This window comes from Oscillospiraceae bacterium, assembly GCA_015068645.1.
Lineage (GTDB): Bacteria > Bacillota > Clostridia > UMGS1840 > UMGS1840 > SIG452.
In genome coordinates this window covers 57,672-102,139 of record SVKD01000009.1, presented here as the reverse complement: position 1 = coordinate 102,139, position 44,468 = coordinate 57,672, and the positions used below count along the sequence as shown (strand labels likewise).

Genomic DNA, 44,468 nt, shown 5'->3' with positions numbered 1-44,468 from the left:
TTGCATGGCTGGCAGGCCAATAAAAAACGCACTTGTGCGTTGCCAGTAATATTAGGGCTATGCCCGAAAATGAAAAACCCCCCGTTACACGGGGGGATATTTATTTATTTATGATAAGAAAAAGAGCATATCAGATGATATGCTCTTTTTGTTTCGTATTCGTTAATAATTTCTGAACAGGCCAACCACTTTACCCAAAATCGTCAACTGCGTGGTGATAATGGGTTCCATGGTATCATTTTCAGGTTGCAGACGGAAAAATCCGTTTTCCTTATAGAAGGTTTTTACGGTAACTTCATCATTGATCATTGCAACCACTTTTTCACCGTTTTCAGCGGTAGGCTGACGGGCAACAATAATGAAATCGCCGTTTAAAATTCCGGCATTTATCATACTTTCCCCTTGAACGCGAAGCATAAACATATCCTGGTTGGTTGCCATATCCACGGGGAGAGGGAAGGTTCGCTCAATATTTTCTACTGCTAAAATCGGGCTGCCTGCTGCAACCTTCCCAATTAAGGGAACTTCTAAAATTTCGGGTTTTTCGGAAGCTTTCGGCACAAATTCCGTAGTGGTGGCGTCTTTCACAACGGAAATTGCACGATTCTTGGCAGAACTTTTATTTAACACGCCTTTTTCCTCTAAATTTTTCAAGTGTGTAAATACCGTTGCGGTGGACCGCAGTCCCACACCGATACAGATATCACGAACTGTGGGGGGGAATCCGTTTTTTTCCTGAAAATCATTGATAAAATCCAAAATCAGCTTTTGCTTTTTTGTTAATTCAACATCCATCGAAGATACTCCTTTCTGAAATTTTAATTTTCTATATGAAAAAGTTGCTATCATTTTGAGCATTTATGTGGTTTTTTCTTGAACTTCCTCTACAGTATAACACATAATTTTACATTTGTCAAACATTTGTTTGTAAAAATTTCAAAAAAAGTATTGACAAGAACAAATGTTTGTGTTACAATGTGCCTACAAAAGAAAACAAATGTTTGCTTTTAGGAGGAGAAATAGATGAAATTGACCAAGAAAGGAAAAAGATGTTTGTTTTTTGTTCTGGTTGCAGCTCTTTTTGCAATTGTAGCTGCCCTGAGCATTGCAGCCTCTGCCAGCGATGTGCAAAAAGAATATGTTTCCCATATTGTAAGCCCGGAGGATACCTTGTGGGATATTGCCGAGACTTACGGAACTAACGATGATGTGAGAAAAACAGTTTATGAAATTAAGAAGCTCAATCAAATGGAAAGCTCTGAATTGATTGTAGGAACAGAGTTGTTGATTGCAATATCGTAGCGAAAAAAAGGAAAAGGGAGCCATAGCGATTTTTCAATTGCCATGGCTCCTTTTAACATTCTGATATCGTTAGATTTTTTTCACTTAGTAAAATACGGTTTAAAATTTGTGTTTCGGTAACAGTTTTTAAAAGAATTCCGTTACGAAATACATTGACTACAAAATATTTCTCTCCACGAAATTGCTTGATCAATTTTTTAGCGGGATAATCCCACGGGACGCCTAAATGTTCCACCACTATCGCATCCCGAAAGGATGCCTTATTTGTACGAAAGGCATTTGTATGGAGCTTTTTGTATTCCAAAATTCGATTTCCTGACAGGAGCAAATAACAAAGAAACACAAGGATGATAATTATTCCGGAGCTTTTATCTGTTATGAAAAATAACACCATAATTCCCAATATCAAGGGAAGAATGAGAATCATACTGATTTGATACATTCGCTTTTTTGCATTGGTTTTCCCGAAGTGTTTTTCCAGATATAACAGGAGGGCTCTGCCACCGTCCAAAGGAAGAACGGGCAGTAAATTGACAAATCCCAAACTCAGATTTGCCAGAATCCATTGAGGATATAGTGGTGTGCGAAGCCAAATATAGCTTAGAATAAAACAAAAAGCAATCAAAAGATTTCCGATGGGAGCAGATAGATAAACTATGATATTTTCAGGTATTTTGCGATCAGTTTGGATAGAAATCCCAAAGGGTTCCAAGGTGATTTCCCGAACAGGAATCCGTTTTTTGCAGAGAAACCATAAATGGATTGCTTCATGAATGAAAAGCGCTGAATAGGTGACGAGAAACATCACAATGTTTTTTGATATCCAAGAAAGTGCAACGACCAAAAAGAATAGCGGATTGATACGAATATGTTTCATCATTTGGGTAAAAACAATGCAGGATTCATTCGTTTTTCACCTTTTCTAATCTCAAAATGAAGGTGGGGACCCGTAACGGTTCCACTTTCGCCTGCAATTCCAATGGGCGATTTTTTTGTAATTTTCATTCCTTCTGTTACCGAGACGCTTTCCAGATGGGCATAACAGGTGGAAAAATTCCCATCGTGAGATAGGATGATATAATTTCCGAACCGTTCATCTACACCGATTTTGAGAACTGTTCCCGAGGCAGCGGCTTTTACTTGATTATCCGAAGAAATATCAATATCAATTCCTGTATGCTGTTCCGGTTGATTTGTCAGGGGATTGATTCTTTCTCCAAAAGGAGAGGTGATATTTCCTGCAATGGGCATGGAAAAATCAGGGTAGGTGAGATGGGTCTGGTACGATACCTGCATATCAGAGAAAAACGCCCCCAGATTGGCTTCCCCTCTTAAAAAATAATCCAGGTTTTTCTTAAAATTAGGATTTCCCAACAAGAATAACAAGGAAATTGTCAGTAATATCAAAAATAAAAAACATCCGCTTTTCCGTTTGGGGACTTCTTTGGTATGTGATTTTGTTCTTTTCACTTTGTTTGCTCCTTTTTTGCATTTTTTATTTTTCGATAAGTTTTTGGACGATTTCTTGTCCTGTTAACACACAATATGAAAAAAATTAAAAAATATGTGCATTTTCTATGGACATTTTGAAAAAATGTGATACAATAGTATATTGAACGACTATACTATTATATACAGAAAAAATTTTTAGGGAAGGAGAAGGAAAACCATGGACACAATCGTTGTGCAAACAGATTGTCTGGACAAGGCGGCAGAGTTCATTAAAAAAGGTGAAACCGTAGTGTTTCCCACCGAAACAGTTTACGGGTTAGGTGCAAATGCGCTAAACGCTGATGCGGTGCAAAAGATTTTCAAAGCAAAGAATCGTCCTGCAGATAATCCTTTGATTGTGCATGTTTCTTCTCTTGCTATGATAGAGGCTGTTTCTTCCGATTTTAACCAAATGGCAAAAATGGTTGCGAAACATTTTATGCCGGGACCTATTACCTTGGTGTTAAAAAAAGCAGACTGTGTTCCTGATGTAGTTTCAGCGGGGCTACCCACTGTGGGCGTACGCTTCCCAAAACATCCTGTGGCGCAGGAGTTGATTACCAAAGCGGGCACTCCCATTGCTGCTCCCTCCGCCAACATTTCGGGTACCGTTTCTGCCACTACTTTTTCGGATGTGTACCGTGATTTAAACGGTCGTGTGGCAGGGATTGTGCAAGGTGATGACTGTGAGTTTGGGATTGAATCCACCGTACTGGATGTGACCGGCGAGGTTCCTGTGATTTTAAGACCCGGCAGCATTACTTTGGAAATGCTGCAGGCGGTGATCCCGGAAACCAGATTGCACCCGTCTTTAGTGGCGGGAACAAAGGTGGATAAACCTGCTTCTCCGGGTATGAAATATACCCACTATTCTCCCAAGGCAGAAGTGTTTTTGGTATATGGGGAAATGGAAGCTATTATTTCTCATTTTGAAACCAAGTTAGAAGATAGGGAATGTCTGTTTTTATTCTCCGAGGAATATGACGGTTTTTCTAAAAATAAAATGTGTTTGGGTACCAAAACCGATTTAAATCAAATGGCACAACGGATTTTCCGATTGTTAAAACAAGCTGATCTGGACGGCTACCAAACCATTTATATTCCTGCTGTGAAAGAAGAAGGCGTTGGATTATCGGTGATGAACCGCTTAAAGAAATCCAGCGGAGGGAAGGTGTTTTCTCTGTGATTACGGTAACCGCCTTAACTCCCCAAAATGTGCAGGGAGTTTATGAAGTGGAAAAAGCTTGTTTCTCCACTCCCTGGAGTTTAGAATCTTTCCAAAAAGATTTAACCAACGAAAATGCCGTTTATTTCTGCGTGGCAGATGACGGAAAAGTGATCGGCTATGTGGGAATGTGGGAAAGTTTCGGAGAAGGCAATATCAATAACATTGCCGTGTTGCCCGAATCCCGCAGAAAAGGATATGCCAAATTGCTTTTAGAACATTTGATTTCTTACGGAAAAGAACATCAGCTCACCTTCCTCACTTTAGAGGTAAGAGAATCCAATGAGGGTGCCAGAGCCCTTTATCAGAAAATGGGTTTTCTGGAAGTGGGCAGACGCAAAAAATATTACGAACGAAGAGAAGACGCCATTTTAATGACGTTGCATTTTTAAAACACGAGGAACCGTTTATGGCAAAAATACTTGCGATTGAAACCTCTTGCGACGAAACTGCAGCAGCAGTTGTCCAAGACGGCAGAACCATATTATCCAATATTATCTTTTCTCAGGCAGATATGCATGCCAAATTTGGCGGAGTTGTTCCTGAGATTGCATCTCGAAAACACATCGAAATTATCGACAAAGTGGTGGACGAAGCACTCGAAACCTCCGGCAATACTTTTGATGATTTGGATGCTATCGCCGTGACTTCCTGTCCTGGCTTGGTAGGTGCATTATTAACCGGTGTTTCTTATGCTAAAGCATTAAGCTATGGCAGAAAGTTACCTTTAATTTCTGTGCATCACATTAAAGGGCATATTGCCGCTAATTACATCGAAGATAAAGATTTGAAACCGCCTTTTTTATGTTTGGTGGTATCCGGTGGACATACTCAGATTGTGCACGTGAAGGATTATTTATCCTTTGAAATTCTAGCCAAAACCCGTGACGATGCCATTGGCGAAGCCTTTGATAAGGTGGCACGAGTGTTGGGACTCCCTTATCCCGGAGGTGTTCGGGTGGATAAAATGGCACAAAACGGCAATCCCGATAAAATCACTTTTACCAAACCTAAGCTTGGAGATACCGACGATTTTTCCTTCAGCGGTATAAAAACCGCAGTAAATTGTTATATTAAAAAAATCTTGACAAAGCCTGTGACCGAGTATGCCGACGATGAATTTTTAACAGAAGAAGGCTTTTCGGGACTTGGCTTAAAAGCGCGTGAGGGCGGCATCACCAAGAACGATGTGGCAGCTTCTTTCTCCAAAACAGTAACCAAAATGCTTTTGGATCCCTTCTTTAAACTGGCAAAAGAAAAAGGAATCAAAACCGTTTGTTTGGCAGGCGGTGTCAGTGCCAATTCTTTCCTTCGAAAAGAATTTTTTGCCCGTGGAGAAAAAATGGGGTTAAAAACCGTTTGTCCTCACATTTCCCTTTGTGGTGACAACGCTGCAATGATTGGAAGTTTTGCTTATTTTAAATACGAAAAAGAACTGTTTTCCGACAGTAGTTTAAATGCCATTCCCTATATCAGCATCGAGGAGGAATACCGATGATTGAAACAATCGGATCTATGAAAAAGATTTCAAAAAACGCAGATATTTTTATCTTACCTGCCGATAAATTTAAAACTTTTTCCGTAAGTTTTAATTTCTTTACTGAGCTTACCGCAGAAAGTGTTACGAAAAATGCCTTGTTCCCGTTTCTTTTGAAGCTGGGCAGCAAAAACTATCCTGATATGCTGTCAGTAAACAAGCGTTTGCAGGAATTATACGGCGGCGTGTTTGAGTGCCGTGTGGCAAAACGTGGCGATATGCATATGTTAAGCTTTGTCTTTGAATTTTTGCGTCCCGAATATTCCGATAGCGAGCAACTGGAAAATTCTTTGACATTTATGAAAGAAATGCTGACCAATCCTTTGGTGAAAAACGGCGGTTTTTCCGAAGAATTTGTAGCCAGAGAAAAAGAAAATTTAACTGATTATATCAACGGCATTATCAACGATAAACGGGAATATACCACCCTTCGCCTGATAGAAGAAATGTTTGAGGGTGACAGCTATGCCTTATATGAATACGGCAAGGTGTCTGATTTAGCTAACATTTCTGCCAAAGATCTATACAACAGCTACCTGGAAATCTTAAAAATTGCACCGCTTATGATTTTCATTTCAGGGAATTTGGATGAAAATCGTTTTATGGATACTTTTTCTGCTTTGCTGGAAGAAAAAAGAAAACCGTTGCCCATTAATAAAATTTATCATAAAAACCTTCCTTTACCAAAAAAAGTGGAAGAAAATGAAAACTTGGTGCAGGGAAAATTTGCTTTGGGATTTTCCACGGGTGTTTCTTCCGAAGACGAAGATTATTATGCATTAAATTTGTTAAACAGCGTGTTCGGTTCAGGCCCTCATTCCAAACTCTTTATGAACGTGCGTGAAAAAATGTCTCTTTGCTATTATGTGTATTCCCGATTGAATCGGTTAAAAGGCACCATGCAGGTTGGAATCGGCACCGATAAAGAGAACTTTAAAAAAGCACATGATGCTATTTTAGAACAGTTGGAGCTTTGCAAAAAAGGCGAAATCACAGAAGAAGAAATTGCCTTCTCCAAGAAATTCATTGTGGGCATTTTAAAACAAACTGCCGACAATCAGCATCATATTGCAGATTTTTATATGACCGGTATCTTAGCGGGAAGAGTACTCTCTCCCGAAGAATATATCAAAAAAATCGAAGCACTTACCAAAGAAGATCTGGTAAGAGTAGCTAAGAATATCACTTTGCAGACTGAATATTATCTGTCGTAAGAGGGGAGGAATCAGATTGCAATTTCAGAAACAAACCGAAGAAAGATTAGGCGAAACTCTGTATTTTGGTACACACGAAAGCGGTCTTGATGTATTCGTGCTTCCCAAAACAGGATTTTCCAAAAAATATGCTATTTATTCCGTAAAATACGGTTCCATTGATACCTCTTATACGGTGGGAGGAAAATTGGTCAATGACCCGATGGGGATTGCTCACTTTTTAGAGCATAAGCTCTTTGAATTGCCCGGTGGCGGAAACGCTTTTGACTTATTCTCCAAAACCGGCGGTAACGCCAATGCATTTACTTCTCACGATATGACAGGGTATCTGTTTTCCTGCAGTGACCATTTTAACGAAAATTTGGATATTCTGCTCTCCTATGTGAATGACCCCTATTTTACTGTGGAAAACGTGGCAAAAGAGCAGGGGATTATCGCTCAGGAAATCAAAATGTATGATGATGATCCCGAATGGAGACTGTTTAACAACGCGTTAGAAGCGCTTTATCACAATAATCCTGTAAGAAATGATATTGCAGGTACCGTGGAATCCATTGCAAAAATTGATAAAGACTTACTCTATCAGATTTATAACACCTTCTATCATCCCGAAAATATGGTGCTCTTTGTGGCAGGAGATGTGAATTTGGATGATGTTGCAAAACTGGTGGATAAAAATGTGCAGAAAAGAGAAACCCCGTTCTTAGTGGAGCGAACCGCTTATTTAGAACCTGACAGTGTTCACAAAAAAGAAATCAGCAAAGAAATGAGCGTGTCAAAACCCAGCTTTATTTTAGGCTTTAAAGAAAATCATGTGGGGCTTCTCGGGAAAGAACTTCTGAAAAAAAATATGGAAACAGGTTTAATTTTAAAAATGCTCTTTTCCCAGTCTGCTCCGTTATATAATGAGCTCTATAAAAAAGGCCTGATTAACGATACGTTTGGCTTTGATTGTATCAGCGGAGACCATTATTATGCAACCTTATTAAACGGGGAAGCAACTGATATTGATGCTACCTGTGAAGTCATATTAAAAGGCATTGAAAAAGCGAAACAGGAAGGCTTTTTAAAGGCAGATGTAGACCGTTATAAAAAAGCGGCCATGGGACGACAAATTCGTGCATATGATTCTTTGGAATCGGTTGCCAACAGCTTTTCTTCCAACTATTTTTACGGTATCGGCGCTTTTGACTTTCTGGAAGTTTATCCTACCATTACGGAAGAAAGTTTGCTTTTTAGGATGAAGGAAATCTTTAACGAACATTACGTGGTTTCTAAAATGTATCCTGTTTCAAAATAGCACGGAATCTGATTACAATAAAGGAGAAAATACACGATGAGTACAGTATCGTTCCCAAATCTTGGTTTATCATTTTGTTTGAATAAGGTTGCATTTGCTATCGGTTCTGTTTCTGTGCATTGGTATGCACTGATTATCTTAACCGGGGTGATTTTAGGATTTCTTTATGCTGTTCATTTTGCCAAACGGGAAAAACTGAACACCGATTATTTATATGATGTGTTGCTTTGGGGACTTCCCAGCGCCATTATCGGGGCAAGAGCATATTATGTGATCTTTAACTATTCTCTTTTTCAGGGAGATATCGGTTCTATGTTTCGGATTTGGGAAGGTGGTATTGCCATTTACGGCGCCGTAATCGGCGCGGTGGTTTCCACCTACATATATGCCCGCGTGAAAAAGTTATCTGTATTGCAGTTATTTGATATGGGTGCTTTCGGGCTGGTTGTGGGGCAAGCAATCGGCAGATGGGGAAATTTTGTGAACGAGGAAGCCTTCGGTTCTGCCACCAGGTCATTGTTTGCCATGAGCAGTGAATCCATAAAGGGAGAACTGTTAAGATCCGGAGCAATCACCAATGCAGAATTTATGGCAGCAAATATTGGTGCACATCCCACCTTTTTGTATGAATCGGTATGGAATCTTGTAGGTGCTGTGCTGTTAGGCGCGTTTCATAAATATAAAAAACATCATGGTCAGATTTTCTTTTTGTATCTCACCTGGTACGGTATCGGTAGATTCTTTATTGAAGGATTGCGTATGGACAGTTTGTATGCAGGGCCGTTCCGTATTTCTCAGATTGTGGGATTGGTAACTGCGGTGCTTGGTGTAGTAATGCTGGTGTATTATTTCAGAAAACCTGCAACTTTTACCGTGGAACCTGTTTGCAAAAAAAACAAAAAAGAGAAAGACGCAAAAGAAGCAGAAGAACCTACCAAAACAGAAGATTAATAAATCGCAAATTCTAAAAAAAGGAGATTATTCTCTCTATGATAAAAATATCTGAACAGGCACCCTATGCCATTTGGCTCAATCAGATGCTCGGCTACGGAAACCAGTGTACCAAGCAGTTGGTGACTCATTTTGGTTCTCCCAGGGCAGTGTTTGATCTGACTGCAGACGAAATTGAAAAAATTACTTTCTTAAACAAAAAGCAGAAATCAATGCTTTATAATAAAAATCTGGAGTATGCTCGTTCGGTGATTGAAGCTTGCCGGGAAAAGAGAATTTCTGTGTATTGCTTTGGAGACGAAGATTATCCGGATTGTCTTTCTGTGATTTATGCACCGCCTATGGTGCTTTATGAAAAAGGCAAGCATTTTGATTATGATAAAATTCCTGCATTTGCAATTGTAGGAACCCGTTCCTTAACAGAGTACGGCAGACGTACCGCATTTGATTTTGCCAAAGATCTGGCGAAAAGCGGGCTGCTAGTCATCAGCGGTATGGCAGACGGTTGTGATGCTCAGGCACATCTGGGAGCCTTAAAAGCAGGCAAACCCACCGTTGCGGTATTAGGAACAGGTGTGGATATTATTTATCCTAAGGTAAACACCGAGCTTTACGGCTATATTGTGGATTATGGTGCTGTTCTGAGTGAATATCCGCCCGGCACCAAGGCAACCAAATATTCGTTTCCCCAAAGAAATCGTATTATCAGTGCGCTTTCTATGGGAACTTTGGTTGTAGAAGGGGATCTGGACAGCGGTTCTTTATACACGGCAGATCACGCAAACAATCAGGGGAAGGATGTATTTGCCATTCCCAATAATATCTATGCGGAAAACAGCCGCGGAACCAATCAGCTACTTAAGGAATTTGCCTTGATGGCAATTTGTCCTTCTGATATTGTGGAGCGTTATGTGGATCGGTTCCCTGAATATTTATATCAGGAAGCAAAGAAACACACAGTTCCTCACGAAAAATATTTAGAAGCTCTCAAAAATCTTACCGACGAAGAAAAGCAGGTTGTGGCAGAACTATCCGACAAACCGAAATATATTGATGAAATTGTGAGAAGAACCGGTATGCCCGCAGGCAAGGTAAACGGCATTTTGACTTTGCTGATGCTCAACGATATTGTCTACATGGTACCCGGCAATTCCTATGCATTAAAGCTTTAGAAACAAAAAAAGGAGAATATATTACATGGCACATAACTTAATCATTGTAGAATCCCCTGCCAAGGCAAAAACCATTGAAAAATACCTTGGCGGCGAATATGAGGTGATTGCCTCCATGGGGCATTTGAGAGATTTGCCCAAGAAAACCATGGGGGTGGATATTGAAAATAATTTTACTCCCAAATATCAGATTATGCCTGAACGTAAGGATTTGGTGAAAAAACTCAGTCAGCTTGCAAAAGAAGCCGACTATGTTTATTTGGCAACTGACCCTGACCGCGAAGGAGAAGCAATCAGCTGGCATATTGCCAATTTATTAAATATTGACGAAACCAAACCGTGCCGTGTAACCTTTAATGAAATTACCAAAACTGCAGTTACCGAAGCGATGAAATCTCCCCGTGCGATTGACTTGGATTTAGTGGATGCGCAGCAGGCACGCCGTGTTTTAGATAGAATTGTTGGTTACAAATTAAGCCCGTTCCTTTGGAAGAAAATCAGAAAAGGTTTGTCTGCAGGGCGTGTTCAGTCTGTTACCGTCCGTATGATTTGTGACCGTGAGGAGGAAATCAACCGTTTTGTTCCGGAAGAATACTGGACAATGGACGCTGAATTCTTAACCGAAGACAAGAAAAAATTGGTTTCCCGTTTGTATGGTAAAAATGGCAAAAAATTTGAAATCAAAACTGCCGATGTGGCATCCGCCGTGGCAAACGAATTAAAATCTGCTGATATTACTGTAAAAAGTGTGAAGAAAACCGTGAAAAAGCGGCAGGCATTTCCGCCGTACAGCACCAGTACCCTCCAGCAGGATGCATCCAGAAAATTAAACTTCACCTCCCGCAAAACCATGTCTGTGGCACAGACCTTATACGAAGGGGTGGAAGTGGCAGGAAAAGGTCTTCTTGGTTTGATTACCTATATGAGAACCGATAGCTTACGAGTATCTCAGGATGCTGTTGTAGCGGCAAAAGAATACACGTTACAAAACATCGGAAAAGAATATTATCCCGATAAACCCAATGTGTACAAGAAAAAAGGTGCCAACACCCAAGATGCGCACGAAGCAATCCGTCCCACCTATATTGATTTGGAACCCGATCAGATCAAAGGTTCTTTAACTAACGATCAATATAAACTCTATAAACTCATCTGGAATCGCTTCTTATCTTCTCAGTTAAAACCTGCGTTGTTTGATGTTATTACTGTGGAAGTGGAAGCGAACGGCAAAAGCGCAGTGTATAATTTCCGTTCTTCTGCGCAGAGCATGACTTTTGATGGCTGTATGAAATTCTATTTGGCACCCGATGAGGAAGAAGACGATAAGGTGAAAATTCCGCCTGTCAGCGAAGGGGACACTTTAGCCTTATCCAAATTGAAAGATAAACAGAATTTTACCACACCGCCTGCCCGTTATACGGAAGCAAGTTTAATCAAAGCGTTAGAAGAAAAGGGGATCGGACGTCCGTCTACCTATGCCCCCACCATTTTTACCGTATTAAGTCGTGAGTATATTGAAAAAGAAGGTAAAGCATTAAAACCCACTTCTTTGGGAACCTTGGTAACCGATGTGATGAAGAAAAGCTTTGCCAACATCGTGGATGAAAAATTCACCGCTACTATGGAAGAAGAATTAGACGGCATTGAATCCGGTAAATATTGGAAAGACGTGTTGGGAGCTTTCTACAAAGATTTTCAGCAAGAACTGTCTGAAGCTGACGAAACCGTGGAAAAAACACCGGAAGTAACCGATGTGCTGTGTGATAAATGCGGTGCAAATATGGTCATTAAAAGCGGAAAATTCGGCAAGTTCTTAGCTTGTCCCAACTATCCTGACTGTAAAACCACCAAGCCTTTGATTAAAGAAATTGAAAATATTCCCTGTCCCAAATGCGGCAATAAGCTTTTGGAAAGAAAATCCCGTACGGGCAAAATTTTCTACGGTTGCGAAAAATATCCCGAATGTGATTTTGCTTCCTGGGATAAACCCACCGGTAAAACCTGCGAAAAATGCGGTAGCTACATGATTGTGAAGAAATATCAGCGTGGCGGTAAGGAATATTGCTCCAATGAAGCTTGCGAACTGAGTGCACCCAAGCCGAAGGCGAAAACCGAAAAAACAACCAAAACAACCAAATCTGCGAAAAAAACAACCAAAACAACTACCAAGAAAACCACTCAGAAAAAATCTGAAAAGGAATAAATTATGAATCAGACCATTCATATTGTGGGCGGTGGCTTAGCAGGCGTGGAAGCAGCTTATGCCATTGCCAAATTAGGCGGAAAGGTGAAGCTTTACGAAATGAAGCCTCACAAAAAATCACCTGCCCATCGCAGTGACGATTTGGCGGAACTTGTCTGCTCCAATTCGCTGAAAGGCAACAGAATTTCTAATGCCTGCGGACTCTTAAAAGAAGAGCTTCGCTTGCTTGGTTCACTTTGTATGAAAAGTGCAGAGTTATCCCGTGTTCCTGCTGGGGACGCATTGGCAGTGGATCGTGACAAGTTTTCCCGCTATATTACCGATGTGATTAAAAATCATCCCAATATTGAAGTGGTTTCCGAAGAAATTACCAAGATTCCTGATGGCGTTTGCATTTTAGCAACAGGACCGTTAACTTCGGAACCGTTGGCAAAAGAAATTGCCAATCTTCTGGGAGAAGAAAGTCTGTACTTTTTTGATGCGGCGGCACCGGTTGTTGCAAAAGACAGCATTGATATGTCTGTTTGTTACAAAATGGCACGTTACGGGAAAGGTACTGACGATTATATCAACTGTCCTTTCACCAAAGAACAGTACGATGCATTTTATCAGGAACTGGTGAATGCCAAATTAGCTCCTTTGCACCTGGAAGAAGAAAAGAAAATTAAAGTGTTTGAAGGATGTATGCCCATTGAAGTGATGGCAAAACGTGGGGAGAAAACCCTGCTGTTTGGTCCTATGAAACCTGTAGGATTGCCTGACCCTGTAACAGGAAAGGAATATCATGCGGTGGTGCAGCTTCGCCAGGAAAATGCGGAGGATACTATGTATAATCTGGTTGGTTTTCAGACCAATCTGACTTTCCCTGAGCAAAAAAGAGTGTTCTCTATGATTCCGGGGTTAGAACATGCAGAATTTCTGCGCTATGGTGTGATGCACCGAAATACATATATCAATGCTCCCAAAAATCTATTACCCACCAATCAGTTAAAACGGCATCCCAATCTGTTTTTAGCAGGTCAGATGACCGGTGTGGAGGGGTATGTGGAATCTATGGCATCCGGCTTTTTGGCAGGAATCAACGCGTTCTTATACATTCACGAAGAAGAGCCGATTGTTTTCCCGAAAGAAACTGCACTGGGCTCATTGTTAGCTTATATTACCGATGAAACCATCAGTAATTTCCAACCGATGAATATGAACTTCGGCATTCTGCCGAAATTAAACGAACGAATCAAATCCAAGCAGGAGCGTTACGAAAAAATCGCTACCATTGCTCTTAACAAAATGAAAGAATTTATCCAAGAAAACCATATCTTACAAGGGGATTTATAAATGGCTACAGTAAACTTACAAAGTCGTCTGGACGAAATCTTATGCGAGGTGGAAAAACCTGCCCGCTATGCCGGCGGAGAATTTAACAGTGTGGTAAAAGATTGGGATAAAACCGATCTGCATTTTACCTTCTGTTTTCCTGATTTATATGAAATCGGGATGTCTCATCTGGGTATCAAAATTTTATATGATATCTTAAACCGTCGGGACGATATTTGGGCGGAGCGTTCCTTTATGGTGGCGCAAGATATGGAAGATAAACTTCGTGAAAAGGAAATTCCGCTGTATTCTCTGGAAAGTAAAATGCCCTTAAAAGACCACGATATAATTGGGTTTACCTTACAGTATGAACTTTCTTATTCCTCCATTTTATCTATGCTGTCTTTGGCTCAGATTCCGCTTCTGGCAAAGGATAGAGACGATACTTATCCCTTGGTTTGTGCAGGTGGTCCCTGTGCATTTAACCCTGAACCTTTAGCTGATTTTATTGATTTCTTTATGATTGGCGAAGGGGAAGACGTGATTGTAAAAGTGTCTGACATTGTGTTAAATGGCAAGAAAAACGGCACATCCAAAGCAGACATTTTAAAAGAACTGTCCGAACTTCAGGGCGTTTATGTGCCATCTTTGGTGGAGGTTACCTACAATGAAGACGGAACCGTGAAATCCATTTCCAAAACCGTGGAAAAAACGGTGATTGAAAATCTGTCGGATGCAATTTTCCCCACCAAACTAGTGGTTCCTTTTGTGGAAGCGGTGCACGATAGAATTACCTTAGAAGTAATGCGTGGATGTATGAGAGGATGCCGATTCTGTCAGGCGGGTTACATCTACCGTCCCAAACGGGAAAAAGATGCGAACAAGTTGTCTCAAATTGCTCAGCTATCTTTTTGTAACACAGGTTATGAAGAAATTTCTCTTTCTTCTTTATCCACCAGTGACTATTTGCAGTTAAAAGATTTAAAAGGACAACTCAATACTTTCACCAAAGAAAATATGATTAACTTAGCGCTCCCATCTCTTCGTATTGACAATTTCCACGAAGAAGCGCTGGAAAGCTTATCCGAAGTGCGAAAAAGTTCTCTTACCTTTGCTCCCGAAGCGGGAACTCAGAGAATGAGAGACATTATCAATAAAAATATTTCCGAAGAAACCATTTTAAACACCATGCAGTTTGCATACGAAAACGGATGGTCCACCGTGAAGCTTTATTTTATGATCGGGCTTCCCTTTGAAACAGATGAGGACGTTTTGGGCATCTGTGAATTGGTGAAAAAAATCGAATCCATTTATTACAGTGTTCCCAAGGAAAAACGTGGCAAACGTTTCGGTATTACCGTTTCGGTATCCACCTTTGTTCCAAAGCCTCACACACCCTTTCAGTGGGCACCTCAGGATTCTTTTGAAACCATTTTGCATAAGCAGAACTTGTTAAAGGAAAACTTGCGTTCCAAAAATATCCGCTTAAACTGGCACGATGCAGAAACTTCCGTGTTGGAAGCTGTATTTGCCCGTGGCGACCGCCGTTTGGGTAAGGTTATTTTAGAAGCCCATAAGCTTGGCTGTAAGCTGGATGGTTGGAACGAATATTTCTCCTATGAAACCTGGCAGAAAGCATTCGAAAATACTGGTGTGGATATGAAATTTTACAGTGAGAGAGAACGCTCTTTAGACGAAGTTCTTCCCTGGGATGTCACTTTCTGTGGTGTGACCAAAGAATTCTTCCAACGGGAACTTTTAACCGCCAAAGAAGCGCTTACTACTCCAAACTGTCAGGACAAGTGTGCCGGATGCGGTGCCAACCGATACAAATGTAATAGTGTATGTCATAATAGGGGATAGAAAAATGAAAAGAATGATTATAGAAACCAAAAAATTGGCGGAAAATGTTCAAAATATCAAAGCATTTTGTCAGGGGAATACCATTTTTGCAGTGGTAAAAGGAGACGGCTACGGTCTGTCGTTGCTGTCTTACGCGAATTTTTTAATGGAACAAGGGATTACTCACTTTGCAGTATCGGAAGCACAGGAAGCCATCACGTTAAAAAGTGATGAACGCTTCACAGATGCCACTGTTTTACTGTTAACTCCCGAAAATAATGCTGGTATTTTAAAGAGATTGTTGGAACTTGGTGTTACCTTAACGGTGGGAGCAAATGCTCATCTGGAGCTGATTGCAAAAGTATCCAAAGAAGTGGAAATTGCTCCTAATGTTCATATCAAGGTAGATACAGGTTTTGGTAGATTCGGTTTCTCATACCGTAAGGAAACAGACATTTTATCCGCTTTCGAAGAACACGGAAAAACTGTAAATATTACAGGCGTTTTCACCCATTACTCCTGTTCCTTCGAATCCAAATACCAAATCACCAAAGCTCAGGACGAACGATTTGATGCCATTTTGGAAAAGGTACAAGCGAAAAATCCTGAACTTTTCCAAAAACTTATCATTCATAGCGCAAACTCCTGCGGTGCTTTGTTGTATCCTAACAAAAAACGTAATGCAGTTCGTATCGGCTCCGCTTTTTTAGGACGTCTTCCTATGAAAGCACCCGTAAAATTAAATCGGATTGCTTATCTGGAAGTGCGTGTATTGGATGAAAATTCCTTGAAAAAAGGGGATAATGTTGCTTACGGAAATACCTACAAAGCAAAAGAAGACATCAATACTGCTGTCATCGGAATCGGCTATAAAGACGGATTCTTTACCACGAAACAAAATGATGCATACCGTTTGATTGACGTGCTTCGTTATATGTACACTGATTTCAGAAGTATCGGTAAAAAACAGTATTTGTATCAGGGGAAATATGAAATTTTGGGACGTGTGGGTATGTATTGTGCCATTGTGAGAAACGATGGCAGTTTGCACACAGGCGATATCGTAAAAGTGGATTGCAATCCGTTATTCATTGATTCTGCAATCCCCAGAGAATATCGCTAACGTTTCAGAAAGGAGCTTCTTTGATGGAATATGTCCTTTTATTATTATCTGTTGTGATTGTGGTTCTTTTGATTGTGCTTTTAACAGGAAGAAACAATCAAAATGATTTTTCCACTCTTCGGATGGAATTAACCAATCAGTTAAAAAATATGTCCGATATGTTATCGGAATCTCAGAAACAGAGTGCAGAGCATCAGGATGCCCGTATCAAAGATTTGAATAATCGTTTTGAATCCTTTCAAAAGGATGTGTCCGAACGGCTAAAATCTTCCGAAGAACGGCTCAATCAGTTTTCTTTGAACAATGAGAAAAAATTGGAGCAGATTCGTGAAACGGTGGAAAATAAACTCACCCATATGCAGGAAGATAACAATAAAAAACTGGAAAAAATGCGGGAAACTGTGGACGAGAAATTGCAGAAAACCTTGGAGGACCGTATCGGGAAATCCTTCCAATTGGTATCAGAACGGCTGGAAGAAGTGTATAAAGGGTTAGGAGAAATGAAGACCTTAGCTTCCGGTGTGGGTGATTTAAAGAAAGTGCTTTCCAATGTGAAAACCCGTGGTATTTTAGGAGAGATTCAACTTGGTGCCATTTTGGAGCAGATGTTTTCCCCTGACCAGTATGAAACCAATGTAGCAGTGAAAAAGGGAAGTGCCAATGTGGTGGAATTTGCCATCCGCTTACCCGGTGACGGAACGGAACCTTTATATCTGCCCATTGATGCAAAATTCCCTGTGGATGCCTATACGCAACTCACCGATGCTTATGACAGTGGCGATACTGCACAGATTGAAACCGCAAAAACTGCTTTGGATCGCCGTATCAAGCAGTTTGCCAAAGACATTAGCGAAAAATACATATCACCTCCGGAAACCACCGATTTTGCCATTATGTTTTTGCCTGTGGAAGGGCTTTATGCCGAAGTGGTACGTCACGGTATGGTGGAAGTGTTGCAGCGTGATTATAAAGTGAATATTGCAGGTCCCACCACCATTTGTGCATTCTTACAGAGCCTGCAGATGGGCTTTAAAACTCTTGCCATTCAGAAACGTTCCGGTGAAGTATGGAATGTGTTGGGGGCTGTGAAATCAGAATTCCAGAAATTCTCCGATGTAATCAAATCTGCACAGCAGCGTTTGGATCAGGCACATGGAGAACTGGAAAAATTGGTAGGAGTAAGAACTCGTGCCATCCAGAGAAAGTTAAACAGTGTTTCTTCCTTATCTGAAGAAGAAACCAAAAAGATATTACCCGATGTTCCGGAATTACTGGAATCGGGAGACGAATAAGAAGGTGCATTCTATGAAATTTAATCCGAACATTAATTTATCCATGCTGACTGACTTTTACGAATTCACCATGTCAAATGGCTATTTCAAAAACGGAATGAAAGACACTGAAGTTGCCTTTGATTTGTTTTTCAGAAAAGTTCCAAACGACGGTGGCTATGCCATTATGGCAGGTTTGGAGCAGATGATCGAATATATCAACAATCTGCATTTTTCGAAAGAAGACGTGGAGTATCTGCGCACAAAAGGTATTTTTTCGGAAGAATTTTTAGATTACCTTGCAAACTTTTCTTTTTCCTGCTCTGTTTGGGCAATTCCTGAAGGAACCCCTATTTTCCCTATGGAGCCCGTAGTGACTGTTCGCGGACCCGTGATTGAAGCACAGCTGATGGAAACCATGTTGTTATTAACCGTGAACCATCAGTCTTTGATTGCTACCAAAGCAAACAGAATTGTGCAGGCTTCCGAGGGCAGAGCGGTTATGGAATTTGGTTCCCGCCGTGCCCAGGGGTATGACGGTGCCATTTACGGTGCAAGAGCTGCTTATATCGGCGGATGTGCAGGAACTGCCTGCACTGTAACCGACCAGCTTTTTGATATTCCCGCTTTGGGTACTATGGCTCATAGCTGGGTGCAGATGTTTGATACTGAACTGGAAGCATTTCAGACTTATGCAAGATGTTATCCTGCTGATTGCACCTTGCTTGTGGATACTTATAATGTGTTAAAATCAGGGATTCCCAATGCCATTAAAGCATTTGATACAGAGGTAGTTCCCAAAGGATTTCGTCCCAAGGGAATTCGTATTGACAGCGGTGATATTACCTACTTATCCAAGAAAGCGCGAAAAATGTTGGATGATGCAGGATATCCCGATGTAAAAATTGTGGCATCAAACTCTTTGGACGAACATATTATCCGTGATATGCTAAATCAGGGTGCAAAAGTGGATACTTTCGGGGTTGGGGAACGCCTTATCACATCCAAATCCGAACCGGTATTCGGCGGTGTGTATAAATTGGTATCTGTATTTCGTGACGGGGAAGAAATTCCGAAAATCAAGCTATCGGAAAATGTTGCCAAAATTACCATTCCCGGCTTTAAGAGCTTATATCGCCTTTATTCCAACGAAACAGGAAAGGCAATTGCAGATGTTATCACCAAGCATGACGAAAATTTTGATGGGGTAACTGAATATGAATTATTCGATCCTCAGTTTACCTGGAAACGAAAAAAAGTAACCAACTTTACTGCAAGAAAATTGTTGACTCCGATTTTTGAAAAGGGAAAACAGGTGTATACCTCTCCCACATTAAAGGAGTTAAAAGATTATTGCCAAAAAGAGGTGGCAACCCTTTGGGATGAAGTCACCCGATTTGAAAATCCGCATACCTATTATGTGGATTTATCCCCCGATTTGTGGCAAATTCGGGAAAACATGCTCCAGCATTACAACGCATAACTTTCATCAGTTGAGCATATCATTAGCATAAAATAGGGGAATCAGAGAAAAGCCCTTTTTTTGCTATCGGAATCTACTGATGAAAGGAGGGAAAAATATGAATCAGATTTTTTCAAATCAGAGTTTGCTGTATCTTGTGCGACTGGTTGTTGCAGGTTTGTGTGGTGTAGTTATCGGTTTTGAAAGAACCAACCGTGCCAAAGAAGCGGGGCTTCGAACTCACTGTATTGTAGCGATTGCATCCTGCCTTATGATGTTGGTTTCCATTTATGGCTTTATGAACATTGAAGGCGTTACTACCCGTGATCCTGCCCGTATTGCGGCGCAGATTGTCAGCGGGATTGGTTTTTTGGGTGCCGGCATGGTATTTGTGAAGCATCAGATGATCAGTGGTTTGACCACTGCTGCAGGGATCTGGGCAACTGCAGGTATCGGTATGGCAATCGGCTGTGGTATGTATGTGGTTGGTGTTGCCGGCACATTGCTGATTTTATTGGCACAAACCATTTTGCATTTTCGCGGCAGATTTACTGCCAAACCGAGAAGTAAGATTCTCACTGTCAAAAACATTGAGAATGCAGACGTGATTAAAGAACGTTTTCAGGACAACAAAATCATTGTTTTTGATACCAATGTGGTTAAGAAAAACGGAATGTTTACTTATGTGTTTTACATAGAAATTCCTTATGATTTAAACGAGGAAGAATTCCTTCGTTCCATTCCGTATGACTGCGGATTAAAAAGCGAACTGTAATGAAAAAAGGAACTGCTCTTTTGGGGCAGTTCCTTTTTTCTTAAGAGAGGATTTAAAAAATTGAGATAGAAATGGTTTAAGAATGGGTTCCGACGGCTTCCTTGGATTCTTTGATCGCAACATCCAAACGCTTTTTTGCTAAGTTTAAATTCATAATGGCAATGTCGATATATTCATCCATGGTTGCTTCGTTAAATTTGTTCCACGCAATCGCAACCTCTTGCCGTGCTTCCATAACTGCATCAACAGAAGGGTTTTCTTCAGGCTTTTGAAATAATGCTGCAATTTTTTTAATTAATTTTTCCATCAGGATTCCGCCTTTCATCATGTTTTCCTATGAAAAGTATATTCCAAATGGATGGTAAATATACCTTCTAACAAGATTTTTCATTATTTTTGAAAAGATATGCTTCGTGTTCTTTTAAATGATTTTCAAACAGTTCGCCAACTTTGGGGTCTTTTTCTTCCAATTCTTCAAATTCCTGAGTCATCAGGTATTTGGTGTGTTCCTCAATGTGAATTTCGTGTTGGTCTCTTGCTTTTACCGGGCAAGAGATTTTTTCACGCATTTTTAAATTTTCGCGGGCTGCTTTGGTTGTGTGAAGGGTTTCGGTTTCCATCTTGTTTTCCCAATCACCCATTTTTAACATAGATAAAATTTTAGATTTTGCTGAGGGGGTGATTATTCCGGTTTTCGGATCTGTGAAAAGTCCCATGGCATACAGCTCCCGAATCAGCTCCCGTTTTACCGCAAGAGAGTTTTCAATTTCATTCTGGGTGGTTAATTCCAATTGTTCCGGCAACAGATTGGTTTTACTCCAACGAATGAGAGCGTTGTCTGTGTCATCACCGCCCAAGTGCAGCATTCTTTCAAACAATGCAAACTGACGGTATAGCCGTAACCATTGTTTTGCCACTTCCAGCACGGCATTTCGGATATTTTCTGCACTGACAGCCAGACGGTTGTCATCCTGTTGAGACAAAATGGACAGGGCGGTTCCCGAGGTCACATTGGTCGGTACCGAGGAATACCGTGACAATTCTGAAATCCCTGAAATGGATACAAATGCTTCTTCCAGACGATCTTGCTTGGATAAAAAGCTGTATGGCAGGGCAGGGGTATCCATAAAACGGGGCGGTTCGCTTCCTCGTAAGTACACAATAGGCATACCGGGAGGCATTCCGTAGTATTCCAAGCTGTCCACGTCCACGCTGCCGTCTTCAATTACCGGAATTCCCAGAGCAGCACGGTTTAAATATTCGTTGATACGGTTCTGAATGGCATTGTAGTCTCTTTGAATGGGAATTAAACGTTCAATGATACTGGAGCCAAAAAAACACCCAGGTCTGTTCACAGATACTTGTTTCACAAACGGATAGCTTCTGGTTTGGTACTTGGCATTCAAATAGGGGAGAGGACCTTGGTAAAGCAACACCTGATTATAGTATGCCACAATCAGAAGACGTCCGTCAGGATGTTTTTTGGTGGGTTTTTCGTAGTATTCCAACACAATATCATAGCCGTCTTTCACCTCTTGTCCCACGCTTTCCAAACTGCCTGTCCAACCGAGACCACCCGTAACATTGGTTACGTTGGTCATAGAAAACAGATTTACAGGATGTCCCTTTAATCCCTGCCCGAACTGCTCTTTAATTTCGTCTACATGATACGGATGGGCATGGATAATGCTTCTTTGATCTGCAATTTGCTCGGTGTATAGACTTTCGGGATAAATTTCATAAGGACTTAACACTACGGTGTCTACCTCACCGGCTTTGATAGGCTCCTCACCGTCCAAATACAGAAAATCTCCCTGGTCCTTTTGCCAAATTGTTTTATAAAATACTGTTCCCAGCATTTCTGAAATGGAAACTGCATTGGCAATTTTTTCAGCAAAATTTAATTGCTTGGAAACGGTGTTTAAAACAACTGTGGAAATTTTAGCGTTGGCAATATCGTTTAAATCGGAGCTGTCTGTGGTGGCTCCGATTTGGGGAACCACTCCTGAGAGCTTAGCCACTCTGGTTTCCATAATGGGTGCAATGTTATTGTAAACGGCACGTTCCTGATAGTCGTAAAGTTTTTCTACCGAATAGATTTTTCTGCCGTTGTAATCCACATCGCAATACTGATTTCCGTTTAAGAAATTGATATTCAAATTCCATTTTAGCTCCAGAGAGCTTCTCTTTTCTTTTCTGTCGTTAAATTCATTACATACAAACAGTGCAAGTGATTCAGACATTTTGAGATTCCTTTTCCACTTGAGCCTGGTATATTTTTTGGTTATACATTCCGCGTTTTACGGCAGATTTTTTCAGCTGTCCCAAACGGGTTAAGAGTTTTTCTGTACGTTTTTTCTTGTCTTCTTCCTCTTTTTTTCGTTGTTTTGCAGCCTTTGCATCATAGGTTGTTGGACGGGGACTGTAAAGATTGTAGGCGCGGTTATATCCCTCGTATTTTGCTTTTTCTTCTTTGGTAAGATTCATATTATCACCTCAAAATTCAAATTGACACTACTCTACCAAAGAATACCAAAGATAACCTTTCGTTTGCAAGGTCATTTTTTTTCTTTATTTTCGTTAGTTTGTTTCCATGATTTTTAAGTTTTTCGGCTCGATTCCGGCTTCTGTTTTCATAACATCACGGATTTTGGCAATATCCTGCTGAGATAAACCGTCGGATTTTACGCTTACAGTGGCATCCGGTGAATTTATCAACACACTGACATTCTCAAAGCCCTTTTCACTAAGCAGGCGTTTGGTAAGTGTTTCATGTTCCATATCCTTGGCAATTCGGATAATTTCTTCCTGTGCCTCTGCCCTTTTTTGGGGATCTGCATCTTCATCTTCGGATACAATTTGCAATACGGAAACGGCTTGGCTTCTCTCTTTTTCCAAAGAAACATCCGAGGATACATATCTTGCTTCTCCGTAAGTGGTTTCATCTTCGTAGCTTTCGTTGGCAGGGGGGATGGTTAAGGAAACCGATTGAGATTCTGAGTGGTTGATATAATTGACTACACCTGCAGTTGCCAAAAGAGCTGTGCAAACCACCGCTGCAATTTTTCGCTTATGTAATAAAATCATTTTTTGTTCTCCTTTCAGATTGTTTGGTTATCGATTTGGATAAGTCTCAAAAATCACCTCCACGGTATGATAATCAGCGCCCAAAGAGCCTTTTGCTGCCCGATAAAGCAGTTCTTCCGTTTCTTTTTGGTATGCGCCGAAATAGAAGATGCAAACCCCCTTGATGCGGGGATTCTGCTTGTTTTTGATTTGTACCTGTTTGTTTCCGTCTAACACCGGTTTTCGGTCTTTTTTCTCTTGCGTATCACCGTTGGCGTTGTTTGTTTCGGAGGTGATGGTTTCTTCCGAAACAACTTCCACCGTGCCAGAGTCTGCATAAGAGACCAGCACCTTCACTTTGTTACCGGTAATTTCCGTCAGCAGAGTTTCCAATTCTTGGGTTGGCAAGTTCTGTTGGTTTATCATATTCGCAGGTTGGGGTTTTGATGCTTTTTTTTCGGAAGAAGGAAATAAAAGAAAAATAATACCCAAAATAAAGAGCATCAGAATCAGTTTAATTTTTTGAGATTTAGGGATCTTCTGCCAACGTTGTTTCAGTGGGGGAAACCACTTCATAGGGGAATTCTCCTTTCAGTATTTGATAGATTTTCGCAGGGTCTTCCGATGAAAACACGGTTGCTGAAATAATTTCATATTGCTCGTTTAATTGAACCGAAACGTCAGAAATATCGATACCGTTACCGGTGAGTTCTTCCCGGATGGATATGGCAATCTGCGTTTCGTATTCTTTCATCACAAGATTTTCGTTTTCGGTTTCCAAAACGGAAAAATCAAATTCCGGAAGTGTAAAATCAATGCGGAACAAGGAGCAAAATAAGAATAAAAACAAGAGCAGATTGATGGCAAATTGCACATATTTCCGAAAAGAATCCGTTGAGAACAGTTCTTTTAAAAATTCGCATATCAAAACAATCATGACAATTTGTTTTAAGTTGGAAATCCATTCCGCCAAGCGATCACATCCTTTTTAAATGCCGATTAAAACCATAATCCCCAACACGGAAATGACAGACACGGTTGCCACTACGCCTGTCAGCATTCCCAGACTGGTGGCAGTGTCCTGAAAAAACTGAGTGGTTTTATCGTCCGATAAAAAACCGGAACAGACCGAAAGCCCTTGAAAGGTTAACAGTCCAGCCACCAATTTGACCAAAGGAGATAAAAACACATAAGATGCAGTAAACACACCTGCCAGACCGGTTTTTGATTTGATGTGGCTTAAGGTCTGAATCAGATATTCACCGGAACTGCTTAAGGTGTTTCCTAAAAACGGAATGCAGTTTCCCAGTGCCATTTTGGCAGATTGCAGTGTCAGAGAATCCGATGCTTTGGTGACTGTGGTCAGCAGAGAAAATACCGTCAGAAAAATACCGATTAAAATAGGGAGAACTGTTTTGACACTCCAGAGAATTACTTGCTTGATTGCCCCAAAATAATCTTTTTCCAACAGGGGACTTAAAACGGTGCACATAAAATAGATAAAAATTCCCGGTAGAAAAATATTTTTCATAAAAAACACCAAAAGATTCATAAACCCCAGCATAAAATAAGTAGATTTCACGGCACTGAGCATTTTTCCGCCGTTGGCAACCAATCCGGTTAATACAGGGATTGTCAGATACATCAGTTCAGAAAGGTGAGTGATGCAATTCTCAGCAACTTCTGATAATTCTCGGAACAATTCTCCCGAGCATAGTGCCATGGTGCAAAAGATTCCCAGGTGAACAGTTCGATTTAAGCTGAGAGGGAAGTCCATGCAGTTTTTAATTCCGACAAGGATGATGAGAATTATCAATGTGGGAATTTTCAAGCGTAATAAAACAAATTCTCCCCAAAGCATTTCTTTGATGGTTTCCCACACAGATTGAAAAGATAAATCGGACAGTTCTGTTTCATCTGTATCATTTGCCCACACGGTTTGTGAGGCGGAAAACAGCATCAGGACCATCAGTCCCCAGCATATCAAACGTCTTATCCGAACAGCGACCATACAGTGTCCACAACCTTTCCGAGCAGAGGCAGCAGAAGCATCATAATTACCACTTTGGCGGAAAATTCTGCTTTTTTGGCAATGGCAGTTTCTCCTGCATCGGCAATCACGTTACAAAAATATTCTGCTCCGATGCCAATTCCGAGAATTTTTAATACAGCGGAAACGGCTTCGTTATCCAGACCCGAATCATTCATAAATTCAGTGACGGTATTTATAATGCTTGTCAGCTCATTTGCAATCAGTGAAAATATCACGATGCCTGTTACCAAAGCAATTATCATAGAAAACTGCGGTGTCTTTTCCCGTAAAAACACCGCAGATATGGCACCGATAAAAGCGATGCCCATCAGTTTGGAAACCGTATCCATAGCGACTCCTTTTCCGGGTATATTGATGTATTAAAACCCAAACAGACTTTTGATTGTTTCAAATAAATAAGCAATTTCCTGCACAATCACAATGAGCACCACCACAAGTCCCGCAAGGGTAACCATGGTGGCTTGTTCATCCCGTCCCGACTTGGAAAGCAGTTGGTTTAAGATGGCAACAATGATGCCGATTGCTGCAATTTTAAAAATTAATTCAACGTTCATAACCATTCCTCTCACAGTAATAAAATTGCTATCATCCCACTGATGGAATATACTCCTGCTGATATGATTTTTTTGGTTTTGGGAAGATCTTCTCTCAAACTTTGGAGCATTTCTTCCAATCGTTTTTTTGTATGTCTGAACTGCTCCTCTGTATACTTTTTGGTGGATTTTCCTAAATTTGCGAAATAGCAAGAGAAGAGTTCCGCAGCTTCATAGGGAAGGGGAAGTTCCTCTAATGCTTTGTTGATGGCTTCTCGCAGGGAAAGTTCTGTGCGGTAGCTTATCAATTTTTCCTGAAACAGTTTTGGGAACATTCCCTGATGCTTTTCCTGCATCATTGCTTTTTCCAAGGTTCGCTTCCACTCGGTGATTCCATAGGTAACACCGCCGGAAAATCCAATCATTTCTCTTAAACAACGTATTGTTTTTTTCTTTCTCTCCACAAGGTAATGAACCAACAGGACATCTGCTGTTGCAAGAAGCACTAGTCCCCACATTTTCATCATGTTATTCACCGTCTATTCTTTTGATTTGCAAAATGCGGTCAGAAGAGCAGTTTTTAGAAAGATACACTTCATAAGAAAATACGCTTTCTTCGGTCAGCTTCTGAATGTTTTTTCGGAAGTTTTGACTGCTGTCTCCATGAATGGTTGCCACAACCGATACTCCTGCATGATACGCATAAAGTAGCCCATCTTCGTCCTTTGCGGTTCCGATTTCATCCACTGCAATGACGTTCGGTGAAAGACTTCGGATTGCCATGCGGATGCCGTCTTCCTTGGTGTAGCCATTCAAAATGTCACATCGGCTTCCTAAATTGTTTTGCATATCTCCATGATAGGTAGCTGCAATTTCACCTCGTTCATCAACCACAGATACTCGCATTCCGGCACGTTTTTCGGATAGTTGACGAATAAAGTCACGAAGCAGGGTTGTTTTTCCGTGGCCCGGGGGTGAAACAATCAGAATTCCCGGAAGGGGATTGAAATGTCCTACTGCTTGAAACAAACGGTCTGCAGAATCGGTTATCTCTCGTGCGATCCGGATATTTACCGAAGAGATATCTTTTAAATAAGTAAGCTTGTTTCCTTCATAAACCGCTGTGCCGGAAATTCCCACACGATGTCCGCCTTTTAAGGTGATATATCCTTCTTTGATGGAGTCAAAATAGGTGCTGAAAGTTCCTTCTGTCAAGCGGTCTACCAGTTCTTCCATTTCCTGTCCTTGAAATCGGTAGGGCGTCAACAGTTCCCGGTTATGTTCCAAAAAAATCACAGGACGGTTTCTTCGGATTCGGATTTCTTCGGTGTTGTTGGTAAAATATTCCGTAAGGTAATCGGGAAGCACATCAAGGAGTGTGTGTTTATTTTGTTGCAGTGCTGTGTGTATCATGAAGTTCACCTCGTTTTTATCACTATATGTGAGGCTGTCCAAAAGTATGACAACCCTTTTGTGCATGTTATTTTGTTGGTAAATTTGGTTGACTTTTTTTGCAAAGTGTGTTATGATTTTCAAAGAAGATATATGCACGGAGGAATCACAATGAATCAGGCAAAGATTATTTTGGCATCCCAATCTCCCAGACGGAAAGAACTTCTGGCAAGAGAAGGGATTGCATTCACGGTATATGTAACAGATGCGGATGAAACAGTTTCTGAAGATATGGCTCCCAATGAATTGGTGGCAGAGCTTTCTTACCGGAAAGCTCAAAGTGCCGCACAGGCATTTTTGGGAGAAGAGGTATTGGTGGTTGCGGCAGATACCGTGGTTGCTCTGGACAATGAAATTTTCGGAAAACCGGTAGATGAGGCGGATGCTCGTCGGATGCTTCAGCTTCTTTCGGGAAAGGCACATAGCGTATTTACGGGAGTAACCTTAGCGTATGTAGCGAAAGAAAAGGTTGCCTATCAGAAAAAAGTTTGTGAAACCAAGGTATATTTTTATCCCATCACCGAGGAAGAGATTGCTGCCTATATCAACACGGGTGAACCCTTTGATAAGGCCGGATCGTATGCTATCCAGGGGATTGCATCAAAATTCGTGAAAAAAATTGAGGGCGATTTTGATAATGTGGTGGGGCTTCCTGTGTTTGCCATTTTAGAGGAGCTTCAGGAATATGCAAAACAAGGTGGGGTGAAGCCTGAATGTTAGAAGAACAAACTTATATTCCGCTTCGTTTGAAAGAAGAATTTGTGATTAAAAATGTGGTCACCATTCACTATCTGGAATATGCCAAAGATTTTAAATTTATTGGTGAGAAACACGATTTCTGGGAATTTATCTATGTGGACAAAGGAGAAATCAACGCTATTGCTGAAGATAATACCCATCGGTTGCAACAAGGGGATGTGCTCTTTCACAAGCCGGGAGAATTTCATAACGTCTATTCCAACGGGGTGATCGCTCCCAATATTGCCATCGTTTCTTTTGAATGTAAATCCAAAGCTATGAGTTTTTTTCAAAATAAGGTGTTCCACGTGACCAAGGAAGAAAAAAACCTGCTTTCTTCCATTATCAAGGAAGCCACAAAAGCCTTTCAGACACCGTTAAATGATCCTTTCGCACACGGTCTGAAACGAAAAGGTGGAGCCTCTTTTGGTGCAGAACAGATGATTCTGTTGGGCTTGACCCAATTTCTTTTGTCATTGTATCGGAACAATTCTATTTCTTATACGCCCAAAAAATCTCTTTCCGTGTTAAAAGAACGAATGGACAATGACATTGTAGAAGATGTGATTGAATTTTTAAACGAAAATATCGGAAACACATTAAGTTTTTCGGATGTGTTAAAATATTCCAAAACCAACAGTACCGGCCTTAAGATGCTCTTTAAAGAAAAGACGGGGATGGGGGTTATGCAGTATTTTAATTACTTAAAAATTGAACGTGCCAAAATGCTGATTCGTGAAGATAACTACAACTTTACGCAGATTGCCAACATTTTAGCTTATGATAGCATTCACTATTTTTCCAAGCAGTTTAAAAAAATTGCGCAAATGACTCCTTCTGAGTATGCATCTTCCGTAAAAATTGCTTTATAGAATGGTTATTTGGTCGGTTCTTTTTAAAATTTATCCGAAGTTTTTGGCCAATTGTAATAAAAATACAAAAAACGGAATAAATTTTTTAAAATCTATTGAAAAAATTCCCTTGTTATAGTATAATATTATAGAAAATTTATAAAAAATATTAAAATGCACTTTTGTGCAAGGAGGAAAAGAACATGAAAAAACTCATTACATTGTTATTAGCGGCAGTAATGTTGCTGTCTCTCTTCACCGGTTGCGGTGCAAAAGATGACAACAAGCTGGTAATGGCAACCAACGCAGCATTCCCTCCCTACGAATTTTACGAAGGTGATAAAATCGTAGGTATCGATGCTGAAATTGCACAGGCAATTGCAGACAAAATTGGTATGACTTTAGAAATCCAGGATACCGAATTCGGATCTATCGTTGCTGGTGTTCAGACCGGTAAATACGATATGGGTATGGCAGGATTGACTGTAACTGACGAACGTAAAAAAAGTGTTAACTTTACTGACAGTTATGCAACCGGTATTCAGTCTGTTATTGTAAAAGAAGGTTCTGAAATCACCACTTTAGATGACATCGAAGGCAAAAAAATCGGTGTACAGCAGGATACCACTGGTCATATTTATGCAGGAGATCAGTACGGTGATGAATTTGTAATTCCGTTCAACAAAGGTGCTGATGCAGTTGCTGCTTTAACCAGCGGTAAAGTTGATTGTGTAATTATCGACAATCAGCCTGCAATTTCCTTTGTTGACGCAAATGAAGGACTCACTATTCTGGAAACCGAATATGCGGTTGAAGATTATGCAATCTGTATTTCCAAAGATAATAATGAACTTTTAGAAAAAGTGAACACTGCTTTGAACGAATTGATTGCAGACGGTACTGTTCAGAAAATCCTGGATAAGTACATCAGCGCTGAATAATTTTAAGAAATCGTGTAAAATAATGACGTTGTGCCCTTTGCGGCACAACGTCAAAGCTACATATGGAGTTGGTTTTTTTGTCATTAAAAGAGCAGTTTATTTTAAATTTTGTAACAGATTCTCGTTGGAAATATTTGGTTAACGGATTAGGAAAAACGCTGACCATTGCTTTTTATGCAGTGTTAATCGGCACTGTAATTGGTGTCATTGTGGCCATTATCCGTTCCACATATGACAAAAATTATGAAGCTATGGCGAGAACGAAAAGTTTTGGGTATTATTTACTGAAAATATTAAATGCTATTAGTAAGATTTACCTGACTGTTTTCCGCGGTACGCCGGTTGTTGTGCAGCTTTTGATTGCCTATTTTATTATCTTCAGTTTCACCACCAACGGCGTTATGGTTGCTTCTATTGCATTCGGTATTAATTCCGGTGCATACGTTGCCGAAATTTTAAGAGGCGGAATTATGTCAATTGACAATGGTCAGTTTGAAGCGGGCAGATCGCTTGGCTTTAATTATCTGCAAACAATGCTCTATATTATCATTCCCCAGGTATTTAAAAGTGTGTTACCAACTCTGTTAAATGAATTTATTGCTTTGTTGAAGGAAACCTCTGTTTCCGGTTATGTTGGAATTGTGGATTTGACGAAAGGTGGAGACATTATCAGAGGGCGAACCTTTTCTGCGTTTATGCCGTTGCTTGCAGTTGCTGCAATTTATTTGATATTGGTTATGTTGCTCACCTATTTAACCGGTAGACTGGAAAGGAGACTTCGCAACAGTGAAAAGTAATCAGAAAAATAATCAGATTGAAATTCGAGGCTTGAAAAAATACTATAAAGGGCAGACCATCAAAGCTCTCAATGGGATTGATTTGGATGTGCGTAAAGGGGAAGTAATTGTTATCATCGGACCTTCCGGTTGCGGGAAGTCCACCTTTCTTCGTTCTTTAAATCTTTTGGAAATGCCTACTGCCGGAGTGATTAACTTTGGCGGAACAGACATTGCGGACCCCAAAAATGATATTAATGCACATCGTCAGAAAATGGGAATGGTATTCCAGCATTTTAATTTATTTCCGCATATGACAATTCTGGGCAATATGACAATTGCTCCTATTAAAATCAAAAAGGTAAGTAAAGAAGAAGCTGAAAAAAAGGCGTTGGAATTACTTCGGGTAGTTGGTTTGGAAGACAGAGCCAACGCATATCCCTCTCAGTTGTCCGGCGGACAGAAACAGCGTGTTGCCATTGTTCGTGCATTGTGCATGGAACCTGAGGTGATGCTGTTTGATGAACCCACTTCCGCTTTAGACCCCGAAATGGTTGGCGAGGTGTTGGATGTTATGAAAAAATTGGCGAAAGATGGAATGACTATGCTTGTGGTAACTCACGAAATGGGTTTTGCCCGTGAAGTTGCCGACAGAGTAATCTTTATGGATGGAGGAAAAATCTTAGAAGAAGGAACTCCGGATGAGATTTTCTCTAATCCTGTTCATGAAAGAACAAAAGCGTTCTTAAATAAAGTATTATAAGTTTGAAAATAAGAAAACCGGCTACGGTTTGTTTGATAGAAAATATGAGAAAGGATGGTTATTAATATGCCGTTAAAAAAATTGAGCGATGTAGGCGAAATTATTGTAACTGAAAAAGCTATTGAAGAAATTGCAGGCCACGTTGCAACCCATTGCTACGGTGTGGTTGGTATGTGCGAAAAGAGCAAAGCCGAAGTTTTAAAACGGATGTTTGGTGGCGAAAGCTTACGAAAAGGAATTAAAGTGGTTTGCCGTGATAACACAGTCAGTATCGAGATTCATATCAAGGTGACTTACGGTGTCAACATTAAAGTGTTGGCAGAAAATGTGAAGCAGGATATTACCTATGCTGTGGAAAAAATGACGGATGCCATCATTAAGGATGTTACCGTTTGTGTGGACGATATTGTGGTGAATAAATAACCGATTTTATTTACCATAGCTTCAACTTTGAAAAGGGAGAAAACGTTAATGGATAAAAAAATCAATGGAGAATTGCTTGCCAATATGATTACGGCAGCCAAAATCCATTTATGTAATAATAAAGAGGAACTCAATGCCTTAAATGTGTTCCCGGTACCCGACGGTGATACCGGAACCAATATGTCTATGACTTTCACTTCTGCAGCATCTGCAGCACATAGCCGCACGGAATCTGCAAGCAACGTGTTAGATGGTGTTTCTATGTCTGCACTTCGCGGTGCAAGAGGGAACTCCGGTGTTATTCTTTCCCAGATTTTAAGAGGGATGGCTAAAGCTGCAAAGGGGAAAAAGGAGCTGGAAGTTGCAGATATGGTTGATGCCTTCCGGTTAGGTTCCAAAACTGCTTACGAAGCAATTATGAAACCTACCGAGGGTACTATCTTAACCGTTATTCGTATGACGGCAGAGCATTTAACTGAAATCAAAGATGAAATTACCGATATGGAAATGCTCTTTACCGAAGCAGTTCGTGCTTCCTATGATGCCTTGGCTCAAACTCCTGAAATGCTTCCCAAGTTGAAGCAGGCAGGTGTGGTAGACTCCGGAGGTAAGGGGATTTGCTATATTATTGAAGGTATGGCAAATTACTATAAATCCGGTATTATGCCGGAGGAAGCGGTAGCAGAAGTTGCCAAAACTGCAGAAGTATTCTCTGATAATCACGAAAACGTGAACTTCCAGTATTGTACCGAGTTTATTATTCAGAATCCTGAGCGTAAGAAAAATCAGCTGACTCAGCGTTATGAAGGCTTGGGCGATTCTATTGTTGTGGTTGCAATGGAAGATATCATCAAAGTGCATATTCATACCAACGATCCCGGTATCGTAATTTCAGAAGCATTAAAAATCGGTAGTCTTATCGATATTAAAATCGATAATATGAAATATCAGAATGAAAATATTCAGAACGCTATTCCTGCGGAACGTCAACCCTTTGCTTTTGTTGCAGTTGCAGCAGGAGAAGGTTTTGCCAACATTTATAAAGAACTTGGCATTGAACATATCGTTTCCGGCGGTCAGTCTATGAATCCCTCTTCCGATGATATTTTAAACGCTGCAAACCGCACCAATGCAGATGTGGTTTACGTGTTCCCCAATAATAAAAATATTATTCTGGCAGCAGAGCAGGCAGCAGAACTCTATGATGGTCAGATGGTGGTAATTCCCACTACCAATATGTCAGACGTTTTGCCCTGTATGGTTGGCTTTGATGAAACCCAGTCTCCCGAGGAAAATCTGGGGCAGATGAAAGATATTATTGCATCCTTGAAATCTGCGCAGATTACTTATGCTGTAAGAGATTCCGTGTTTGATAACATTGAAATCAAAGAAGGAGAAATTATGGCATTAAGCGGAAGCTCTATTCTGACCAAAGGTAAGGATTACAACAAGGTTTGTGCTTCTGTGATTGAAAAACTTTGTGATGACACGGTTTCTATGGTAACTGTGTATGCAGGTGCTGATGTGAACAGTGAAGAAATGGAAAGCTTAGAAAAAACCTTAACCAAAAAATATAAGGAGATTGATTTCTCTTTCTATCGCGGTGACCAGCCCGTGTACTACTACTTTGTTTCCTTAGAGTGATTCAGGAAAAATGAAATAAACCCAAATAAACCCAAATAAACCGAAAACTTTGAAGGTTAGAATTTTTGAAAAAGAGGACGTTATGAACCTGTTTTCGATTCCCATTTCTAATATATCAGGAGTTTCCGATGCCAGGCTTGTGTATTTTCAAAAGCTTGGCATTTTTTCGGTTGCCGATATGCTCTATTATTTTCCCAAAAATTATGAAAACCGTATGAATGTGAAAACAGTTTCTGAGCTTCGGGAAGAGGAACTTGCTACCGTTACCGTTCGGATTTTAGATGTTTCTACCCGACGTGTCCGTCAGAATCTTACGTTGATTCAGCTTTTGTGTGAGGACGAAACGGGAGAAGTGAAGGTTACTTTTTTTAATCAGAAGTACTTGATTAACAAATTGATGGTTGGTAAAACAGTCACCTTATCGGGGAAAGTGAGCAGAAGAATCGGTTATGTGGAAATGACCAATCCTGCCGTGCAAAAAGAGATTCCGTCCGGCAATTTTTCAGAAAATTATATCCCTAGATACGCTCTTACAAAAGGATTAACCCAAGGGGTTGTGCAAAAAATTGCTTATGAATGTTTGAAGCTTGCCAAAGAACAACTTACAGAAACTCTACCTATGGAAATCCGCAAAGAATATCATCTTTGTGAGCTTTTGTATGCTTTGGAGAACATTCATTTTCCAAGGGGAGAAGAGGAACTTGCGGCGGCCAAAAAACGTCTTGCTTTTGAAGAATTGTTTTATCTGATGTTGGGACTCGGAAAAATCAAATTGCGGCAGAAAAAAGCTGCCGGACCAAAACTTACCAACTATAAAATTGCAGAAGAATTCGCCGGGAAACTTCCTTTTTCCTTAACGAATGCCCAAAAACATGTTACCAGAGAAATTTGCGCTGATTTTAAAGCAGGGCATCAGATGAACCGTTTGGTGCAAGGAGATGTGGGTAGCGGTAAAACCATGGTTGCCGCTATGTCAATGCTGATTTGTGCAAAAAGCGGTTATCAGGCAGTGTTGATGGCGCCTACTGAAATTCTTGCCCGTCAGCATTACGAAGGATTGAAGCCCTATTTAGAAGAATTCGGGCTATCGGTGGAGCTTTTGGTTGCTTCTATGAAGAAAAAAGAAAAAGACAGTGTGATTTCGGGTCTTGCAGCAGGAGATGTTTCGTTAGTAATTGGTACCCATGCACTGTTATATGATAAAGTGCAGTTTCATAAATTAGGATTGGTGATTACCGATGAACAACACCGATTCGGCGTGAAAGCACGTTCTGTACTGACGGAAAAAGGCGAAAATCCCCATTGTTTGGTGATGACTGCAACCCCCATTCCCAGAACTTTGGCACTGATTATTTATGGAGACTTAGATGTTTCCGTCATTGATGAATTGCCCCGCGGCAGAATCCCTGTTAAGACGAGAATTGCAGGAGAAAAACAGCGTGACAATGTGTATCAGTTTGTGAAAAAAGAACTGGTCAAGGGGAACCAGGCGTTTGTGGTTTGTCCGCTCATTGAAGAAAGTGAAACCATGGAATTGGAGGATGCTATTCGCCTGCAGGAAGAATTGCAAACAACCTCCCTGAAAGACTATCGGGTTGGATTGTTGCACGGCAGAATGAAAGCCGAAGAAAAAGATGCCGTGATGAACGCCTTTTTGCAAGGTGACATTCACGTTTTGGTTTCTACCACTGTGGTGGAGGTGGGTGTCAATGTGCCGAATGCCACCGTGATGGTGATAGAAAATGCGGAACGATTCGGTCTTGCCAGTCTTCATCAGCTTCGGGGACGGGTAGGGCGTAGTGATAAGCAATCTTATTGTTTTTTAAATCTTTCTGATGAAAAAGCAAGAAAGCGCCTGGAAATTATGGAAAAAACCACAGACGGTTTTAAAATCAGCGAATTTGATTTGAAAAATCGGGGACCGGGAGAGTTTTTTGGAACCCGTCAGCACGGTCTTCCTTCTACAGTGTTAAGTCGCTTGACTTATACTATGGAAACTGTCCGCACCGCAAAAAAAGCGGCAGAATTATTGTTAGCAACTGATCCGGATTTTTCATTACCCCAAAATAAGCGGATTTTTGCTTCCGTGAACCGTATGTTTGCCCGTCACCATTATGCCGGTCAATTGTAAGAAAAAGATTGACATTTATTTCATTTTCATATACAATAAATAAAATAAGATATTTTTGGAAAGGAGAACCCTACTATGAACCGTTTGCAACAAAAGTCCACTTCAGTTTTTAAATGTTTTTTTGTGTTGTTTGCTGCAATGGCATTTCTGTCGGCTTTTGCTGGTTTCTTCGTTGGGAGTCAAACCTTTTACGGCGGTTCTTTCTGGTTGCCTTTTTTCTATTCTGTGGGATTCTTTGGATTGGGATTTTCACATTATAAAAAGTGTCATGAGCAAAAAAGAGGGGTTCCTTTAGCTTTTGTTTTATGTTTCGGGTTCCGTTTGTTGGCAGTTTGTCTTTTGCAATTGGAACCGTTTTCTGATTTTAAGATTTATCACGATACAGCACAACTGTTGGCAGAGGGAAAAAACGTCAGTGATGCTTACATTTCCTCTTTTCCGCATATTATAGGATTTTCCGAAGTGTTAAGCTGGTGTTACCGCATATTTGGTTCCAATGTTTTTGTTGTGCAACTGGGGAATGTGTTGCTGGAAACTGCAACCGCTGTAATGTTGTATCTTTGTGCAAAACGGTTGTTTTCCCGTAAAATTGCTGATTTTACCGTGTTTTTATACGGGATTTCACCTTCGTTTATTTTCTATTCTGAGTTTTTGGTAACGGAAGTCTTATCCACATTCTTATTGACTGTGCTTTTTTATCTTGTTCTGCGTTTGCAGGAAAAAAGAAGCATTACACTCGGCATTTTATTCGGTGTAATCTCAGCAATTACCAATTGTATCCGTCCATGCGGAATGGTACTTCTGTTGGCATTTGCGATATATCTGTTGTTTATCTCGTTTTCTAAAAAACAGTTGTTATCCCTGATGCTTGCAGGTCTATGTTATCTGGGGTGCAATACGGGGTTATACCGCGGAATTGAACGAATTAACGGACAGAGTATTGCTCATATGCCTATTGGCTATAATTTGTATATCGGTTCTAATGTCGATGCGAACGGACGGTGGAATGTCACAGATGATTCCTATGCCCGGTCATTGATGAATGACCCTGACATTACTCCCGATCAGATGCATCAGCGTTTGTGGAGCGAAGGAATTTTCAGATACCGGGAAAACGGAATTGGTTCCAATCTGAAATTGGGGTGCTTAAAATTCGGGATTACCTGGGGTACTCAGATGCAACCTGCTGTATCTCTGCGGCAAAGTAATGACTTTATGTTTTGGGATTCATTATTCCAGTTCGGAAATCTGTCCAATGCATTTCATCTGATTTTGATGCTTGGTATTTTTGTAGGGGCCGTTAGATTGCGGCATAAACAAGAGAAAAATGCAATAATGTTTCTTTGTATTTTTGTGTTGGGGGTTGCAGCATTGCATTTGCTGGCGGAAACGCAGGAGCGTTATTCTTATGGGGCAATTGTGTTGTTACTGCCGGTTGCAGCCATAGGACTTTCCCGTGTATATGATGCTATATGTAATGTGTTCGGACGTTTGAAAGAGGATATCAATGTGGTGGTTGAGAAAGATCCTGCTGCCAAAAATAAGCTGGAGGTATTTTTGCTTTCTCCCGGGATTCACGCTTTGTTCTGGCATCGTGCGGCGCATCGGTTGTATTTGAAAAAACGTTATTTCTTAGCGCGTAGTTTGTCCCAGATTATCCGATTATTTACCGGGATTGAAATTCATCCGGGTGCCAAAATCGGTCGGGGCGTTATGATAGACCATGGTATGGGTGTGGTGATCGGTGAAACCGCTGAGGTTGGTGATGGTTGCACCATATATCAGAATGTAACCTTAGGAGGTACCGGTAAAGATACCGGAAAACGTCATCCCACCATCGGAAAAAACGTAATGATTGGCAGCGGTGCTAAAGTGTTGGGACCGTTTAGCGTGGGAGATAATTCCAAAATTGCGGCAAATGCTGTGGTTCTTCGGGAAGTTCCCGAAAACAGCACTTGTGTTGGTGTTCCTGCCAGAGTTGTAATTCGCAATAATATCAAAATTTCAGGTGCGGATTGGCAAACAGATCAGACCCATATCCCGGACCCCTTATCTCAGGAACTTTGCAGAATGCTTGCCCGCATTGAGAAATTAGAAGCAGATTTGAAAGAGACCGACTCTTTGAAAGGAGAATAAATATGAAAATTTTTAACACGTTAACTATGCAAAAAGAGGAATTCAAGCCCTTAGAAGAAAATAAAGTAAAAATTTATGCTTGCGGACCTACTGTGTATAACTATTTCCATTTGGGAAATGCGCGTCCTTTTATCATTTTTGATACCTTAAGAAGATACTTTGAATATCGTGGTTATGACGTAAAATTCGTGCAGAATTTTACCGATATTGATGATAAAATGATTAAACGTGCCAACGAAGAGGGGATCACCGTAAGAGAACTGGCAGACCGCTTTATTAAAGAATATTATACCGATGCCAAAGGTCTTGGAGTAAAAGAAGCGGACGTTCATCCCAGAGCAACCGATGTCATTCCTCAAATTATCAAAATGTGCGAAACCTTGATTGAGAAAGGGTATGCTTACGAAGTAAATGGTGACGTTTATTTTGAAACTAAAAAGTTTAAAAATTACGGAAAGCTCTCTCATCAGCCCTTGGAAGACCTGGAAGCAGGCGCCAGAATCAACGTGAATGAAGATAAAAAGGACCCTATGGACTTTGCTATTTGGAAAGCGAAAAAAGAAGGAGAACCGGCTTGGGAATGTCCTTGGGGAGAAGGTCGTCCCGGTTGGCATATCGAATGCAGTGCCATGGTGAATGAATACTTAGGTAAAACCATTGATATTCATTGCGGCGGTAAAGATTTGTCTTTCCCTCATCACGAAAACGAAATTGCACAGTCTGAAGCGGCAAACGGTGTTCCTTTCGCAAACTACTGGATGCATAATGGCTACATCAATATTGATAACAGAAAAATGTCTAAATCTCTTGGCAATTTCTTCACCGTTCGTGACTTAGCGGAAAAATTCCCCTATGATGTACTTCGTTTCTTTATGCTGTCTGCACATTACAGAAGTCCGATCAACTTCTCTGATGAACTGTTGGAACAGGCGAAAACAGGCTTAGGAAGAATTGTAACCTGTATGAAAAACCTGGAATTCTTATCCGATAAAGTGGCGGACACTGCGATTACTGCAGAAGAACAGGCATCCTTGGATTCCTACCGTGAAAAATTCATCACCGCAATGGATGACGATTTAAACACTGCAGAAGCTATCGGTATCATTTTTGAACTGGTTCGAGAAATCAACACCAAAACCAAAGAAAATGCCACCAAGGGTTACGTGGAAGCTGCAAAAGCGATTCTTTTGGAATTAACCGGTGTATTGAACATTGCAAGAGAAGAAGAATCATCTGATGTGGATGTGGCTTTGATTGAAGAAAAAATTGCAGAACGAACTCAAGCAAAAAAAGAAAAGAATTTTGCCCGTGCAGATGAAATTCGTGCAGAGCTTCTTGCTATGGGAATTGTGATTGAAGATACTCGCGAAGGAGTAAAATGGCATAAAGCAGATTAGTTTTTTAAAAATCTGCCGAAAAATGAAAGAATTTCCTAAAAATACTTGAAAATTTATTGATTATAGTGTATAATAATATGCGAAAATCAAAACGTGTTCTTGAAAGAAGGTGAAGTGAATGCCTGCAGAATTAATGACAACTGTTACAACTTTTCTGCCGCTGATTTTAATGTTAGTTTTTTTCTATCTGTTAATCATATTGCCCGATAAGAAAAGAAAGAAAAAACATAATGAAATGGTTGCTTCGTTAGAAAAAGGTAATAAGATCATCAGCATTGGCGGTATTGAAGGTAAGGTGGTTCAAATAAAAGATACTACTATTATCATTGAAACCGGCAAAAGTAGTGAAAATGAAAAAAGCACTCTTACTTTACACAAATGGGCAATCAAAGAAGTAAGACAATCAGAAAAAGCATAGTTTCATTCCATCACGCATAAGATATGATATCTAATATCATAAGGAGTGATAGAGAATGAATGGTTCCGAAAGAGAAGGTGTTTCTTCCGTGAGTAAACGGGCGATTGGTGCAGCCATCACAGGCTGGCTGTTTTTAATCAGTACGGTGGCGATTTCGGCACTCGTCTTTTATGTTTTCACCTTACCCATAGAGTACGCGCCTTGGATAGTCGGAATCCTTACCTATCTGGCAGCCTTTATCACCGGCTATCGCGGAGCAAAGCGTGCCAAGAGAAAAGGTTTTGTCAATGGATTTTGGGCTGGAGTTATTTTCATTCTGGGGTATTTTATCCTTAGTTTGATTGTGAAAAAAACTCTCCGCATTCCAAACAGTTTGATTCTTTTGATTTTGTCAATGATTGGCGGAATCTTCGGAATAAATGCGAAAAAAACAAAACGCAAAAGATAAGAAAGGAATTAACCATTATGAAACAGATTAAAACCTTAACTACTAAAAATTTAGCTGAAAACTTAGCAAAAAAAGGTTGTGGCGAATGCCAGACTTCTTGTCAGTCTGCTTGCAAAACTTCTTGCACCGTTGCAAACCAGAAATGCGAACAGAAATAATTTCGTTATGTGCATAAAAAAAGACGGGAATTCCCGTCTTTTTTTGTAGGAGGGTACTCTGATGGAAAAAGAGGAACTGAGAAAAAACTTGCGGGAACGGAGAAATCAATTGCTTCAAAAAGAAGAAAAATCGCATTGTATCACAAATCACGTTGTTTCTTCTTTGGTATTTCAAAACGCTTCAACCGTGATGCTGTATCGAAGTACAAAAGGGGAGGCAGATACCGGAGAATTATGGGAACAATGTCAGAAAATGGGGAAAACCTGCCTGTTTCCCAAATGTGTTTCCAAAACGGAAATGATTGCCGTTTTAGCAACGGGAGAAAATGATTTTTCAGTTTCCAAATTTGGTATTTTGGAACCAATTTCCAACGAAATGTTTCCCAAAGACAAAATTGATTTGGTGATTGTGCCTGCTGTTGGTTTCGATCAAAAGAATTATCGTGTGGGTTACGGAGGCGGTTTTTATGACCGTTATCTTGCAGATTATGTCGGAAATACCATGGGTTTGTGCTTTTCTGAATTGATTACGGAGACTGTTTTTCCGAATGAATGGGATATTCCCGTTATGTTTGTTGCCACCGAAGAGGGACTTCACCCAAAAGAAAATGAAGAAATCTCTTGCAAAATGAAATTTGGTTTAGTATAATAAAGAAAAGGAGTTGATATCCGTGAGAGAAGCCTATGAAATGACTATTGCAGGATGCACAAGAGAGTTAGTGTTGTGCCCTATTGGAGAAAACTTAAATATCGGAGCCTTTATTATGTTCGGTGATGTGGAGTTAACAGAAAACTGTGCCAGAGAACTGTTAAAAAAAGCACCTGAACATGATGTTTTGGTAACCGCAGAAGCTAAGGGGATTCCGTTGATTTGCGAAATGGCACGTCAGGAAGGTGTTAATCATTATGTGGTTGCCAGAAAAGGGCCCAAACTGTATATGAAAAATTTGATTACTACAGATGTGGATTCAATTACCACTGCAAAAACTCAGATTCTCTGTATCGGTGAAAGAGAAACCAAGATGCTTCAAGGCAAACGGGTATTAATTGTGGATGATGTCATCAGCACAGGAGAATCTCTTCATGCTTTGGAAAAACTCGTGACCTTGGCAGGCGGTAATATTGTGGGTAAAATGGCAGTCTTAGCAGAAGGCGACGCTATTGGAAATCCTGATTATATTTACTTAGAACCGCTTCCGCTTTTTGACGGGGAAGGAAATCCTATCAAAAAATAATATCAATCAAACAACAAACTGTTGCGCAAGCAACAGTTTTTTTATGGTTTCGTTTCCTGATTTTGTTCGGCTTCTTCCTCTTTTAACAGAAGATAGGCATCAATTCTGCCGGTTTCTAAGAATAAATTCCAGAAAAAGTTCTCGTTGTTATTGCCGGTTTTATGAGTTTGGTTTCGGGTTCTTTTTTTAGAAAGCATATCTTCTGTCTCCTTTTTATTTTGGTAGTAATATTCTTTCCGTGTGGGGCTCTTTTTATAACAAAACGAATGATTTGGCATATCTTGTAAATGAAAGGGGGCGACACCATGAAAGGCGATACCTCATTATTATTCTTTATTTTAGTGTTCTTATTATTGTTCTATTAAAACATATTGGGAAAAGGGACGGCATATACTGTAACAGAAACACTAAGAAACTATAAAAAGCGGTTTATGCCGTGCCCCTTTTTTTTAAAAAAAGGAGGAGACTTTTATGTCAAGCTGGGAAGAACTTTTTCGTGGGATGGATCAAGGTAAGGTGAAATCTGCTATGGAAAGAGCAAAGGCGTTATCAGAAAATCCAACCGTTCAGCAGGCATTTGCCCGGATGGACCAGAAAGAAATTGCCAATATGATCCGATCATTGTCCGAACAGGATAAAAACCGGTTGTTGAAAAGTTTATTTCAATCCAAAAACAAGGATTTTCTTGAGATCATTGATCGATTGAAATGAGAAGGAGATGTGAGCAAATAAGATGGCAGAGCTGGATAAAAATCTTTTGATGGGGATGCTGCAAAATTTACTGGGAGACAACGGCAACGATAGTGCTCCAAAGGAAAATTCAGATTTCCAGCCTTTGGAGTCCGAAAATAAAACGGTATCTTTGCCTGTTTCTTCTTCTCCAAAAGAGATGGATGATTTTATCAATACAGCAGAAATGATGAGTAAGTTTACTGATTTGATGGGAAAATTCCGTCAGGCAAGTAATACACAGGAGGCTGCACTGTTATCTGCTCTTCGTCCTTATCTTCGATCGTCCCGTCAGCCGAAAGTGGACACGATGCTTCGGGCATTGCAGGCATACCGTGTGTTTTCTGAAATGAAAAAAAGCAATTCAAAAGATACATAGGGACAGGAGAGATGGGGAATGTATCAGTCAATTCCCAAACGGGTTTATACTACGAAGGAAAGCGCTATGCCAAAAATACCGATACAAAGGTCGGTTTGTGCAGATCGAACAGAAAATTATTTCGCGTCGGAATTACCTAAAAAATCAAAATTGTCAAAACTTCCGAAAAATATAGAGACGGATGATTTGCTTTTAATCGGATTGTTATTGTTACTCATTTCCGAAGAAGGGGATAATCAGCTGTTAATTGCTGTTGTGGCATTTTTGTTGTTTTCGTGAGTTTTTTTCATAAGAAAGTATATTTTCATTTGAAAAAGCCAATAGTAAGAGTGAAAAGAATGTTCTTTTCAAAAACGAAACTATTAAAAAACAAGGAGGCATTTTCTTATGAATCAGGCAAATCATGCTATCAAATGCACCGTGCAGCAGTGTAAACATCATTGCAATTCCGAAAATTACTGTTCTTTGGATTGCGTTACCATCGGTACTCACGAAATGAACCCTGCTATGGATCAGTGTACTGACTGTAAATCTTTCGCAAAGAAATAAGTTTTCGGGTTGAAAAAAATAACGAAAACAAACAAGAAACACCATTCATACTTTTTTCATCCTTTTTTTACTACGGCATTCTGACACGAAAAAGCAGAATGTAACATTCCGGGAAAAAGAACGGCTTTTTTTAAAAAAAGAAAGCGGTTCTTTTTCTTTTTGATGACATTATGAAATTTCCTCTATACAAAATGAAAAATATATGGTATACTTCATGTGTAAAAAAGGAGGAGCAAAATATGAAACTCATTTCCTGGAACGTAAACGGACTTCGTGCGTGTCTAACCAAAGGTTTTTTAGATTTCTTTTCTTCGGAAAATGCAGATATTTTCTGTATTCAGGAAACGAAAATGCAAGAGGGACAGGCAGAACTTAGCTTAGATGGCTATCATCAGTATTGGCATAGCGCCGAGAAAAAAGGGTATAGCGGAACGGCTGTATTTACGAAAGAAAAACCCTTAAGTGTTACTTACGGCATTGGAGATCAACACAACGATGAGGGCAGGGTAATTACTTTGGAATTTGATAATTTTTACCTAGTGAATTGTTATACTCCAAATGCTCAGCAGGAATTAAAACGACTGGATTACCGTATGGAATTTGAAGACGATTTTCGTTCCTATTTAAAAAGTTTACAAAAACCTGTGATTCTATGTGGTGACTTAAACGTTGCCCACCAGGAAATTGACTTAAAAAACCCCAAAACCAACCGTCAGAATGCAGGATTCTCCGATGAAGAACGTGGTAAAATGACTGAGCTTTTGTCATCTGGCTTTTCCGACACGTTCCGTACTCTTTATCCCGATAAAACCGATGCATACACCTGGTGGTCTTATCGGTTTTCGGCAAGAGCTAAAAACGTGGGATGGCGGATTGACTATTTTATCGTTTCTTCTTCTGTAATGAACAAAGTTTCCGACAGTGTAATTTATCCCGAAGTGATGGGAAGTGACCATTGTCCCATCGGTTTGATTATAAATTTGTGAGAAAAATAAAAAAATTCAAAAAAACTATTGAAATTTAAAAAAAAATGTAGTAAGATATAACCAACAATATTAGGAGGTGTTTTCCAATGGCTTTTAAAATTACTGACGAATGCATCAGCTGTGGTGCATGTGAAGCGGAATGCCCGGTAAGCTGTATTACCGCAGGTGACAGCAAATATGAAATTGATGCAGATGCTTGTATCGATTGCGGTACTTGCGCAGGCGTTTGCCCCGTAGGTGCTCCTGTTGAAGGCTAATCCCAAACATAAAAAACCGTAAGAGTTTTGCTCTTACGGTTTTTTGTTTTGTTATCAATTATTCCAACGTCATTTGTTCATAGGGAAGTACTTCAAACCCAAAGCTTCGGTACAGTTTTTTGGCGCCTTCGTTTTCTTCGGTCACTTCCAGACGGAATCGTTTGGTATTTTCTTGGTATTCGTTTAATATCCACTCTAGTGCCTGTTTTCCAAGTCCCTGATT

General features: G+C 40.3%; 52 protein-coding genes (1 of these 52 only partly in view). 36 read left to right on the top strand and 16 right to left on the bottom strand.

Annotated elements, in window-relative coordinates; translation table 11 throughout:
- Positions 1-162 precede the first annotated feature (162 nt).
- Positions 163-849: a transcriptional repressor LexA gene (gene lexA / locus E7413_05540; protein ID MBE7019320.1), complete on the bottom strand. Its 687-nt coding sequence runs from the start codon at positions 847-849 to the stop codon at positions 163-165.
- 174 nt (positions 850-1,023) lie between these two features.
- On the opposite strand from lexA, the gene E7413_05535 reads away from it, so the two are divergent.
- Entirely contained in the window at positions 1,024-1,302 is a 279-nt protein-coding gene (locus tag E7413_05535; protein ID MBE7019319.1) for a LysM peptidoglycan-binding domain-containing protein, read from the top strand.
- A gap of 52 nt (positions 1,303-1,354) precedes the next feature.
- Here the strand turns inward: E7413_05535 and E7413_05530 are convergent, their stop codons facing one another.
- Together E7413_05530 and E7413_05525 are read right to left on the bottom strand one after the other, a co-directional pair.
- Positions 1,355-2,182: a hypothetical protein gene (locus tag E7413_05530; GenBank protein MBE7019318.1), complete on the bottom strand. Its 828-nt coding sequence runs from the start codon at positions 2,180-2,182 to the stop codon at positions 1,355-1,357.
- Complete coding sequence (locus E7413_05525; GenBank protein ID MBE7019317.1) at positions 2,179-2,772, bottom strand: M23 family metallopeptidase; 594 nt, start codon at positions 2,770-2,772, stop codon at positions 2,179-2,181. The genes E7413_05530 and E7413_05525 overlap by 4 nt, the downstream gene beginning before the upstream one ends.
- Positions 2,773-2,971: 199 nt before the next feature.
- Between E7413_05525 and E7413_05520 the strand changes: the two genes are divergently transcribed.
- The 14 genes from E7413_05520 to E7413_05455 all read left to right on the top strand — a co-directional run bounded on the left by E7413_05520 (position 2,972) and on the right by E7413_05455 (position 20,182).
- Entirely contained in the window at positions 2,972-3,979 is a 1,008-nt protein-coding gene (locus E7413_05520) for a threonylcarbamoyl-AMP synthase (protein ID MBE7019316.1), read from the top strand.
- The gene (gene rimI, locus E7413_05515; protein ID MBE7019315.1) at positions 3,976-4,410 is read left to right on the top strand and encodes a ribosomal-protein-alanine N-acetyltransferase; all 435 of its coding nucleotides are present in this window, start codon (positions 3,976-3,978) and stop codon (positions 4,408-4,410) included. The genes E7413_05520 and rimI overlap by 4 nt, the downstream gene beginning before the upstream one ends.
- A gap of 17 nt (positions 4,411-4,427) precedes the next feature.
- The gene (gene tsaD / locus E7413_05510) at positions 4,428-5,516 is read left to right on the top strand and encodes a tRNA (adenosine(37)-N6)-threonylcarbamoyltransferase complex transferase subunit TsaD (protein ID MBE7019314.1); all 1,089 of its coding nucleotides are present in this window, start codon (positions 4,428-4,430) and stop codon (positions 5,514-5,516) included.
- A complete protein-coding gene (locus E7413_05505; GenBank protein ID MBE7019313.1) occupies positions 5,513-6,769 on the top strand; it encodes an insulinase family protein in 1,257 nt (418 codons plus the stop codon). Before tsaD ends, E7413_05505 begins: the two co-directional genes overlap by 4 nt.
- A gap of 16 nt (positions 6,770-6,785) precedes the next feature.
- Positions 6,786-8,069 (top strand): insulinase family protein, encoded by a 1,284-nt coding sequence (locus E7413_05500; GenBank protein ID MBE7019312.1) that lies wholly within the window; start codon positions 6,786-6,788, stop codon positions 8,067-8,069.
- A gap of 36 nt (positions 8,070-8,105) precedes the next feature.
- Entirely contained in the window at positions 8,106-9,020 is a 915-nt protein-coding gene (locus E7413_05495) for a prolipoprotein diacylglyceryl transferase (GenBank protein MBE7019311.1), read from the top strand.
- 38 nt (positions 9,021-9,058) lie between these two features.
- Complete coding sequence (gene dprA, locus E7413_05490) at positions 9,059-10,192, top strand: DNA-protecting protein DprA (GenBank protein MBE7019310.1); 1,134 nt, start codon at positions 9,059-9,061, stop codon at positions 10,190-10,192.
- Positions 10,193-10,217: 25 nt separating this feature from the next.
- A complete protein-coding gene (gene topA, locus E7413_05485) occupies positions 10,218-12,395 on the top strand; it encodes a type I DNA topoisomerase (protein MBE7019309.1) in 2,178 nt (725 codons plus the stop codon).
- A 3-nt stretch (positions 12,396-12,398) separates the two neighbouring features.
- On the top strand, positions 12,399-13,730 hold the full coding sequence (locus tag E7413_05480) for a methylenetetrahydrofolate--tRNA-(uracil(54)-C(5))-methyltransferase (FADH(2)-oxidizing) TrmFO (GenBank protein MBE7019308.1): 1,332 nt from the start codon (positions 12,399-12,401) through the stop codon (positions 13,728-13,730).
- Complete coding sequence (locus E7413_05475; GenBank protein ID MBE7019307.1) at positions 13,731-15,572, top strand: TIGR03960 family B12-binding radical SAM protein; 1,842 nt, start codon at positions 13,731-13,733, stop codon at positions 15,570-15,572.
- Positions 15,573-15,576: 4 nt separating this feature from the next.
- Positions 15,577-16,674, top strand: coding sequence for an alanine racemase (gene alr / locus E7413_05470; protein MBE7019306.1), 1,098 nt, complete (start codon positions 15,577-15,579; stop codon positions 16,672-16,674).
- A 23-nt stretch (positions 16,675-16,697) separates the two neighbouring features.
- On the top strand, positions 16,698-17,966 hold the full coding sequence (gene rmuC, locus E7413_05465) for a DNA recombination protein RmuC (GenBank protein MBE7019305.1): 1,269 nt from the start codon (positions 16,698-16,700) through the stop codon (positions 17,964-17,966).
- A gap of 13 nt (positions 17,967-17,979) precedes the next feature.
- Complete coding sequence (locus tag E7413_05460) at positions 17,980-19,428, top strand: nicotinate phosphoribosyltransferase (protein MBE7019304.1); 1,449 nt, start codon at positions 17,980-17,982, stop codon at positions 19,426-19,428.
- A gap of 97 nt (positions 19,429-19,525) precedes the next feature.
- A complete protein-coding gene (locus E7413_05455; GenBank protein ID MBE7019303.1) occupies positions 19,526-20,182 on the top strand; it encodes an MgtC/SapB family protein in 657 nt (218 codons plus the stop codon).
- Between the two features lie 76 nt (positions 20,183-20,258).
- Here the strand turns inward: E7413_05455 and E7413_05450 are convergent, their stop codons facing one another.
- The 11 genes from E7413_05450 to E7413_05400 all read right to left on the bottom strand — a co-directional run bounded on the left by E7413_05450 (position 20,259) and on the right by E7413_05400 (position 27,313).
- On the bottom strand, positions 20,259-20,489 hold the full coding sequence (locus E7413_05450) for a hypothetical protein (protein ID MBE7019302.1): 231 nt from the start codon (positions 20,487-20,489) through the stop codon (positions 20,259-20,261).
- A 67-nt stretch (positions 20,490-20,556) separates the two neighbouring features.
- A complete protein-coding gene (locus tag E7413_05445; protein ID MBE7019301.1) occupies positions 20,557-22,425 on the bottom strand; it encodes a hypothetical protein in 1,869 nt (622 codons plus the stop codon).
- Positions 22,418-22,669: a hypothetical protein gene (locus E7413_05440; GenBank protein MBE7019300.1), complete on the bottom strand. Its 252-nt coding sequence runs from the start codon at positions 22,667-22,669 to the stop codon at positions 22,418-22,420. The genes E7413_05445 and E7413_05440 overlap by 8 nt, the downstream gene beginning before the upstream one ends.
- 93 nt (positions 22,670-22,762) lie before the next feature.
- Complete coding sequence (locus E7413_05435) at positions 22,763-23,269, bottom strand: SpoIIIAH-like family protein (GenBank protein ID MBE7019299.1); 507 nt, start codon at positions 23,267-23,269, stop codon at positions 22,763-22,765.
- 27 nt (positions 23,270-23,296) lie between these two features.
- Positions 23,297-23,824: a hypothetical protein gene (locus tag E7413_05430; protein MBE7019298.1), complete on the bottom strand. Its 528-nt coding sequence runs from the start codon at positions 23,822-23,824 to the stop codon at positions 23,297-23,299.
- Positions 23,778-24,221, bottom strand: a complete 444-nt coding sequence (locus E7413_05425; protein ID MBE7019297.1) for a hypothetical protein — start codon at positions 24,219-24,221, stop codon at positions 23,778-23,780. Before E7413_05425 ends, E7413_05430 begins: the two co-directional genes overlap by 47 nt.
- A gap of 15 nt (positions 24,222-24,236) precedes the next feature.
- Complete coding sequence (locus tag E7413_05420) at positions 24,237-25,259, bottom strand: hypothetical protein (GenBank protein ID MBE7019296.1); 1,023 nt, start codon at positions 25,257-25,259, stop codon at positions 24,237-24,239.
- The gene (locus tag E7413_05415) at positions 25,241-25,630 is read right to left on the bottom strand and encodes a hypothetical protein (protein MBE7019295.1); all 390 of its coding nucleotides are present in this window, start codon (positions 25,628-25,630) and stop codon (positions 25,241-25,243) included. Before E7413_05415 ends, E7413_05420 begins: the two co-directional genes overlap by 19 nt.
- Positions 25,631-25,660: 30 nt before the next feature.
- A complete protein-coding gene (gene spoIIIAC, locus E7413_05410; protein MBE7019294.1) occupies positions 25,661-25,855 on the bottom strand; it encodes a stage III sporulation protein AC in 195 nt (64 codons plus the stop codon).
- A gap of 11 nt (positions 25,856-25,866) precedes the next feature.
- Positions 25,867-26,361, bottom strand: a complete 495-nt coding sequence (locus E7413_05405) for a hypothetical protein (GenBank protein ID MBE7019293.1) — start codon at positions 26,359-26,361, stop codon at positions 25,867-25,869.
- A 1-nt stretch (position 26,362) separates the two neighbouring features.
- Positions 26,363-27,313 carry a stage III sporulation protein AA gene (locus E7413_05400; protein MBE7019292.1) on the bottom strand — a complete coding sequence of 317 codons (951 nt, stop codon included), beginning with the start codon at positions 27,311-27,313 and terminating at the stop codon, positions 26,363-26,365.
- Between the two features lie 84 nt (positions 27,314-27,397).
- Between E7413_05400 and maf the strand changes: the two genes are divergently transcribed.
- The 15 genes from maf to E7413_05325 all read left to right on the top strand — a co-directional run bounded on the left by maf (position 27,398) and on the right by E7413_05325 (position 41,345).
- Complete coding sequence (gene maf, locus E7413_05395) at positions 27,398-28,006, top strand: septum formation protein Maf (GenBank protein MBE7019291.1); 609 nt, start codon at positions 27,398-27,400, stop codon at positions 28,004-28,006.
- On the top strand, positions 28,000-28,896 hold the full coding sequence (locus E7413_05390) for a helix-turn-helix domain-containing protein (GenBank protein ID MBE7019290.1): 897 nt from the start codon (positions 28,000-28,002) through the stop codon (positions 28,894-28,896). The genes maf and E7413_05390 overlap by 7 nt, the downstream gene beginning before the upstream one ends.
- 182 nt (positions 28,897-29,078) lie before the next feature.
- Positions 29,079-29,816, top strand: a complete 738-nt coding sequence (locus E7413_05385) for an amino acid ABC transporter substrate-binding protein (GenBank protein MBE7019289.1) — start codon at positions 29,079-29,081, stop codon at positions 29,814-29,816.
- A 62-nt stretch (positions 29,817-29,878) separates the two neighbouring features.
- The gene (locus tag E7413_05380) at positions 29,879-30,613 is read left to right on the top strand and encodes an amino acid ABC transporter permease (GenBank protein MBE7019288.1); all 735 of its coding nucleotides are present in this window, start codon (positions 29,879-29,881) and stop codon (positions 30,611-30,613) included.
- Positions 30,603-31,355 carry an amino acid ABC transporter ATP-binding protein gene (locus E7413_05375; GenBank protein MBE7019287.1) on the top strand — a complete coding sequence of 251 codons (753 nt, stop codon included), beginning with the start codon at positions 30,603-30,605 and terminating at the stop codon, positions 31,353-31,355. Before E7413_05380 ends, E7413_05375 begins: the two co-directional genes overlap by 11 nt.
- A 54-nt stretch (positions 31,356-31,409) precedes the next feature.
- Positions 31,410-31,778 (top strand): Asp23/Gls24 family envelope stress response protein, encoded by a 369-nt coding sequence (locus tag E7413_05370; GenBank protein ID MBE7019286.1) that lies wholly within the window; start codon positions 31,410-31,412, stop codon positions 31,776-31,778.
- A gap of 48 nt (positions 31,779-31,826) precedes the next feature.
- Entirely contained in the window at positions 31,827-33,422 is a 1,596-nt protein-coding gene (locus E7413_05365; GenBank protein MBE7019285.1) for a DAK2 domain-containing protein, read from the top strand.
- 82 nt (positions 33,423-33,504) lie between these two features.
- Entirely contained in the window at positions 33,505-35,553 is a 2,049-nt protein-coding gene (gene recG / locus E7413_05360; GenBank protein ID MBE7019284.1) for an ATP-dependent DNA helicase RecG, read from the top strand.
- A 75-nt stretch (positions 35,554-35,628) separates the two neighbouring features.
- Positions 35,629-37,689: a serine O-acetyltransferase gene (gene cysE / locus E7413_05355; GenBank protein MBE7019283.1), complete on the top strand. Its 2,061-nt coding sequence runs from the start codon at positions 35,629-35,631 to the stop codon at positions 37,687-37,689.
- 2 nt (positions 37,690-37,691) lie between these two features.
- Positions 37,692-39,086: a cysteine--tRNA ligase gene (locus E7413_05350; protein ID MBE7019282.1), complete on the top strand. Its 1,395-nt coding sequence runs from the start codon at positions 37,692-37,694 to the stop codon at positions 39,084-39,086.
- Between the two features lie 118 nt (positions 39,087-39,204).
- Positions 39,205-39,504: a preprotein translocase subunit YajC gene (gene yajC / locus E7413_05345; protein ID MBE7019281.1), complete on the top strand. Its 300-nt coding sequence runs from the start codon at positions 39,205-39,207 to the stop codon at positions 39,502-39,504.
- A 55-nt stretch (positions 39,505-39,559) separates the two neighbouring features.
- A complete protein-coding gene (locus tag E7413_05340; GenBank protein ID MBE7019280.1) occupies positions 39,560-39,952 on the top strand; it encodes a TIGR04086 family membrane protein in 393 nt (130 codons plus the stop codon).
- A 17-nt stretch (positions 39,953-39,969) separates the two neighbouring features.
- A complete protein-coding gene (scfA, locus tag E7413_05335; protein MBE7019279.1) occupies positions 39,970-40,110 on the top strand; it encodes a six-cysteine peptide SCIFF in 141 nt (46 codons plus the stop codon).
- 61 nt (positions 40,111-40,171) lie between these two features.
- Complete coding sequence (locus tag E7413_05330; GenBank protein ID MBE7019278.1) at positions 40,172-40,759, top strand: 5-formyltetrahydrofolate cyclo-ligase; 588 nt, start codon at positions 40,172-40,174, stop codon at positions 40,757-40,759.
- A gap of 40 nt (positions 40,760-40,799) precedes the next feature.
- The gene (locus tag E7413_05325) at positions 40,800-41,345 is read left to right on the top strand and encodes an adenine phosphoribosyltransferase (protein ID MBE7019277.1); all 546 of its coding nucleotides are present in this window, start codon (positions 40,800-40,802) and stop codon (positions 41,343-41,345) included.
- Positions 41,346-41,386: 41 nt separating this feature from the next.
- Here E7413_05325 and E7413_05320 read toward each other — a convergent pair whose 3' ends face one another.
- Entirely contained in the window at positions 41,387-41,542 is a 156-nt protein-coding gene (locus E7413_05320; GenBank protein ID MBE7019276.1) for a YqzL family protein, read from the bottom strand.
- 274 nt (positions 41,543-41,816) lie between these two features.
- Between E7413_05320 and E7413_05315 the strand changes: the two genes are divergently transcribed.
- From E7413_05315 to E7413_05290, 6 genes are all read left to right on the top strand, one after another.
- On the top strand, positions 41,817-42,056 hold the full coding sequence (locus tag E7413_05315; protein MBE7019275.1) for a hypothetical protein: 240 nt from the start codon (positions 41,817-41,819) through the stop codon (positions 42,054-42,056).
- A gap of 22 nt (positions 42,057-42,078) precedes the next feature.
- Positions 42,079-42,453: a hypothetical protein gene (locus E7413_05310; protein MBE7019274.1), complete on the top strand. Its 375-nt coding sequence runs from the start codon at positions 42,079-42,081 to the stop codon at positions 42,451-42,453.
- A gap of 18 nt (positions 42,454-42,471) precedes the next feature.
- A complete protein-coding gene (locus E7413_05305; GenBank protein ID MBE7019273.1) occupies positions 42,472-42,732 on the top strand; it encodes a hypothetical protein in 261 nt (86 codons plus the stop codon).
- 108 nt (positions 42,733-42,840) lie between these two features.
- The gene (locus E7413_05300) at positions 42,841-43,002 is read left to right on the top strand and encodes a DUF1540 domain-containing protein (GenBank protein ID MBE7019272.1); all 162 of its coding nucleotides are present in this window, start codon (positions 42,841-42,843) and stop codon (positions 43,000-43,002) included.
- 239 nt (positions 43,003-43,241) lie between these two features.
- Complete coding sequence (xth, locus tag E7413_05295) at positions 43,242-43,988, top strand: exodeoxyribonuclease III (protein MBE7019271.1); 747 nt, start codon at positions 43,242-43,244, stop codon at positions 43,986-43,988.
- An 86-nt stretch (positions 43,989-44,074) separates the two neighbouring features.
- Positions 44,075-44,245, top strand: coding sequence for a 4Fe-4S dicluster domain-containing protein (locus tag E7413_05290; protein ID MBE7019270.1), 171 nt, complete (start codon positions 44,075-44,077; stop codon positions 44,243-44,245).
- A gap of 58 nt (positions 44,246-44,303) precedes the next feature.
- Here the strand turns inward: E7413_05290 and E7413_05285 are convergent, their stop codons facing one another.
- Positions 44,304-44,468, bottom strand: partial view of a GNAT family N-acetyltransferase gene (locus tag E7413_05285; protein MBE7019269.1) — the 3' end only. 276 nt of this gene lie beyond the right edge of the window; only the last 165 of its 441 coding nucleotides appear in the window; the start codon falls outside the window, past its right edge; it ends in the stop codon at positions 44,304-44,306.

Excerpts from the sequence above, each read along its gene's own strand:
- lexA (MBE7019320.1), bottom strand. The coding sequence starts at position 849 with ATGATAGCAACTTTTTCATATAGAAAATTAAAATTTCAGAAAGGAGTA.
- E7413_05535 (MBE7019319.1), top strand. The coding sequence starts at position 1,024 with ATGAAATTGACCAAGAAAGGAAAAAGATGTTTGTTTTTTGTTCTGGTT.
- E7413_05530 (MBE7019318.1), bottom strand. The coding sequence starts at position 2,182 with ATGATGAAACATATTCGTATCAATCCGCTATTCTTTTTGGTCGTTGCA.
- E7413_05520 (MBE7019316.1), top strand. The coding sequence starts at position 2,972 with ATGGACACAATCGTTGTGCAAACAGATTGTCTGGACAAGGCGGCAGAG.
- tsaD (MBE7019314.1), top strand. The coding sequence starts at position 4,428 with ATGGCAAAAATACTTGCGATTGAAACCTCTTGCGACGAAACTGCAGCA.
- E7413_05505 (MBE7019313.1), top strand. The coding sequence starts at position 5,513 with ATGATTGAAACAATCGGATCTATGAAAAAGATTTCAAAAAACGCAGAT.
- E7413_05495 (MBE7019311.1), top strand. The coding sequence starts at position 8,106 with ATGAGTACAGTATCGTTCCCAAATCTTGGTTTATCATTTTGTTTGAAT.
- dprA (MBE7019310.1), top strand. The coding sequence starts at position 9,059 with ATGATAAAAATATCTGAACAGGCACCCTATGCCATTTGGCTCAATCAG.
- topA (MBE7019309.1), top strand. The coding sequence starts at position 10,218 with ATGGCACATAACTTAATCATTGTAGAATCCCCTGCCAAGGCAAAAACC.
- E7413_05480 (MBE7019308.1), top strand. The coding sequence starts at position 12,399 with ATGAATCAGACCATTCATATTGTGGGCGGTGGCTTAGCAGGCGTGGAA.
- E7413_05475 (MBE7019307.1), top strand. The coding sequence starts at position 13,731 with ATGGCTACAGTAAACTTACAAAGTCGTCTGGACGAAATCTTATGCGAG.
- alr (MBE7019306.1), top strand. The coding sequence starts at position 15,577 with ATGAAAAGAATGATTATAGAAACCAAAAAATTGGCGGAAAATGTTCAA.
- rmuC (MBE7019305.1), top strand. The coding sequence starts at position 16,698 with ATGGAATATGTCCTTTTATTATTATCTGTTGTGATTGTGGTTCTTTTG.
- E7413_05460 (MBE7019304.1), top strand. The coding sequence starts at position 17,980 with ATGAAATTTAATCCGAACATTAATTTATCCATGCTGACTGACTTTTAC.
- E7413_05455 (MBE7019303.1), top strand. The coding sequence starts at position 19,526 with ATGAATCAGATTTTTTCAAATCAGAGTTTGCTGTATCTTGTGCGACTG.
- E7413_05450 (MBE7019302.1), bottom strand. The coding sequence starts at position 20,489 with ATGGAAAAATTAATTAAAAAAATTGCAGCATTATTTCAAAAGCCTGAA.
- E7413_05445 (MBE7019301.1), bottom strand. The coding sequence starts at position 22,425 with ATGTCTGAATCACTTGCACTGTTTGTATGTAATGAATTTAACGACAGA.
- E7413_05440 (MBE7019300.1), bottom strand. The coding sequence starts at position 22,669 with ATGAATCTTACCAAAGAAGAAAAAGCAAAATACGAGGGATATAACCGC.
- E7413_05435 (MBE7019299.1), bottom strand. The coding sequence starts at position 23,269 with ATGATTTTATTACATAAGCGAAAAATTGCAGCGGTGGTTTGCACAGCT.
- E7413_05430 (MBE7019298.1), bottom strand. The coding sequence starts at position 23,824 with ATGAAGTGGTTTCCCCCACTGAAACAACGTTGGCAGAAGATCCCTAAA.
- E7413_05420 (MBE7019296.1), bottom strand. The coding sequence starts at position 25,259 with ATGGTCGCTGTTCGGATAAGACGTTTGATATGCTGGGGACTGATGGTC.
- E7413_05415 (MBE7019295.1), bottom strand. The coding sequence starts at position 25,630 with ATGGATACGGTTTCCAAACTGATGGGCATCGCTTTTATCGGTGCCATA.
- spoIIIAC (MBE7019294.1), bottom strand. The coding sequence starts at position 25,855 with ATGAACGTTGAATTAATTTTTAAAATTGCAGCAATCGGCATCATTGTT.
- E7413_05405 (MBE7019293.1), bottom strand. The coding sequence starts at position 26,361 with ATGATGAAAATGTGGGGACTAGTGCTTCTTGCAACAGCAGATGTCCTG.
- E7413_05400 (MBE7019292.1), bottom strand. The coding sequence starts at position 27,313 with ATGCACAAAAGGGTTGTCATACTTTTGGACAGCCTCACATATAGTGAT.
- maf (MBE7019291.1), top strand. The coding sequence starts at position 27,398 with ATGAATCAGGCAAAGATTATTTTGGCATCCCAATCTCCCAGACGGAAA.
- E7413_05390 (MBE7019290.1), top strand. The coding sequence starts at position 28,000 with ATGTTAGAAGAACAAACTTATATTCCGCTTCGTTTGAAAGAAGAATTT.
- E7413_05385 (MBE7019289.1), top strand. The coding sequence starts at position 29,079 with ATGAAAAAACTCATTACATTGTTATTAGCGGCAGTAATGTTGCTGTCT.
- E7413_05380 (MBE7019288.1), top strand. The coding sequence starts at position 29,879 with ATGGAGTTGGTTTTTTTGTCATTAAAAGAGCAGTTTATTTTAAATTTT.
- E7413_05370 (MBE7019286.1), top strand. The coding sequence starts at position 31,410 with ATGGTTATTAATATGCCGTTAAAAAAATTGAGCGATGTAGGCGAAATT.
- E7413_05365 (MBE7019285.1), top strand. The coding sequence starts at position 31,827 with ATGGATAAAAAAATCAATGGAGAATTGCTTGCCAATATGATTACGGCA.
- recG (MBE7019284.1), top strand. The coding sequence starts at position 33,505 with ATGAACCTGTTTTCGATTCCCATTTCTAATATATCAGGAGTTTCCGAT.
- cysE (MBE7019283.1), top strand. The coding sequence starts at position 35,629 with ATGAACCGTTTGCAACAAAAGTCCACTTCAGTTTTTAAATGTTTTTTT.
- E7413_05350 (MBE7019282.1), top strand. The coding sequence starts at position 37,692 with ATGAAAATTTTTAACACGTTAACTATGCAAAAAGAGGAATTCAAGCCC.
- yajC (MBE7019281.1), top strand. The coding sequence starts at position 39,205 with ATGCCTGCAGAATTAATGACAACTGTTACAACTTTTCTGCCGCTGATT.
- E7413_05340 (MBE7019280.1), top strand. The coding sequence starts at position 39,560 with ATGAATGGTTCCGAAAGAGAAGGTGTTTCTTCCGTGAGTAAACGGGCG.
- scfA (MBE7019279.1), top strand. The coding sequence starts at position 39,970 with ATGAAACAGATTAAAACCTTAACTACTAAAAATTTAGCTGAAAACTTA.
- E7413_05330 (MBE7019278.1), top strand. The coding sequence starts at position 40,172 with ATGGAAAAAGAGGAACTGAGAAAAAACTTGCGGGAACGGAGAAATCAA.
- E7413_05325 (MBE7019277.1), top strand. The coding sequence starts at position 40,800 with ATGACTATTGCAGGATGCACAAGAGAGTTAGTGTTGTGCCCTATTGGA.
- E7413_05320 (MBE7019276.1), bottom strand. The coding sequence starts at position 41,542 with ATGCTTTCTAAAAAAAGAACCCGAAACCAAACTCATAAAACCGGCAAT.
- E7413_05315 (MBE7019275.1), top strand. The coding sequence starts at position 41,817 with ATGTCAAGCTGGGAAGAACTTTTTCGTGGGATGGATCAAGGTAAGGTG.
- E7413_05310 (MBE7019274.1), top strand. The coding sequence starts at position 42,079 with ATGGCAGAGCTGGATAAAAATCTTTTGATGGGGATGCTGCAAAATTTA.
- E7413_05305 (MBE7019273.1), top strand. The coding sequence starts at position 42,472 with ATGTATCAGTCAATTCCCAAACGGGTTTATACTACGAAGGAAAGCGCT.
- E7413_05300 (MBE7019272.1), top strand. The coding sequence starts at position 42,841 with ATGAATCAGGCAAATCATGCTATCAAATGCACCGTGCAGCAGTGTAAA.
- xth (MBE7019271.1), top strand. The coding sequence starts at position 43,242 with ATGAAACTCATTTCCTGGAACGTAAACGGACTTCGTGCGTGTCTAACC.
- E7413_05290 (MBE7019270.1), top strand. The coding sequence starts at position 44,075 with ATGGCTTTTAAAATTACTGACGAATGCATCAGCTGTGGTGCATGTGAA.